Below are 55,568 nucleotides of genomic sequence, written 5' to 3'. Positions count from 1 at the left end.
ATACCACAGGCGAGAGCAGCACCGACCATTCGAAGCCGGCAAACGACACCCCGGCATTGGCAAAACCGAATACGGGCACCACCAAAAACGACACCCAGTTGTCCAAAGCGTGTTCCCATTTCAGCAGCGGCGCTTCTTCCACCGTATCCAATACACGCAGCGGAATGGTGAAGGCCAACAGCACGCCGGCCAGCGTGGCGTGGATGCCCGATTTGAGGAAGAAAAACCACAGCAGGCTGCCCAATACCAAATACGGCGCACTGCGCAACACACCTTTGCGGTTGAGCACAAACAAGGCCGCCAACACCAGCGCCGCCAAACCCAAATACAGCATGGCGATTTGATCGGTGTAAAACAGCGCGATGATCACAATCACCGCCAAGTCGTCCATAATCGCCAAAGCCGTGAGGAAGATTTTCAGCGAAGCCGGCACACGGCTGCCGAGAATCGCCAGCACGCCCAAGGCAAACGCAATATCGGTGGCCGCCGGCGCCGCCCAGCCTTGGGCTGCCTCGCCCGAAGTGTTGAACAGCAGATACACCAAGGCCGGCACCAGCAGGCCGCCGGCCGCCGCTACGGCCGGCAGAAAGCGTTTGGCGTGGCTGTCGAGCTCGCCTTCCAACAGCTCGCGTTTCACTTCCAAGCCAACAAACAGAAAAAACACCGCCATCAGGCCGTCGTTGATCCAGTGCGCCACGCTCAGGCCGGCCACATAAGACGACAAGGCGCCGAAATATTGCGGCGCATAGGCGGAGTTGGCCGTTATAATTCCGGCCAGCGCGGCCAACATCAACACAATGCCGGCAGCCGGCTCGGAACGGAAAAAGTGGATAAGTGTACGGGTCATTATTTACCTAATCTATCAATTAATCCGTGATTATAGCATAATTCTTTCACGTCGCCGCAGCAGGCTACCTGAAACACCCAGCGAAACATCATGTTCCACACTTCCCCCCTCACTTACGAACAATGGCTGCGCCAAAGCGGCCTGCCGCGTTTGGAAGGCCGCTTGCTGCTGCAAGCCTGCTGCGGCCTCAGCCATGCCCAGCTCATCAGCCGCGGTGGCGAAACCGTGCCGGCGGCGCAATGGGCCGATTTGAACGCGCTGGCGCAGCGGCGGCAAAACGGCGAACCGCTGGCCTATCTGCTCGGCTGGCGCGAATTTTACGGCCGCCGTTTCCGCGTCTCGCCCGCGGTGCTGATTCCCCGCCCCGAAACCGAACACCTGCTGGAAGCCGCGCTTGAACGCCTGCCGGCCGGCGGCCGCGTGTGGGATTTGGGCACCGGCAGCGGCGCGCTGGCGGTGAGCGTGGCGCTGGAACGGCCCGATGCCGCCGTGCGCGCCTCCGACCTCAGCCGCGAAGCCCTGGCGGTGGCGCAGGAAAATGCCAAGGCGCTCGGCGCCCGTATCGAATTTGCCTGCGGCTCCTGGTTTGAGGCACAGCCGGCCGCCGCCGGACACTTCGATATTCTGCTCTCCAACCCACCCTATATCGAGCAGGACGACCCGCATTTGCAACAGGGCGACCTACGCTTCGAGCCTGCCGCCGCGCTCACCGATTTCGGCGACGGCCTCGCCCACATCCGCACCCTGGCCGCCGGCGCCGCCCGCCACCTCAAAGCCGGCGGCTGGCTGATGCTGGAACACGGCTGGAACCAAGGCCCGGCCGTGCGCGGCATTCTGACGGAAAATCGGTTTCAAGACGTGGCCACCCTGCCCGATTTGGCGGGACTGGACCGCGTCACTTTAGGCCGCCTGCCGGATTGAAGCACTCAGGCTGAGACTTTTTCAAAACCCCCATCTGCGGCGCATTTCTGCGTTGTGCGTTTATGCCCTATGGGTACTGCTCGCTCACTTGCCTATCTGTATGATATGTCTGTCCCACAGGGATTCCTGACGTTCACGCTCGCTGCGCTGCTACGCCTTGAACTGCATCCACATCAGGGGGTTTTGCAAAGGTCTCAGCCTCTTCATTAAAAAGCCATAACTGCACTTTCATGCCGTAACGACAAAGGCTACCTGAAACGCTTTCAGGTAGCCTTGAATCTTGCTCTGAGAACTAGGCGGCTGTTTAAGCCGACAGCACTTCCAATTTGGCAAACTGGGTGTCCAGCTCTTTGATGCCCTGCTTGCCGAAGTTGATGGTGAGGCGGGCGCTGCCGCTTTTCTGCACGCCGTCGATGATGACACCGGTGCCGAATTTGGCGTGGCGCACGTTTTGGCCGATGCGGAAACCGTCGAATTCGGCCTCAGCAGGGACAGGGGCTTCCTGGCGGCGACTGGAAACGGCAGGTGCGGCCGTGTGTTGGCGGGCAGGCGCGGCCGACAGGTAATGCAGCAGCTCGGCAGGGATTTCGTCCACAAAGCGCGAAGGAATGCCGAAATGGGTTTGGCCGTGCAGCAGGCGCTGCTGCGCCATACTCAAATACAGCCGCCGGCGGGCGCGGGTGATGGCCACATACATCAGCCGCCGTTCTTCCTCCAGCCCGCCGCGTTCGGCCAGGCTGAGTTCGCTGGGGAAACGGCCTTCTTCCATGCCGGTGAGAAAGACGGCGTCGAATTCCAAGCCTTTGGCGGCGTGCACGGTCATCAGCTGCACCGCAGCTTCGCCGGACGCGGCCTGGTTTTCGCCCGATTCGAGCGCGGCATTGCTCAGAAAGGCCAGAATCGGCCAGGTGGGCTGTGCGGCCGCATCGGCGGGCAGGGTTTCGAACTGGCTGTCTTCCGGGCGGAAGGCGATGGCGGCGTGGATCAGCTCTTCCAAGTTGTCGAGGCGGTCTTGCTGGTCGCCTTTTTGGCTTTGGTAGTGGGCGAACAGGCCGCTGTCTTTCACGGCGGCGGCCATTGTTTCGGGCAGGCTGAGGCAGGCGGCCTGCTGTTGCAGGGCTTCGATGAGGCGCACGAAAGCGGCCACTTTGCCGTTTTTGGCGCCCACGGTGCAGGCGGCCTGCCACAGCGAGCCGCCTTCGGCGGCGGCAAGTTGCTGGATGTTTTCCACGGTGCGGCTGCCGATACCGCGGGTGGGCATATTGATCACGCGCAGCAGGGCATTGTCGTCGTGGGGATTGACCGCCAAACGCAGGTAGGCCAGCGCGTGTTTGATTTCCTGGCGTTCATAAAAGCGCAGGCCACCGTAGATTTTGTAGGCGATGCCGGCTTGGAAAAAGGCTTGCTCCAACACGCGCGACTGGGCGTTGCTGCGGTAGAGCACGGCGATGTGGTCGAGCGGCAACCCTTCTTTGGCCAGCGCCTGGGTTTCGGCCACCACGAAGCGGGCCTCGTCTTGGTCGCTGAAGGCGGAAAGGAAGCGGATTTTTTCGCCGCTTTCGGCATCGGTGCGCAGGTCTTTGCCCAAACGCTCGGCGTTGTTTTCAATGACGGCGTTGGCGGCGGCGAGAATATTGCCCACCGAGCGGTAGTTTTGCTCCAGTTTGAGCGGTTCGGCTACCTGAAAAGCCTGCATAAAGGCCTGCATATTGCCCACATGGGCGCCGCGGAAGCGGTAGATGCTTTGGTCGTCGTCGCCCACGGCAAACACGGCGGCCTGCTCGCCGGCCATCAGCTTCAGCCAAGCGTATTGCAGCTTGTTGGTGTCTTGGAATTCGTCCACCAGAATATGGTTGAAGCGGCTTTGGTAGTGGCGGCGCAGCACCTCGTTTTCGCTGAGGATTTCGTAGCTTTTCAGCATCAGTTCGGCAAAATCCACCACGCCTTCCTGCCGGCAGAGGCGGTCGTAGGCGGCATAGCATTCGATGAGCCGTTTTTCTTGCGGGGTAACCGCCTCCAGCCGTTCTGCACGCAGACCGGCGTCTTTTTGCGCGTTGATGAAGCCCTGCAGGGTGCGCGGGGCGATGATTTCTTCGGCGATGTTCAGGTTTTTGAGCAGGCGTTTGATCAGCGAGAGCTGGTCGGACGTGTCGAGAATCTGGAAAGAAGCGGGCAGGCCGGCTTCGCGGTAATGCAGGCGTAAAAAGCGGTGGCACAGGCCGTGGAAAGTGCCCAGCCACATGGCGCGCACGTTTACCGGCAGCATGGCGCCGAGGCGGGTTTGCATCTCTTTGGCGGCTTTATTGGTAAAGGTAACCGCCATGATGGAATGCACGCTGGCCTGGCCGGTTTGCAGCAGCCAGGCGATGCGGGTGGTGAGCACGCGGGTTTTGCCGCTGCCGGCGCCGGCCAACACCAAAACGGATTGCGGCGGCCAAGTAACCGCCGCCAGCTGTTCGGCGTTTAGCCCCCGCAGCAGGCCTGCATTGCTTTGATTCGGCATCATTATTTCTTCAGAATTGGTCTTCGGGGCGCGATTATCCGGCATCAAAGCAAAGCCCGCAACCGCCTACGGCAGGGAGGCCGCCCACCCGCCTCATGGCGGCCAGCCCTTTCAACCGGCCCCAATCAGGCGGCGCACCAATTCGGGCACGCCGTCTTTGGCTTTGGCCGCCAACACTTCCACCCCCCGCAAACCGGCCGGCGGGCGCGGATCCACCAAAAAGCATTCGGCGCCATCGCGCACATATTCGAGCAGGCCGGCGGCGGGATACACCTTCATCGAAGTGCCCACCACCAACACCTTGTCGGCCTGCGCCACCCACGCTGCCGCCGTCTCGATCAGCGGCACCGGCTCGCCGAACCAGACAATGTGCGGGCGCAGCGGATGACCATGCGGGTCGGCATCGGCCAGGGTTTGGTCGCCTTGCCAGTCGATCACATAGCGCTCATCCACGCTGCTGCGCAACTTGGTGAGCTCGCCGTGCAGGTGCAGTACCTGGCGGCTGCCGGCGCGCTCGTGCAGATTGTCCACGTTTTGGGTGACGATGCGCACATCGTAATGCGCCTGCAGCTCGGCCAAAGCCAGATGGGCGGCGTTGGGGCGGGCCTGCACCAGCTGGCGGCGGCGCGCGTTATAAAAATCCAACACCAGCTGCGGATCGCGGGCAAAGGCCTCGGGCGTGGCCACTTGTTCCACCCGATGCCCTTCCCACAGGCCGTCGCTGTCGCGAAAAGTTTTTAGTCCGCTGTCGGCGCTGATGCCGGCGCCGCTGAGCACCACAATGCTTTGCATGGTTGTCCCTTTTGATGCCGTTGCACACAACCATCATCTTAACCGATTTCACCCGCCGTCGAAGTTTAGGCTACCTGAAACACGCTATTGCTGCGTTTCAGGTAGCCTGTCTGTTTGTCCGTGCCGGCGCGTCATGCTTCACGCTTCAACCGGGCCGCTGCCTTCGGTATCCGGCCCGGCCAGGTCGAGGCGCACGGAAAAGGTGCTGCCCACGCCGACGGTGCTGTCGATTTCCAGCCGGGTGTTGTGTTCGGCCAAAGCGTGTTTGGTGATGGCCAGTCCGAGGCCGGTACCGCCGCTTTGGCGGCTGCGGCCGGGATCGACGCGGTAGAAGCGTTCGGTGAGGCGCGGCAGGTGTTCGGGCGCGATGCCGGGGCCGCTGTCGCGGATGCTGAAACGGGCCTGCGGCGGCAGAGTGCCGCCCTCCGCCGCCAAAACAATCTGGATGCGGCCGCCGGCGGGCGTGTAGCGCACGGCATTGAAGGCCAAGTTGCTCAGGGCGCTGTAGAGGTCTGCCTGTATGCCCTGCATGATGAGGCCGGGCGCAATGTCGGCTTCAATGGCGTGCTGCCCCTGCGACAGGGCGCGGGCTGCTTCGGCTACCTGAAAACAGAGGGCGGACAGATCCAGCGGCCGGTATTCGGCGCTGCCGGCGGTGCGGCTTTCCAGCCGCGAGAGGGTGAGCAGGTCGGCCAGAAGGTGGAGCATACGCTCGCCCTCTTTGCGCATCAGGGCGATGAATGCCTGCTGCTGCTCGCGCGGCAAATCGGGCATGTCGGCCAAGGTTTCGAGAAAGCCGTTGATGACGGTGAGCGGGGTGCGCAGTTCGTGCGACACATTGGCCACGAAGGCGGTGCGGGTGGCATTGAGCTGTTCGGCGGCGCTGATGTCTTGGCTGATGAGCAGGTCGGCGCCGTTTTCAAACGGGGTGCGGGTGAGCGCGAGGGTGCGCGGGCGTTGGCGGGCGTCAGGCAGGGAGAGTTTGAGCGGCCGGCTCTCTTCGGCCGGGGCATTCAGGAAGCGGTGGAATTCGGGGGCGCGGATCAGGTTGCCGAGTATTCCGCCGCGGTCGCCCTCCTCCAGATTGAGGTGCTCGGCGGCAAGGCGGTTCATCCATTCGATGCGGCCGTCGCGATCCAGAATCATCACGCCGTTGGGCATGGTTTCGGCGGCGCGGTTGAAGCGCTGCAGGGCGGAGGCCAGCTGCTGTTTGCGCTTTTTGCGGCTTTTGGCCTGCGCCAGCAGGGTGTCGAACACATCCTGCCAAATGCCCCGGCCTTCGGGAATCCGCCGCAGTTTGGGGCTGGCCAGCCAGCGGCGCAGCTTTTGCAGATACAGCAGATGCCGCCACAACCACACGGCCAACACCAGCGTGAGGGCGGCCAACAGGCCGGTGAGGCCGCCCGCCACCCAGCCCACGCCGGCGGCGGTGAGCAGGGTGAGGAGCAAATCGGCCAAATGGCTTCGCAAGGGGGTCATGGCGGCGGGTTTCAGGTAGCCTGGGAAGTCAGGCATCGGTGGCGGAGAAACGGTAGCCGCTGCCGCGCACGGTCTGCACCCAGCCGTCGCAACCGCCCGGCTCGAGGCTGAGGCGCAGGCGGCGGATGTGCACGTCCACCGTGCGTTCTTCCAAAAACACATGGTCGCCCCACACCCAGTCCAAAAGCTGGCGGCGGCTGTACACGCGGTCGGGATGGGTCATGAAAAAATGCAGCAGACGGAATTCGGTGGGGCCGAAAGGCAAGATTTCGCCGCGGGCGGACACGCGCTGTTCGGCGGGGTCGAGCAGCAAATGGCCGACCCGTATCTGCTCCTGCGTTTTTTGCGGTGCGCGGCGGCGCAGGAGGGCGTTGATGCGGGCCACCAGCTCGCGGGGGGAAAACGGTTTGGTGATGTAGTCGTCCGCCCCTTGGTTCAAGCCCAGCTCTTTGTCGGCTTCTTCGCCGCGGGCGGTGAGCAGAATCAGCGGCAGCTCGCGGCTGCGGGGGTCGCGACGCAGCTGTTTGGCGAAATCCACGCCGGAGAGGCCGGGCAGCATCCAATCCAGCAGCACCACATCGGGCAATTCTTCGGCAATCAGAGGCTTGGCGGCTTCCACGCTCTCCACGCAGCTGACGCGGAAACCGGCCTGCTCCAGCGTGAAGCGGATCAGGGCGGTGATGGCGGCTTCGTCTTCAACCAGCAGGATATGGGCTTGCGGCATGATGGCTCCTCCAACAGGGCAGGCGGCAGTTTAACCGAACTTGCCGGTGATGTAATCTTCGGTGGCTTGGCGCTGCGGTTTGGTAAACACCTGCTTGGTGTCGCCCACTTCGACCAATTCGCCCAGATACATATAGGCGGTGAAGTCCGACACGCGGGCGGCCTGCTGCATATTGTGGGTAACGATGGCGATGGTGTAGTCGTTTTTCAGCTCGCTCACCAATTCTTCGATGTGGGCGGTGGAAATCGGATCCAGCGCGGAAGTGGGCTCGTCCAAGAGCAGCACTTCGGGTTTGCAGGCCACGGCGCGGGCGATACACAGCCGCTGCTGCTGGCCGCCGGAGAGCGAATGGCCCGACTGTTTGAGCTTGTCTTTCACTTCGCCCCACAGCGCGGCCTTTTTTAGTGCCCACTCCACGCGGTCGTCCAAATCGCTTTTGCCGAGTTTTTCGTAGAGTTTCACGCCGAAGGTAACGTTGTCGTAAATGCTCATCGGAAAGGGCGTCGGTTTTTGGAACACCATGCCCACCTTGGCGCGCAGCAGGTTGAGGTCCACGTTTTTATCGAGAATGTTTTGCCCGTCGAGCAGCAATTCGCCTTCGGCCTTCATATCGGGATAAAGGTCGTACATGCGGTTGAAGGTGCGCAGCAGGGTGGATTTGCCGCAGCCGGAAGGGCCGATAAAGGCGGTGACCCGGTTGGCGGGAATATCCAAACAAATATTTTTCAGCGCGTGAAAGCGGCCGTAGTGGAAATGGAAGTGGCGGACGCTGATTTTGGGCGTGAACATAAAAATCTTTCCTCGAAACGGTTTTCAGGTAGCCTCAGGCGGTCGGCCTGCACAGGGTTTAGTGTTTGTTGCGCCCCAGCACACGGGCGGCGATGTTGGCGGCCAACACCGTGAGCGCAATCAGCAGGGCGGCGGCCCAGGCCAGGCTGTGCCAGTCTTCGTAGGGCGACATGGCAAACTGGTAGATCACATTGGGCAGATTGGCCATCGGCTGGTTCATGTCGGTGCTGAAAAACTGGTTGTTCAGCGCGGTAAACAGCAGCGGTGCGGTTTCGCCGGAAATGCGGGCGAAGGCCAGCAGCACGCCGGTGAGTACGCCGGCTTTGGCCGCACGCAGGGTGACCATGCTCACCAGCTTCCATTTTGGCGTGCCCAAGGCATAAGCCGCTTCGCGCAGGCTGTCGGGCACCAACCGCAACATGTTTTCGGTGGTGCGCACCACCACCGGCACCACCAGCAGCGAAAGCGCCAGCGCGCCCGCCCAGCCGGAAAAATGCCCCTGCTGCACCACCACCAGCCCGTACACAAACAGGCCGATCACTATCGAGGGCGCGGAGAGCAGGATGTCGTTCATAAAACGGGTGGCGGCAGCCAGCTTGCTGCGGCGGCCGAATTCGGCCAGAAAAATGCCGCACAAAATGCCCACCGGCGTGCCGATGAACAGGCCGAACAGGGTAATCAGCAGACTGCCCCAAATGGCGTTGCGCAGGCCGCCTGCCATGCCCGGCGGCGGCGTATCCAAGCGGAAAATCTCCGTGCCCAAGCCGCTGAAACCTTGGTAAAACAGGGTGTGGAAAATCCAGCCCAGCCAAAACAGGCCGAAGGCCATGGTCAGCCAGGCCATGCTCAAATGAAAACGGTTGAACAGGCGACGGCGGCGGTAAACGGAGTTGCTGAAGGTTTTTTGCATCGGGTTATCCTTGTTTCGGGCAGGCGGCTTTCAGGTAGCCTCAATGCCGCCGCCCTTCGTTGCGCTGCATCTGCAGCAGCATCAGTTTGGCAATACACAGCACCACAAAGGTAATCACAAACAGAATCAGGCCCAGATACAGCAGCGAAGACAGGTGCAGCGGATCCACCGCTTCGGCAAATTCGTTGGCCAGCGCCGAAGTAATCGACACCCCCGAGTGGTAGAGGCTGGGGCTGATGTTGAAGGTATTGCCGATCACAAAAGTCACCGCCATGGTTTCGCCCAAGGCGCGCCCCAAGCCGAGAATGATGCCGCCCACCACGCCGGTTTTGGTGTAGGGCAGCACCACATGGCGCACCACTTCCCATTTGGTGCTGCCCAGGCCGTAGGCGGATTCCTTCAACATCACCGGCGTGATTTCAAACACATCGCGCATCACCGAAGCGATGAACGGGATGATCATGACCGCCAGAATCAGGCCGGCGGCAAACAGGCCGATGCCCATCGGCGCGCCCTGAAACAGCACACCCACCAGCGGCAGGCGGCCGAAGGTTTGGATAAAAAACGGCTGGATGTATTCGGAAAACACCGGCGCAAACACAAACAGGCCCCACATGCCGTAAATAATCGACGGAATCCCCGCCAGCAATTCCACGCAGATGCCCAAGGGCCGCCGCAGCCACAGCGGGCACAATTCGGTGAGGAACACCGCGATGCCGAAGCTCACCGGCACCGCAATCAAGAGCGCAATCGCCGAAGTGGCCAGCGTGCCATACACCGGCGCCAAGGCGCCGTAGCTGCCCTGCACCGTGTCCCAATCGGAAGAGGTGAAAAAACCCAGGCCGAAGGTGCGCATGCTCGGCAGCGCGCCCAGCACCAGCGAAATCAGAATTCCGCCCAAGCTGGCCAGCACCAACAGCGCAAACAGCCGCGTGGTGCCGACAAACAGCCGGTCGTACAGGCCTTGTTGCCTAAGTCTGTCGGATTGCAGGGTGTCCATGAAAAAGCCGCCTTTCGTGAAACGGTTGCGCAGCCGGGGCTGCAGAGAAGACGGCGGCAGTGTAGGCAACAATTGTTGCAGCAGCATGACAAAGCGGGAAAACAGATTCCCGCCGCCGCTGCCAAACAAACAGGCTACCTGAAAGCCTTCAGGTAGCCTGTTGTCGGTTTGGTTGGTGGTGGCGGCTTTACTGGGGCGCGCCGACGGTCACGGTATTCAGTTTTTCCGCCTGCAGGCGGCGCTGCCAAGCCTGCCTGATGTCTTCGGTGCTGACGGCGGCCACGGCGGCGGGATAGCGGGTGAGGAAATCGTCGGGCAGATTGCCGAAGCCGATTTGGATCAGATAGCCGGTCAGCTCGGCGTTGGTGTCGAAACGCAGGGGGAAACTGCCCACCAGATTGGCTTTGGCCTGCGCCAGCTCGGCTTCGGTGGGGCCTTGGGCGATGAAATCGGCCAACACCTGGCGGGTGGCGGCCAAGGCGGCTTGGGCATTGGCTTTTTCGGTGGCGAAGCTGATGCTGAAAGGGCCGGGCTGGCGCATCGGCGCGAGGTCGGAAGACACGCCGTAGGTGTAGCCGTGGCGGTCGCGCAGGGTCTGCATCAGGCGGCTGTCGAAACCGCCGCCGCCGAGGATGTAGTTGCCCACCAGCAGCGGATAGTAGTCGGGGTCGTTGTAGCGGATCAGCGGCAGGGTGAGGCGGATGTGGGTTTGGCTTTCGGGGTGGGGCAGATGGCGCTGGCCGCCGCTGCGCTCGGTCGGCGCAGGTACGGCGGGCAGGGCGGTGCCCACCGGCAGATCGCGGGTCAGCTGCGCCACAATGGCTTCGGCGCGACTGCGGTCGAGATCGCCGACCATCGCGATGACTGCATTGCGGCGGGTGAAGTGGCGACGGTGGAAAGCGCGCATATCGGCCACGCTGACGGCGCGGATGCTGCGCTCGCTGCTGCGGGCGACGAAGCCGTAGGGATGGGCGCCGTAGTTCAGCTCGGCGGCGGCGCGGTGGCTCAGATACTCGGGGCGGGTGAGGTTTTGCTTCAACGAGGCCACGGCACGGTCTTGCTCGCGGCGCAACACGGCAGGGTCGAAGCGCGGTTCCACCAGAATATCGCGCATCAGGGCCACGGCGGGCGCCAGCACTTCGGGCTTGGACAGGCTGCGCAGGGCCACGCCGGCACGCTCGGTGCCGCCGTAGCTGCCGAGGCTGACGGCCAAATCGCTGCCGCGCTCGTGCAGGGCTTCTTCGTCGAGACGGCGGGTGCCGGCGTCCATCAGGGCGGCGGTGAAACCGGCCACGCCGATTTTGTCGGCACGGTCGCGCGCACTGCCGGCGTCGAAGGCGATGTGGATGTCCACAATCGGGTTGTCGTGCCGTTCCACCAACAGCACGCGGGTGCCGTCGGCGGTCTGCCAACGCTGGATGGGGGCGGATTCCGCCGCCGCGGTTAAGGGCAACAGGGCGGCAAACACAAGGGAAAACAGTTTCTGCATCATGATTCCTGGTAATAATGGCTTTCAGGTAGCCCGAATGCGCCCACTATAGCGGTGAACGCGGTATTCGGACAAGACACAGGCCGAGACCTTTGCCAAACCCCCAGATGTGGATGCAGTTCAAGGCGTAGCAGCACAGCGAGTGCAGACATATCATCAAGATAGGCAAGCGAGCGAGCAGCGCACAACGCAGAAATGCGCCGCAGATGGGGGTTTGGCAAAGGTCTCAGGCCCCGCCGGAGGCAGGGCCTGTGGTAGGCCGACCGGACGTCAGTCTGCCGGCGGCGGGGCGGCAGATGGGTCGCGTTGTTGTTCCAGCTGTTCCTGCTGCTCGCGGATTTCGGCGTATTCGGCCTGCTGCGCCAACACCGAACCTTCGGGCGCCTGCGAGGTGCGGCCCTTCTCCCACGGCGCATTGTCGGGCACTTCTTCGATGTGGATGGTGTGCAGGGAATAATCGGGCTGGTAGTGCAGATCGTACTGGGCGGCTTTGATCAGCGACAGCATCAACAGCACCATGATCACCAAGAGCGGCGCACCGGCAAAAATAGACGCGGTCTGCAGGGTGGAGAGGCCGCCGAGAAACATCAGCGCGGCCGGCATCAGGCAGAGCGCAAAGGCCCAAAACAGGCGGTTCCAGCGGTGCGGCTCGCCGTCCACTTCCCGCTGCACCACCGAGGCCAGAATATAGGAAATGCTGTCGAAGGTGGTGGCGGTGAAAATCACGGCCAGCACCACAAACACGGCAATCGCCAATTTGGCCATCGGCAGGGTGTGCAGCACGGCATAAATGGCGGCGGTGGCGCCCTGTTCGTTCAATACCGCCACCACGTCATGGCTACCTGAAAGCTGCAGCCACAGGCCGTAGTTGCCCAAAATAATGAAGAACACGGCACAGCCGAGCGAACCGAAAAAGAGGGCACCGAACACCATTTGCTTGATGGTGCGGCCTTTGGAAATTTTGGCGATAAACAAACCCATGGTCGGCGCAAACACCAGCCACCACGCCCAGTAAAACACCGTCCAATCGCGCGGGAAATTGGTTTTGCGGAAACCGTGCTCGTCAAAATCACCAAACGGCTCCAGCCAGGTCATCATATCCGGCAGGTGACTGAGTGAGCGACCCAGCGATTCCAAGCCCACATTCAGAATAAACACGGTCGGCCCGGCCAGCAGAATAAAGGCCAAAAAAGCCAGCGCCAGATAGAAATTGAAATTCGACAGCATCTGGATGCCGCCGCGCATGCCTTGATAAGCGCTGTAAGCGAAAATCAGCGTGGTCACCAGCAACACCGCCAACTGCATCCAAATATTATTGGGCGTGCCCACAAGGGCAGTGAGGCCGTCGGTAATCAGTGGGGAAGCCAAACCCAGCGTGGTGGCGCCGCCGCCGATCATGCCGAACACGAAAAAGATGTCCACCAGCTTGCCCCAGTTGCTTTTCGCCCATTTCTCGCCGATTAAGGGCATCAGGCTCTGGCTCACTTTCAATACCGGCGAATTGCGCACGTGGGCAAAATAAGCAATCGGAATCGCCGGCACCAGATAAATCGACCACGCCACCGGCCCCCAGTGGAACAGGCCGTAGGTAGAAGCCCAGCGCACCGCCTGCGGCGATCCGGCCTCCAAGCCAAACGGCGGCGACTGGTAGTAATACATCCACTCCACAATGCCCCAATACAGAATGCTGGCGCCGATGCCGCCGCAAAACATCATCGCCGCCCACGAGCCGGTTTTGAACTCGATGTCGTCGGCGGGCTTGCCCAGCTTGATGTTGCCGATGTCGGAAAACGCGATGTAAAGCACAAACAGCACCGCCAGCACGCCGAAAGCGAGATAGGCCACGCCGAAATTATCGGTTACAAAGCTTTTGGCCGCCGCCACCCAGGCCGCACCCTGTTCGGGAAACACCAGAAGCGGCAGGGTGACGCCGAGCAGAATCAGCAACACGCCGAAAAAAGTGAATGTGTCGATGCGGGTGTCGGCCTGTTCGGACTGGCCGTGCGGATAGAAATTGCCGTCCGTATTGAAAGTGCCCAAATGGGCGCTTTGCGGACGCTTGGGGCCCTGAATCGGGCGGTCGGAAGCATGATGAGACATACCGGTTTGAGGTTTCCTTTCGTGGCTGAAATCAGGCAGGCGCCGGAAGCGCCTGAACAAAAAAGAGGCAAATTATAGCATAATTTAATTATTTATAAAATTTGATAAATATAAGCTATTAAATTTGCCCGCCACAGCCGTTTAAAATGGCCCGCCTGCAAACGGCAGCGGCCGGCCGATTCATCCCCAACAGGCTACCTGAAACTTGTGAAACCGGCCTGCCGCCCCTATCTGCCGTTCTGATTTTTTTATTCCGCATGAAAGACAAGCCATGAACACCCTGCTCCATCTTGCCGACGAACCCCGTTTCGATGCCGTGGCCGTGGCCGACATCCGCCCGGCCATGCAAAGCTCCATGGCCGAGGCGCGTGCCGCGATTGCCGACATCAAAGCCCAAAGCGAGGTCACTTGGGCCAACACCGTAGAAGCGCTCACCGACATCACCGAGCGCGTGGGCCGCATTTGGGGCGTGGTGGCCCACCTCAATGCGGTGGTGGACACCCCCGAGTTGCGCGCGGTGTATAACGAACTGATGCCCGAAGTGACCGTGTTCTTCACCGAAGTCGGCCAAGACATCGAACTCTATGAACGCTTCAAAGCCATCCGCGCCTCCGCCGCCTACGAACGCTTGGATGCCGCCCAACAAACCAAGCTGGCGCACGATTTGCGCGATTTCGTGCTCAGCGGCGCCGAGCTGCCGCCCGCACAACAGGCCGAATTTGCCGCCCTGCAAACCGAAGGTGCGCAACTGGGCGCCCAGTTCAGCCAAAATGTACTCGATGCCACCGATGCCTTCGCCCTGTATTTCGACGATGCGCAACGCCTGCAAGGGCTACCTGAAGACGCCTTGGCCATGTTTGCCGCGGCCGCCCAGGCCGAAGGCAAAAGCGGCTACAAAATCGGCCTGCAAATGCCGCATTATCTGGCGGTGATGCAGTATGCCGACGACCGCGACCTGCGCGCCGAGGTGTACCGCGCCTACGTCACCCGCGCCAGCGAATTCGGCAAACCCGAATGGGACAACACCGCCAACATCGGCCGCCGCCTGCACATCGCCCGCGCCGAGGCCGAACTCTTGGGCTATGCCGACTACGCCGAATTGTCGCTGGTCACCAAAATGGCGAATTCGCCCGATGAGGTACTGGCCTTTTTGCGCGATCTGGCCCGCCGCGCCAAACCCTTTGCCGAGCGCGACCTGGCCGAAGTGCGCGCCTTTGCCGGCGAGCAATTGGCCATCGCCGACCTGCAGCCCTGGGATTTGGCCTATGCCAGCGAAAAACTGCGCCAGGCCAAATACGCCTTCAGCGAAACCGAAGTGAAAAAATACTTCCCCGCCGACAAAGTGCTGGCCGGCCTGTTTGCGCAAATCCACCGCCTCTACGGCGTGAATCTGATGGAAAAAACCGTGCCGGTGTGGCACCCCGACGTGCGCTATTTCGAGCTGGAAAAAGGCGGCGCCATCATCGGCGGCGTTTATCTCGACCTCTACGCCCGCGAAGGCAAACGCGGCGGCGCCTGGATGAACGACTACCGCGGCCGGCGCCGTTTTGTTTCCGGCAGCCGCAGCGGCCAAATCCAAACCCCGGTGGCCTATTTGGTGTGCAACTTTACCCCGCCGGTGGGCGGCAAACCCGCGCGCCTGAGCCACGACGAAATCCTCACCCTGTTTCACGAAATGGGCCACGGCCTGCACCATTTGCTCACCCGCGTGGACGAACTCGGCGTCTCCGGCATCAACGGCGTGGAATGGGACGCGGTGGAGCTGCCCAGCCAGTTTATGGAAAACTTCGTGTGGGAATACGAAGTGCTGGCCGGCATGTCGGCCCACGAAGACGACGGCCGCGCCCTGCCGCGCGAATTGTTCGACAAAATGGTGGCAGCGAAAAACTTCCAGCGCGGCCTGTTTATGGTGCGGCAGATGGAGTTCGCCCTGTTCGATATGCGCATCTACCGCGAAGCCGATGCCGCCGAAGGCCGCCGCTGGGCGGAAATTCTGGACGAAGTGCGCGCCGAAGTGGCGGTGGTGCAGCCGCCCGCTTTCAACCGCTTCGCCAACAGCTTCGGCCACATCTTCGCCGGCGGCTACGCAGCGGGCTATTACAGCTACGCCTGGGCCGAAGTGCTGAGTGCCGACGCCTACGCCGCCTTTGAAGAAAGCGACGACGTGCGCGCCACCGGTGCCCGCTTCTGGAACGAAATCCTGGCCATGGGCGGCAGCCGTCCCGCCGCCGAATCGTTCAAAGCCTTCCGCGGCCGCGAACCGCAAATCGACGCCCTGTTGCGCCACAGCGGCTTTGACCAAGCGGCCTAAGTGAACGGCGCCAAGCAACAGACAGGCTACCTGAAACCTTTCAGGTAGCCTGAGACCTTTGCAAAACACCCAGATGTGGATGCGTTCAAGGCATAGCAGCGCAGCGAGTGTGAATGCCAGGAATCCCCGTGGGACAGACATATCATCTAGATAGGCAAGCGAGCAGTACCCATAGGGCATAAACGCACAACGAGAAATGCGCCGCAGATGGGGTTTTTGCAAAGGTCTCGGCCTGTTACTGATAGGTGCCGCCTACATACCGATGCTGAAACCGTTGCCATCCATCTGAAGCGCGTTTCTGCATTGTGCGCCGCAGGCGGGTTTGCTTTACCGTCCCGCCCTAGGCTGAATCGACATTCAACCCACCCACAAGGTAATTGATGCGAGGTAGAGGAAAGCCAGGAAGTGAGAGGGCTTGCGGTCAAAACGAGTGGCGATGCGGCGGAACTGCTTGAGCCTGGCAAAGCAACGCTCGATGCGATTGCGTAGCCGGTAGCGTGCTTTGTCGTAGGCACGCGGCTGCTGGCAGCTGCGAGGCGGGATCACCGCCTGGGCGCCGAGCGACTGGATCAGCGCCACCAGTTGCCGGCTGTCATAGCCTTTGTCGGCCAAGACGTACTTGGGCTTGAACCCGGCCAGCAGCGCTGGGGCTTGCGTGATGTCGTTACGCTGGCCGCCAGTGAGGATGAATCGCACCGGTCGGCCCTGGCCATCTGTCGCCATGTGGATCTTCGTGCTCAGACCTCCTCGGCAACGCCCCAGAGCCGGGTGTGCCGCCCCCCTTTTCCGGTCGCCGCCTGTGCGTGCGCCCGGACAATGCTGCTGTCGATCATCAGATACTCGTTGCTTCGATCCTGAATCAGGGACTGGAACACCAGCTCCCAGATACCCTTGGCCGCCCAGCGGGTGAAGCGCTTGTGCACGCTCTTGTAGGCTCCGTAGCGCGTGGGCAGATCGCTCCAGCGCGCCCCGGAGCGCAACACCCACAGCACGCCATTGACGAAGCTGCGGTTGTCCGCTGCCGTACGCCCGGGGTCACCGGCCTTGCCTGGGAGCAGATCTTCGATCCGCTCCCATTGGGTTTGGGTTAATTCGTAGCGGCGGGGCCGCGGATGCTTGGTCTTGGTCATCCGCCAAAGATACCAGATGAATGTCGATTCGGCCTAAGGGAAAAAAGGCTACCTGAACACTTTCAGGTAGCCTTTGCCTTGCCGGAAGGCAAGATTGATCAGTCTCTCAACTTGGCCAGCTGTTGCTGCACTTTTTCCATTTTGCCGTTCAGATCGGCCAATTCGGCGCGGTCTTTTTCCACCAGATGGGCGGGGGCTTTTTCGGTATAGCCGGGCTTGCCCAGTTTGGCGTTCAGCTTGTCGAGCACTTTTTGCAGTTTTTCCGCTTCCTTGTTTAAACGGGCGGTTTCGGCGGCCTTGTCGATCTCCACTTTCAGCATCAGGCGCGCGCCGTTGCAAACGGCCACCGGCGCATCTTCGCTATCGGGCAGCTGCGCCACCAGTTTGGCTTCGCTGAGGCGGGCCATGGCCGGCAGGTATTTCAGGTAGCCTTCCAGATGGCTGCCGCCCTCCACAAACAGCGGGGCTTTCACGCTCGGCGCCAAACCCATTTCGCCGCGCAGATTGCGCACTGCGCCGATCAGCTCCTGCAGGACGGCCATTTGCTCGAAGGCGGCGGGTACGATTTTTTCTTCGTCCGCCACCGGCCAGGCCGCCGTCATGATGCTGTCGCTGCGTTTGGCATTGGCCAGCGGGGCAACGGTTTGCCACAGCTCTTCGGTGATGAAGGGCATGATGGGGTGCAGCAGGCGCAGCACCACTTCCAACACGCGCACTAAGGTGCGGCGGGTGGTGCGCTGGCGGCTCTCGCAGCCGGTTTGCAGCTGCACTTTGGCCAGCTCCAAATACCAGTCGCAGAAGTCGTTCCACACGAATTCATACAGGGTTTGCGCGGCCAGGTCGAAGCGGTAGGTGTCGAACGCTGCCGACACCGCCGCCTCGGTTTGCTGCAGGCGGCCGATGATCCATTGATCGACAAAGCTGTAGGCCAAGGGCTGGCTTTCGTCTTGGCCGCAATCTTGGCCTTCGGTGTTCATCAGCACGAAGTTGGTGGCGTTCCAGATTTTATTGCAGAAGTTGCGGTAGCCTTCGGCGCGTTTGAAGTCGAAATTGATGCTGCGGCCGAGGCTGGCGTAGCTGGCCATGGTGAAGCGCAGGGCATCGGTGCCGAACACGGGAATGCCTTCGGGGAACAGCTTCTCGGTGGCGCGGCGCACTTCGGGGGCTTTTTCGGGGCGGCGCAGGCCGGTGGTGCGCTTGGCCAGCAGGCTCTCCAAATCAATGCCGTCGATCAAGTCCACCGGATCAATCACATTGCCCTCGGATTTCGACATTTTCTTGCCTTCGTGGTCGCGCACCATGCCGTGGATATACACGTCTTTAAACGGCACTTTGCCGGTGAAATGGGTGGTCATCATGATCATGCGCGCCACCCAGAAAAAGATGATTTCGTAGCCGGTGACCAACACGGAAGAGGGCAGAAAGGCGTTCAATTCGTCGGTTTGCTGCGGCCAGCCCAAAGTGGAGAAGGGCACCAAGGCCGAGGAAAACCAGGTGTCGAGCACGTCTTCATCGCGGGTGAGCACAATACCTTGGGCACGGCAGGCGGCCATCGCTTCGGCCACCGGCTGGCTCAAGCCTGCCAAAATTTGCTGCCGGGTTTGTCCCTGCTCCTTGGCGCCGGGCATACGGGTACGCCCCAATACTTCCACAATGCGCATCCAATCTGACATCAGCGCAAAGTCTGCCTCTTCCAAGCGGCCTTGCTGCTGCCGTTCTTCGTAACGGCTGGAGAATGCCTGCCAATAGGCATCACATTCGTCATGCGCCACATAACAACGGCCTTGCGCATCGTACCAAGCCGGAATCTGATGGCCCCACCACAGCTGGCGCGAGATACACCAGTCTTGGATATTGTTCATCCATTGGTTGTAGGTGTTGACCCAATTTTCGGGGATGAATTTCACCTGCCCGCTGTCCACCGCATGCTTGGCTTTTTCGGCCAGGCTCATGCCGGCAAATTCGCTGTCGGGTTCGCCGCCGGCGGGCTGGGCGCTCATGGCGATGAACCATTGGTCGGTGAGCATGGGCTCGATTACCGAGCCGGTGCGGTCGCCTTTGGGCGTCATCAGTTTGTGCGGCTTGGTGTCTTTCAGGTAGCCTTGGGCGCTCAGATCGGCCACGATTTGTTTGCGCGCCTCGAAGCGGTCGAGGCCGGCGTAGGCTTCGGGCAAGGCAATGCCGCTGTGACGGCGGCTTTGGAAATCGAACACTTCCGCTTCGGGCAGGATGCGCGCCTGCAAATCCAATACGCTGATCAGGAGGGTGTCGTGGTTTTTGCCCACTTGGTAGTCGTTGAAATCGTGGGCGGGGGTGATTTTCACGCAGCCGCTGCCGAATTCGCGGTCTACATATTCGTCGGCAATCACGGGAATGGTGCGGCCGGTCAGCGGTAACACCAGCTGTTGGCCGACCAAATGGCGGTAGCGTTCGTCTTCGGGGTGGACGGCCACGGCCACGTCGCCCAAGAGGGTTTCGGGCCGGGTGGTGGCCACGGTAACGCCCTCGGCGGGATTGTCGGCCAGCGGATAGCGGATGTGCCACATATGGCCGTCGCTTTCCACGTTTTCCACTTCCAAATCGGAAACGGCGGTGCCGAGCACGGGATCCCAATTCACCAAACGCTTGCCGCGGTAAATCAGGCCCTGCTCATACAGGCGCACAAACACTTCGGTCACCACGGCGGCGCGGGTGTCGTCCATGGTGAAATATTCGCGGCTCCAGTCGGCCGAGCAGCCCATGCGGCGCATTTGTTCGGTGATGGTGCCGCCGGAATGCCGCTTCCATTCCCACACTTTTTCCAAAAAGGCGTCGCGGCCCAAATCGTGGCGCGACACGCCCTGTTCGCCCAGCTGGCGCTCCACCACAATTTGCGTGGCGATGCCGGCGTGGTCGGCGCCGGGCACCCAGCAGGTGTTGCGGCCTTGCATGCGGTAATAGCGGGTGAGGCCGTCCATAATGGTTTGGTTGAAGGCGTGGCCCATGTGCAGGGTGCCGGTGACATTGGGCGGCGGCAGCTGAATGGAGAAGGCTTCGCTGCCGGGCTGCATGTGCGGCTGGAAATAGCCGGCGGCTTCCCAGTTTTGATAGTGTTTGGCCTCGATTTCGGCAGGGTTGTATTTGTTGAGCATGGCTGAAACGGTCTCGATGCGGAAAATCAGAAAAATGCGCGGATTATATCGGAGAAAGCAGGCTGGCTGAAAGCCGGCGTGCGGCGCCCGAGTGGTGATCAAGCGCTGCCGGGCGGGCTATAATGCGGCCTTTCGCCGCACAGGCTACCTGAAAGCACACCATGTCCGAGCTGACCCTTTACCGCCAAACCTTTCCCTCCCGCCTGCTGTTGGGCACCGCGGCCTATCCGAGCACCGAAATCCTGCGCCGGGCCGTGGCCGCCGCCGCACCGGCGATGATCACCGTTTCCCTGCGCCGCGCCGGCAGCGCCGCCGAAACCGACGGCCAGGGCTTTTGGTCGCTGTTGCAGGCGATGGACGTGCCGGTGCTGCCCAATACCGCCGGCTGCCAAAGCGTACAGGAAGCAGTCACCACCGCCCGCATGGCGCGCGAAGTGTTCGCCACCGACTGGATCAAACTCGAGCTGATCGGCGACGACGACACCCTGCAGCCGGACGTGTTCCAACTGGTAGAAGCGGCCAAAATCCTGATTGACGAAGGCTTTAAAGTGCTGCCCTACTGCACGGAAGACCTGATTGCCTGCCGCCGTCTGCTGGACGTAGGCTGTGAAGCCTTGATGCCGTGGGCGGCCCCCATCGGCAGCGGGTTGGGCGTGGTGCACGGCTATGCGCTGCAGGTATTGCGCGAGCGGCTGCCCGATGTGCCGCTGATCATCGACGCCGGCCTCGGCCTGCCTTCGCAGGCGGCACAAGTGATGGAATGGGGTTTCGACGGCGTATTGCTCAACACCGCAGTATCGCGCAGCGGCGACCCGGTGGCGATGGCAGAGGCTTTCGCCCAAGCCACCGCCGCCGGCCGGGCCGCCTATTTGTCCGACCCCGTGCAGCCGCACCGCCACGCCCGCGCCAGCACGCCCACCGTGGGTCAGCCGTTTTGGCACAGCGAAGAATACTGAGCAAATGATTCGGCATGCTTTTCAGGTAATCTCAGGCTGAGACCTTTGCAACCCCCCCAGATGTGGATGCAGTTCAAGGCGTAGCAGCGCAGCGAACGTGAACGTCAGGAATCCCTGTGGGGCAGACATATCATCTAGATAGGCAAGTGAGCGAGCAGCGCACAACGCAGAAATGCGCCGCAGATGGGGGTTTTGCAAAGGTCTCAGGCTACCTGAAAACTTTTCTAAGGCCCCCGGATATGCCGCTGCGCTTGTAGTTGAAACCCATTCTTATCCATTGCCGTTTTGCTGCCGATTCGGTGCACAATTGCTGATTTTGCTGCAGCGCACCTTCTCCATAATGGCTGCAGCGGCACTCCTGCCGCGCAGACCGTAAGGAGAATCGATATGTGTGATTTCCATTTGCCGCGCAGCCTCAAAATCAAACCCAGCCCCTGGGGCCCGGACGACCAAATCGGCCGCCTCAACTGGATTACCGACGACAGCCGTCGTGAAGTAATGGAGGCTTTGGATCCGAGCCGCTCTTACGATATTTCGGTGAAATACTTCATCGGCATGCCTTCTTGGTCGGCCGCCGGCGACCCGCCCTTCCAAATCTGGATGACCCACACCCCTTCGGGCAACGTCAACGACGACCTGCTGGACGTTACTCTGGCCGGCAAAAAACTGATCGGCTATTCCGGCGACGCCATTTCCATGTACACCCACTGCGGCACCCACATCGACACCCTCAACCACTTCGGCTACCAAGACACCGTGTGGAACGGCTATACCCAAGCCGAACATTTGGGCAGCCGCCATTGGCTCAAATGCGGGGCCGAACAGTTTCCGATTATCTGCGCCCGCGCCGTGCTGCTCGATGTGGCGCGCACCAAAGGCGTGGACAGGTTGCCGCCGTCTTACGGCATCGGCCGCGCCGATTTGGAAGCCACCCTGGCCCGCCAGCAGGTGTCCATCCGCCAGGGCGACATCGTGATGATCCGCACCGGCATGATGACGGTGTGGCCCGACCGCGAAGCCTATCTCACCAACTCGCCCGGCCTCAATCTGGAAGGCGCCGAATTTCTGGTGGGCTTGGGCGCCATGATCATCGGCGCCGACAACATCGCACTCGAGCAGGGCCCTTCGGTCGAGCCGGACAATTATTTCCCCGTACACACCTATCTGTTTGCCGAGGCCGGCGTGCCGATTATCGAGGTGATGAACTTGGAAGAATTGGCCAAAGACGAAGTGTACGAAACGGCATTCATCGGCCGGGCCATGCCGATAGTCGGCTCCACCGGCGCCCCCATCCAGCCGGTGGTATTCCCGATGAAGAAAACGGCTTAACGCCGTGCCGACGCCCGCCTTGGCGGGCGTTTTCGCCTGCCGGCACCCCGGCTGAGACATCTCTGCACAACCGACACCGACCCAGGTACGCCTATGATGCCCTTAGCGCCTCCCTACACCATCCGCGCCTTACACCACGCGTTCCGCCACGGCGACACCACGCCCTCAATCCTTACCGAACAGATTCTGGCCCGCTGTGCCGACAGCCCGCGCGGCATCCTCACCGATGTTTTTGACGAACGCGCCCTGCGCGAAGCGGCCGCCAGCACCCGCCGCTGGCAGGCCGGACAGCCCTTGGGTTTGTTCGACGGCATGCCCTGTGTGTGGAAAGACTTGTTCGACGTGGCCGGCAGCGTCACCACCGCCGGCTCGCCGGCCTACCGCCACCGTCCGCCGGCGGCAGCTGATGCGCCGCTGGTGGCCGCTTTCAGCCGCACCGGCGGCGTGAACATCGGCAAAGCCGGTTTGTCGGAGCTGGCCTATTCGGGGCTGGGCATCAACCCCGCTTTCGGCACGCCGCCCAACCCTTTCGACAAGCGGCGCATTCCCGGCGGCTCTTCCAGCGGCAGTGCCGCCGCCGTGCGAGCAGGCTTGTGCGCCTTCAGCATGGGCAGCGACACCAGCGGCTCCATCCGCATTCCCAGCGCCTTCCACCACCTCACCGGCTACAAGCCTTCGCGCCACCGCTTCAACCAGCGCCAGGTGTTTCCGCTCTCCACCACGCTGGACGAAGTCGGCCCGATTGCGGCCGGCGTGCAAGACTGCTACGACGCCGCCAACCTGCTCTCAGGCCGCGAAAGCAGGCTGCTGCAAGGTGCTGATTGGCGGGAAATATCGTTGCTGGTGCCGGAAAATGCGGCTTTGTGGGCAGACACCGAGGATGCCGTCCGCTCGGCTTTTCAGGTAGCCTTACAAGGCTTGGCCGCGGCCGGCGCGGCCGTTTGCCGGGCAGACATTCCCGAATTCGATGCCGTCATGGCCGCGGTGGCCGAACACGGCACATTTGCCGCCGCCGAATCGCTGTATTTCCACCGCGAGGTGCTGACCGGTGCCGACGGCCGCCTGATCGACCAGCGTGTGCTCGACCGCATGTTCCGCGCCAAAAGCATGAGTGCAACGGATTATGTGGTCCTGCACGACATCCGCCGGCGTCTGCAACACAGCCTGTGGCAACGTTATCCGCACCACATCGTGCTGCTGCCGACGGTGGCGGTGGTGCCGCCGCTGCTCGCCCCGCTGGAAAGCGATGCAGCGCATTACCACCGCATCAATCTTTTGGTTTTGCGCAATACCAGCCTGTTTAATTTTCTGGATGCCGAGAGCCTGTCGCTGCCGATCGGCTTCAGCGCCCAAGGTCTGCCGGTCGGGCTGATGCTCTCAACGGCACCGGGGCAGGACGAACGGCTGTTTCAGGTAGCCCGGGCGGCAGAGCGGCTGCTGGCCGAAGCAGGCTGAGACCTTTGCAAACAAGCAATAAAAAACGAACGGCCGAACCGTTCGTTTTTTGTGCAGCGGATGTTAAAAACCGGCCTGCTGTTCCAGATTGTCCACCAGCGCCTCGTCCAACTTCAGCGCATGGGAGAGCTGTGACAGGAACACGATTTCTTTGCGTGCCAAGTCACCGCACACCATACGGGCGGCCAAGTAGGCTTCGGCAGCCAAAGCGGTGTTTTGGCCGATTTCGGCGGCAATCTCGGCCGGCGTGGCCGGACGGGCGGCCTCGGCGGCCAGCCATTGCTGCAACTCGGGATCATCGCCGCCCTCGCTGCTGATCAGACGGCGTTCTTCATCGTCGATCAGACCGTCGGCAGCCGCTGCGGCAATCATGGTGCGCAAAATCACGCGGCCGGCGGTTTCGGCGGCGGCGCCGCTGGGCTCGAATGCCGAAGGCGGCAGCGGCGCAGCGGCCGCCGCCGGCTGGTTCTGATTATTCTTCTGGCTCTGCCAGTTTTGATAGGCGTGGTAGGCCAAGGCACCCAAAGCGGCCATCGAGCCGGCACGCGCCCATTTTTGGGTGTTTCTCTTTTTCAATATGCCGGAGAGCAGGCTGCTGGCGGCGGCGGCACCGCCCACTTTCATCAGCAGATCTTTCGGGTTGGCGGAAGAACGGGCAGCCGGTTTGCCGGCTCCGTGTACGGAACCCAACACTTGGTTGAGCAGTTTGTTGAAATCCATGGGAGACCTCCTGAAGTGATGTTGCCTTGCAAAGGGATAAACAAGAGCTGCATAAATGGGGCGGCTCCGCCGAGAAACAAGCCGCTTGCAACAGCTTTACATATTATGCAAGGCGGCTATCCGCCGGCGTTGCCATTCACCCCATTCGGGGCGGCGTTTGGCGAGTGCCTGATGCCAGTAAAGCACGGACCAAATGATGTCGTGCGCGTTGTCGCTGCCTTCGGCAAACAGTCGCTGCACTGCTTCTTCAAGCGCATCGGTGTCATCTGACATCCCTGCATACTCGCCGAAAGCGCGGCAGCTTTCCGTATGCAGGCGGCCGAGCTGCGCTTCGATATCGGGCAGCAGCGTCTGCCATGGCAGGCCACCGTAGAGGGTCTCGGCAATCCAATGGTACAGATTCTGCCGACCTCGGTAACGCGGGTGTTGCAGTAGGGCAGAAAGGGCCTGACACTGCGCGGCATGGACATTTTCTCCCTCATATTGCCAGAGCAGCTCGTAGAGTGCGCGATTCAGGCGCTGCTCAGGCAAGGTATCAAGCGTGGCGAAAAGTTCGTCGGCATGCTGCCAGTTGGGCAGGGAGGGGTGGGGCATGGCACGGATCGGAAAAAATTTAAAAATCAGGCGGCCGGTGCACCAACAGGCTGAGACTTTTACGCCGCCATCTGCGAAAAATAGATGCGCTTGCTTCTGCACCTGAGGGCGGGCCGCCAGAAAGCGTTGCGGCGGTATTGGCGCTTAGCAATCCTGCCTGCGGCCTTGCCAAACCGCTTCGCACGCTTTCTGATGACACGCTCTAAGGCTGAGGCCTTTGCAAAACCCCCAGATGTGGATGCAGTTCAAGGCGTAGCAGCGCAGCGAGCGAAGACATATCACATAGATAGGCAAGCGAGCGAGCAGCGCACAACGCAGAAATGCGCCGCAGATGGTGGTTTTGAAAGGTCTCAGGCTACCTGAAAACCGGCAAACCCCGCACCAAATGGCCCGCACCGATGCCGTGCCCGGCAAACCAGCCGCGGTTCATTTCCAGCGCATAACGCACCGGCTCGGGCGAACAATGGATGCGGGTGGAATACGGCACCATATCGTGCAGCGAAGCAATGCGGCCGTCTTCGCGGATAAAAGCCGCAGTCAGCGGCAGAGGCGTGTGGCGCATCCACAAACATTGCACGGCGGTTTGGTCGAACACAAACAGCATGCCTTCGTTGGCCGGCATACGGCGGCGGTACATCAAGCCGATTTGTTGCGAGGCCTCTTCGGCGGCCATCTGCACCTCGGCCGCCTGGCCGTTGAGCGTCAGCGTGGTGCGCGGCAAATCAAGCTGGGGCAGTGGTTCCGCAGCGGCGGCAGAAAGACCGGCAGCCCATACCGCCGCCGCTGTGCGAAAACGGCGGCACATGGATTCAGCGGCCGTGCACAGCCGTCCAAGCCGCATCCAAACGGCGGCCGGCGGCTTCCAAGGTGCTGCCGGCCTGCTGGGCGGCCACATCGGCTTCGTTCAACTCGCTTTGCAAACGGGCGGCTTCGGCCTGTTTTTGCTGGATGGTGGCCTGCACCGTCTGCAGACGCTGGCGCAACGTGCCGACTTTGGCCGTATAGTCGGTTTGGGCTTTCAGCGCTTCCTGATAGGCGATTTGGGCGCTGAGCAGCTCGGTTTGGGCCGCGGATTGGTCGGCCAGTGCCGGCGCGGCGGCCAGCAGCAGGCAATAAAAAGCAGTCACACGGGACATCATGGGTTCTCCTGAAAAAAGGCTCAGGCAACCGGCATCTTCACCGACGGGCTACCTGAAAACGGAAGGGGCCGGACAGCCGTTTTTACAGCGCCTGACGGCACACTTTCTCAAACTGGTTGCCGCTGGCCGAACCCTTTACCACCGGCTGGGCACGCAGATTGGTGTAGCGGTGGGCGGCCAGCACATTGCCGGCGGCATCAAACATCTGCACGCCCAGCAGGCGGTAGGTGCGGGCGCGGCAGTCCATCTGCCATTCGTTGACCGCAGATTTGTAGCGCGGGGTGTTGATGTAGTGTTCTTTGGCCGGATCGCGCACGGTAATGCGTTCGCGGAAGGTGGCGCTGTGGTTTTGGCTGCGGATGCTGGCGGTGTCGATGGCATGGCTGACATTGCCGTTGGGGCTGGTGCCAATGTCCTGCCAGCTGCCGCCCAAAGCGGGATTGGCCGGCTGCATCACGGTACAGGCACCCAGCAGCAGGGCCGCAGCGGCGGCGGTGAGGTGCAGGGTTTTCATGACTTTCCTTTCAGGTAGCCTGCAAACGCTATAAAATACCGCGTTTTGCGGCACTCGGCGGCAGGCGCAATCGAATCCGCGCCATTATAGCCCAATCGGCGGCGGCATGACCGCCGCGCCGCCCGACGCTTTTTCCCAGACACATGATGCCCGATTCCCACGCCCTTTCCGTTTTGCACGATGTATTCGGCTACCCGGCTTTCCGCGGCAGCCAGGCCGAGATTGTGGCGGCGCTCGCCGGCGGGCAGAACCTGCTGGTGCTGATGCCCACCGGCGGCGGCAAATCGCTGTGCTACCAAATTCCGGCACTGATGCGCGACGGCGTGGCGGTGGTGGTGTCGCCGCTGATTGCCCTGATGGACGACCAAGTGGCCAGCCTGCGCGCCGCCGGCGTGGCGGCGGCCGGTGTGCACAGCGGGATGCCGGCTGAAGAAGTGAGGCGGATTGCCGACGAAATCGAACAAGGCTACCTGAAGCTCTTATATGTCTCACCAGAAAGATTGGTCACCGAACGTTTCCTGCGCTTTCTCGACCACACACGGGTGAGCCTGTTTGCCATCGACGAAGCGCACTGCGTCAGCCAATGGGGGCATGATTTCCGCCCCGAATACCGCCAACTGGGCCTGCTGGCCGAGCGTTATCCCGATGTGCCGCGCATCGCGCTCACCGCCACCGCCGATGCCGAAACCCGGGCCGACATCCGCCATTATCTGCGCCTGGAAGAGGCCGCCGAATTTGTGGCCAGCTTCGACCGGCCGAATCTGTATTACCAAGTCATCGAAAAAAACAACGGCAAAAAGCAGCTGCTGGATTTTCTCAACAGCCGGCCGCGCGGCGAAAGCGGCATTGTGTATTGCCTGAGCCGCAAAAAAGTGGAAGACGTGGCGGCTTTTCTGCGCGAAAGCGGCCACCACGCGCTGCCTTACCACGCCGGCCTGAGCATGGAAACCCGCAGCGAGCATCAGCGCCGCTTCACCCACGAAGACGGGGTGATTATTGTGGCCACGGTGGCTTTCGGCATGGGCATCGACAAACCCGACGTGCGTTTTGTCGCCCATTTGGATATGCCGCAGAGCATCGAACACTTTTATCAAGAAAGCGGCCGCGCCGGCCGCGACGGCCAGCCGGCCGCCAGCTGGCTGTGCTACGGCCTCAACGATTACGCCCTGTTGCGCGAACGCATTCTGAGCGGCAACAGCGACGACTTCCAAAAAAACATCGAACTGCAAAAACTGGATGCTATGTTTGCCGTGTGCGAAACCGCCGGCTGCCGGCGGGTGCCGCTGCTGCAGCATTTCGGCCAGAGCAGCCAACCCTGCGGCCACTGCGACAACTGCCTGCACCCGCCGGTGCGCTTCGATGCCACCGAGCTGGTGCAGAAACTGCTCAGCTGCGTTTACCGCGTCGGCCAGCGCTTTGCCGCCGGCTATGTAATCAACGTGCTGCGCGGCAAAACGGAAGACTGGATACGCGACAACCGCCACCACCAACTCTCCACCTTCGGCATCGGCGCCCAACTGTCGGACAAAGAATGGCGCGGCGTGGTCCGCCAATGCATCGGATTGGGCTACCTGAACACCGACCCGCTCAACCACCATGCCCTGCGGCTGAACGAAAGCGCGGTGGCCGTGCTCAAAGGCGAGCAGACGGTAATGCTGCGGCCGCTCAAGCGCGAAAAAGCGGCCACCCGCCTGCCGAAAGAGCAATGGCTGCGCACCGAACGCGAAGAACGCGTGTGGCAGGCCCTGCGCCAATGGCGCAGCGAACGCGCCAAAGCCGACGACGTGCCGGCCTACATCATCTGCGGCGACCGCACGCTGCAGGACATCGTGCAGCAACGGCCGGACACACTCACCGCGCTGCATGAGATTTACGGCTTGGGCGAGGCGAAAATCGACAAATTCGGCGCCGACATTTTGGCGGTATGCCTGCCCTTGTGGGCGGAAGAATAAAGCCACGGCAATGATGAATCAGGTTTTCAGGTAGCCTGAAGCGGTCATATCTCAATCTTCAAGCTACCTGAAAACAATAAAAAGCTGCATTCCCTCGAGAATGCAGCTTTTCGTTTGCCGGCGGCCAGCCCGCGCTCAATGCCGCTTATGCCGCCGCAGCCACACCGCCAAGCGCACCCGCACGTCGTGGCCGACCGAGCCGAAACCAAGCAGAAACAGCACCGCCGCCACCGGCCAGGTAAAGTGATAGCTCATGTGGTGAATGCCCCAGGCACCGGCCATGCCGCCGAGCACAAAGGCCAGCAGCATGCCGGCCAGCAGGCGGAATTTGGTGCGGTCCACCCGCACATCGGGCAGGCGCGGATTGCGGTCGTGCCGGTAATACAGCATTTTTGACAGCTCAATGCCCATATCCGTCACATGGCCGGTCATGTGGGTGGCGCGGATTTGGCCATTGGAGAGCACGGAAATCACGGTGTTGTGCATGCCCATGATGGCGCACAGCAAAAACAGGGTGGCCGGCACAAACACAGTGAATTCCGACAAGGTGCTGCCCATCAGGCCGAACAGCAAAAGATACAGGGCTTCCAGCCACATGGTCAGCCCGTAGCTGCTGCGGAAACGCTGCCGCTTGGCCCACAAAATCATCCAGCTGCCGTGGGTGGCCCCAACGATAAAGCCGGCCACCACCAAAGCGGCGGTCAGCGCCAGCTGCCACTCGCCCAGATAAAGCATATCCGCCGCACGCGACAATTCGCCGCTCACATGCGAGGTATAACTGCCAACGGCGAAAAATCCGCCTGCGTTGATGGCGCCGGCCAGAAAAGCCATCACGGCGCCCAAGAGACGGAAGCGGATGTCGGAAACCGGGCTTTCGTGGATATAGGGTTTGTCGGTCTGCCAGAAAGACAGACGGTAACGGTGAGCAGGCCGGGTCATAACAGGCTACCTGAAAAGAAACGGGAAAAGGCTGTCTCGCGACAGCCCTTGAAACCTGCCGAAAGCCCCCGTTCCAGAAGGCCGTAAACAGGTTCTGAGCGGATACGGCAGCTTATTCTACCGTGACCGATTTGGCCAAATTGCGCGGTTTGTCCACATCGGTGCCGCGGGCCAGGGCCGCATGATAGGCCAAAAGCTGCACCGGGATGGTGTGGACCACGGGCGAGAGCACGCCGGCATGGCGCGGGGTGCGGATCACGTGCACGCCTTGGTCTTCATGAAAGTTGCTGTCGAGGTCGGTAAAGACAAACAATTCACCGCCGCGCGCGCCCACTTCCTGCATATTGGCTTTCACTTTATCCAGCAGGCTGTCGTTGGGCGCAATCACCACCACCGGCATGTTTTCGTCCACCAGCGCCAGCGGGCCGTGTTTCAATTCGCCGGCCGGATAGGCTTCGGCATGAATGTAGGTGATTTCCTTCAGCTTGAGCGCACCTTCCAGCGCAATCGGATAATGAATGCCGCGACCGAGGAACAGCGCGCTGTTTTTCTTGGCGAACTTCTGCGCCCAAGCGGCAATTTGCGGCTCAAGATTCATCACATGCTGGATGCTGCCGGGCAATTGGCGCAATTCTTCCGCATAAGTCTGCGCTTGGGCGGAAGAAACATGGCCGCGCATTTTGCCCAGGGTTACCGCCAGGCCGAACAACACCACCAACTGAGTGGTGAAGGCCTTGGTGGAGGCCACGCCGATTTCGGCGCCGGCGCGGGTGTACAACACCAACTCGCTTTCGCGCGGCAGGGCCGATTCCATCACATTGCAGATGGAAAGACTGTGCTGGTGGCCGAGCGACTGGGCGTATTTTAAGGCTTCCATGGTGTCCAGCGTTTCGCCGGATTGTGAAATGGTGACCACCAACTGTTTGGGGTTGGCGATCACGTCGCGGTAACGGTATTCGCTGGCGATTTCCACGTCGGCCGGCACTTTGGCGATGCTTTCCAACCAATATTTGGCGGTCAAGGCCGAGTAGAAAGAGGTGCCGCAGGCGAGGATTTTGATGCTGTCGATTTCGCCGAACACTGCGCGCGCCTTTTGGCCGAAATTCTCCGGCTCGAAGCCGCCGTCCAAAAACACCTCGGCCGTATCGGCAATCGCTTTGGGCTGCTCGTGGATTTCTTTTTGCATGAAGTGGCTGTAAGGGCCCAGCTCAAGCGAAGCGAGAGACAATTCGGACACCTTCACCTTGCGCTCGGCCGTCTGGCCGTTTTTATCCAGCAGTTTTTCCATGCCTTTGGCACTCAGCAAAGCAATGTCGCCGTCTTCCAGATAAGCAATGCGGCGGGTAAAGGCGATCACGGCGGAAACATCGGAAGCGATAAAGGTTTCGTCTTCGCCGAAGGCCACCAATAGCGGGCAACCCATGCGCGCCACCACCATGTGTTCGGCATTGTCCTGCGCCATCACCGCAATCGCAAAAGCACCGTGGAAACGGCGGCAGGCGGCGGCCACTGCGGCAAACAGGTCTTGGCTTTGCCGGTATTCGTGATCCACGCTGTGGGCAATCACTTCGGTGTCGGTTTGCGATTCGAACACATAGCCCAAATCCTGCAGGCGGCGGCGTTCTTCTTCGAAGTTTTCAATGATGCCGTTGTGTACCACGGCGATGTTGCCGCCGGAAATATGGGGGTGTGCATTCGGCTCGGTGACGCCGCCGTGGGTGGCCCAGCGGGTGTGGCCGATGCCGATGTGGCCGGCCAGCCCTTTTTCTTTGGCCGCCTCTTCCATCAGGGCCACGCGGCCGACACGGCGCACGCGTTTGATTTTGTTTTTGCTGTTGACGGCAATGCCCGAAGAGTCGTAACCCCGGTATTCCAGGCGTTTCAGGCCATCGGTGAGAAAATCGACGACATTGTGATGGGCGCGGATGGCGCCGACGATACCGCACATAATCTGTTCCTTAGTATCGGTTGGAGGGAACGGGCGCGCCGACGTTCGGCATACGCCCGGCGTTGGTGCCGGAGGCGGGGCGAATTGTAACCAAGTCGGCGGCAAACAAACCAGCCGCCGGCCGGAAAACAGGCTACCTGAAAGTTTTCAGGTAGCCTGTTGCATGCGGAAGATCTTTATTCTTCGTTCATCAAGCGTTCCACTTCGGCCACATAAGCGCGCATGGCCTCCTCGCTAGACATGCCTTTCAAGCCGGCCCAAGCTTCGTATTTCTTTTTGGCCACCAAGTCGAACATACCGGGTTTGTCGCCCTGTACATCGCCGTCAGTGGCTTGTTTGTAAAAAGAATACAGTTTCAGCAAGGTGGCGTTGTCGGGGCGTTCGGCCAGGCTGACCACGTCTTGTTGCGCTTGTTCGAATTGCTGTTTCAAATCGCTCATTGCTTGCTCCTTTGCGGGGGTTAGGAAAACACGGTTTTTAGCACAGCGGCGCCGGTTTGCCTATGTGAAAAATCGGGTAAATGTTCCATAAACACAGCAGCGGCTGTTGTTTTATTCGCCGTCTAAACCGTCGGGATGGGTCAGCAAACCCTGCCGTTTCAGCAAAGCCGCATTGGCCGGCGCATATTCGCGGCTGTAATAGCGGGCGAATTTTTCGCGGTAGGGGAACTTTTCGCGCGCCTCGCCAAAATCGCTCATCACCCTTTCATATTCGGCCAAGGCGGCAGCCAAGGTATCGTCGTCGGGGTAGCGGTTTTCCGCCACCGCTGCGGCACGCGGCAAGCGCGGTTTCAGGCGCATGGTTACCGCGGGCTTGCCAATGCACAGGCCGAACAGCGGGAAGGTATGCGGCGGCAGCGCCAGCCATTCGGTGAGCTGGGGCGCAATCAGGCGGATGCCGCCGGTAAAACAGGTGGCATAACCGAGGCTTTCGGCAGCAGTGGCGGCATTTTGGGCGGCCAAAGCGGCATCGGTGGTGAGGGTAATCAGCGTGTCCACCGTGCCGACCGCGGCAAAACTGCCCGCATAAGCGCGGCTGGCCAGTTCGGCTTTGTGGGCATCGCCGATAAACAGCCAATATTCGGCACACGTCGCGATTTGCGGGTTGGCCGGCTGGGCGGCGGCAATGCGCCCGCGCAATTCGCCATCGGTGATGCGGAGAATGGTGTAATGCTGGCCGTTCATCCAAGACGGCGCCTGGCAAGCCGCCGCCAACAGCAGAGAAACTTCTTCGGCGGATAGGGCGGCGGTCGGATCAAATTCACGGTAAGTGCGGTGGTTCAACAGGGTATCGATTACGGCATTCATCACGGGCTCTCGGTAGAAATGAAGATATTCGGAAAAGGCGCATCGGCAGCCTACCGATCAACAAAGGGCTCAGGCTACCTGAAAACCGGCGGGCCTTTCACACGCCGAAATGCCAGGAAGCCATGTCCAAGCGTACGCACAGCAGGCGCCACAGCAGGGGATGGGTGGCCGGCAGGCGCTGCGCCAAAGGTTGCAATAAGGCGTTTTTGCCTGGTTCGTTCAGCAGCAAAGCGGCTTTCAAAGCGGTTTGCAGCTCGGGTACCGACAATTGCTCGGCCTTGATCAAGCCGGCGGCGACAGGGTGCTCGGCCAGCCTACCGGGCTGGGGCAACGGTGCCAGATAGGCTTTCAACAGCAACCACAGATAGGCGGTATCGGCTGTGGGCACTTGCCGGCGCAAAGCAATACGGATCAGATCCAAGGCAGCCTGTTGCGCAGCGGGCGGCTGCATCACAAAGGCGGGCAAGACATGTTCAAGCAATTCGGCATCCGGCATCAGCGTGGCTTTGGCCAATTGCCGCAACTGTTGCCGGACAAAAAGTGGGGTGCCGGCTGCCAGCAGCAGCTTTTCAGGTAGCCTGTGTGCTTGGAACAGATACAAAAGGGCGGCGGTGGCTCGTTCTCCGTCATAAGCGGCCGCCTGCCAATCGGCCGGCAACATCTTCAATCCGGGCAACACACGGTGGCGGCGGATGCGCGACTGCATCATGGCTTCGCGGCGGCGGTATTCGGTTTCCTTTTGCTCGGCCGCCAGCGCATGCTCCGGCAAGGGCTGGCCGGGCGGTGCCAAGCGGTGAAACGGCGTGTGTGCGAACACAACGGCATCGTGTTCGGCCAATTCGGGAGCCAAACGGCGGGCCGCCACTGGATCCAGCCGCCGGATGCGCTCAAGCAGCGGCGGATGGGTGGCCACCAAACGGGCATAAGACAGCCCGGCAAACAACATATGCGCATATTCGGGCGCATGGGGGGAATGCAGGCGGTGACCGCCGGCAAGCGCGGTTTTGCGCAAGGCTTCGACCAAGGGTTCCGTTTGACGGGTAAACTGAACCGCTGCGGCATCGGCCAAAAATTCCCGCTGCCGGGACACCGCTGCCTGCACCCAAGAGGCAAACAAACTGCCGGCCGCCCCCAAAACCAGCAACAGGCCGCCGGGTATATACCAAGGCAGGCTTTGAAAAAAAATTTCCACCGCATTGTCGAAAGGATGGTTATCTACATTCTTACGCCGGCGGTAGTCGTCCGCGGTGTCATCTCGCCCGTACAGCAGATAACGGCCGCTACTGCTGATGCCCTGCAAGCCGTAAAGCCAACCGCTCAGGCGTTGATTAAGCCGGGTGTCTCTGTTGAGAATATGGCTGAATTCATGGGCCACCACGGCTTGCAGTTCGTCACGCTTCAATTGCACCAAAGCGCCGTAAGTCACACCGATTACCGCACACTCGGGGCTGCGGCCGGCTGCAAACGCATTGATGCTGTGATCGCGGCGCAGCAAATACACCTGAGGCGGCGGCAAACCCGCCGCCACCGCAGTTTCCGCCACCAGATTGAGCAGCCGGCGCTCGAGAAAATGGGCCTGTTGCAACTGCAACCGCTCGCCGCCTAAAGCTTTGGCCACCGCAGATCCGTCATCATCGATTTCCCGCAAGCGGTGCAGGCTCAAGCCAACTGTCATCGCAGTAAACAGCGCGCCCGGCAAAGCATAATGCCACCACAGCTGCTCGTGCGGCGACAGCCAAGCGATCAGGGTGCCCAGAACTGCGCTGACCGATGCCACCGTTCCGGCAAAAGCCAGGCAATACCAGCCCACTAAACGCCTGCTGCGGCGACGGGCTTGGTCTTGCATTCTGAAGAAGCGCATGGCGGATAAAGCTCACAAAACGGAATGGCCCATCATATCACCGAAGCCGTGGCCAAGGCCAAACGGGCAAACCTACCCTAGGGTAGAACCGACACGGAAATACGCCGCAGATGGGGCTGGCAAAGGCATCAAGCGGCCAAGTACAATAAAGCGTATGATGCGCTTGAGCATAGGTTTCGACTCGGCTCCCGCGCTTCTGTTTCCTCTATTTCCCCTGTTTCGCCCTGCTTGGGGCTACCTGAAAACCGCTTGCCCGATCATGGCTTCGTCATCCCGACCCAGAAAGAATAAGCAAATGGACCATCGTTATACGGATACTGCTTCCCCCAATCCCCTTCTCCCGGCAGCCTTGGCCGCCTTACTGACCGGAATCATGATTTGGTCTGGCATCCAACCCGCCAGCCGTGCGGTGTGGTGGGCCGAAATATTGCCGGTTCTCGGCGTATTCGGTGCCCTGCTGCTGACTTACCGCCGTTTCCGCTTCAGCAATTTGGCTTATGTCTTGATGAGTTTTTGGCTGCTGATGCATACGGTAGGTGCCCATTACACTTTTGCCGACGTACCGTTTGATTGGGCCAACCGGCTACTGTCGCCGCTATTGGGCGAAGGCCGCAATCATTTCGATCGCGTGGGCCACTACATCATCGGCTTTTATGCCTATCCGATGGCCGAATGGTTGATGCGGCGGCGCGCCTGCAGCATGCACTTGGCTTTTTTCTTCTCGCTGTTTTTCATCATGGGCGTGGCGGCTGCCTATGAAATTATTGAGTGGCAATATGCCGTACTCGAAGGCGGCAATGCAGGTATTGAATTTCTCGGCTCGCAAGGCGACATCTGGGACGCACAAAAAGACATGCTGGCCGATACTTTGGGCGCACTGACTGCTTTGCTGATTTATCTGCTGGTGCGGCCAGACCGACAACTCGCCTCCCCCGTTTCAAACGGCTGATTCTTTTTATTTGCCAGTAGCAAGAAAAACATTTCAGGTAGCCTATAAGGCTACCTGAAATGTTTTTATCCCTAGACTAAGACCTTTACAAAATCCTCAGATGTGGATGCAGTTCAAGGCATAGCAACGCAACTAGGGTGCTGCAACACGCCCTAAGCAAGCGCCTATTAGGCAAATAATTTACCCGGTAATTTTTTCGCTGCGGCCTGCCCCATCCAAGCAGCCGTTAATCCGATGAAAAAGGCACCGAAAATATCCATTGGCCAATGCACGCCCAAATAAATCCGTGACCATGCCACCAACAACATGCTGACCACGGCAAACCAGGCAAGTCGACGGGTGGCCGTTAACCAGCACAAACTGAAAGCAGGTGTGGCAATGGCGGTGACGTGTTTGCTGGGAAATGAAGAGGACCATTCGTGGGGCAGAAAATTGGTGCCCAAAGGCAAAGCGAAAGGGCGCGGATGATAGCAGCCTTTACGAATCAGATAAGCAGCAGCGGCACCGATTGCCAAGCTTAAAATTAAGGCAGCCCACACTTGCGGATTGGCCCGGTGTCGCAGCAAAAGATAGCCCAACAACACCAGGAAAAACAGAATAATCAAATATTCCGCGCACAAAACGGCAAAAACAATGTAAGCAGTATGGGCATCATGGTCTGCATTCAATTGCAGAAACAGCCAACGGTTGAAAGTATTCAAAGCATCCACGGCGATATTCGGGACTGAAATAGATTTGAAACATACCATCCACTGGAATCAGAACGGACTTTCAGTTTCAGCATAATAGATTCGATAGTCTACTTGAGTGCAGGCAAAAAAAGAAGCAGGGCAAACGAAAGAAAAATCAGCGGCACAAAATCCCGGATCGTGCATAACAACTGGCCAGCCAATAAAATGCTGAAACAGGCGGCGACCCATCTGCCGACCCACCCGCTTCAGCCACTCAAGATGTCAAATTAAGGCAAGCCTGATATTCAGACCACTGCGTTTAGGTATTTCAACCCCAATAGCTGTTTGTCGGCATCCAAATCGGTAATGCCCAATTTCAAGCGGGTTTTTGGCGGAATATCGATCGGAATGCCGACGGCGCGCCCCAATAATGGCAGGCCTTCAATCCGTACCAAATCGTCTTTCAGCAATACCGCCTGCAACTCACGCTCACCTTGCTGCTGCAGATACACCAAACTCCAATAAGCCTCCATCTGACGCTGAAAGTCTGCATAGGCGGCATAAGCCGTATCGAAATCACGCAAAGCAGCAAACAGCATGCTGTCGTTATGCGTAAAGCGCGGCTCGAAATGTTCGCTGATCAAACCGAGTAACTGCTGCTGATTGATGCAGTCGGCCGCCCGCCGCAGAGGCGAAGTAAACCAGCCGTAATGTTGCACGCCCATGCCGATATGCGCTTCGGATTTGGTGCTCATGCGCACCTTGCCGGCGGTCGGCTGAACACGAAACAAGCCGGGCAAGCCGTGATCGTCCAACATTTTGGCCCAGGTGCTGTTGGCCAAAATCATCATTTCGGAAACCAGGGTATCGATCGGCGCACCGCGTTCGCGACGGCTGATGCGTACCTGCCCGTTTTCGTCGAACTCAATGCCGTAGTCGTATTGGGGCGGCTGATCCGCATCATAGCGGTTACGCTGTTTTTGCAAAGCGAGGGCAAATTGGTAAAACCAGCATAAATCGTGATGATGGGCAAACTGCTCCCCGTTTTCGGCCTGCAAACCGCTTTGTCGGTTAAACAAAGATTCGATTTGCTGGATGCGCAGATTCGCTCCGATCTGCACCCGCTCCAAGCGGATATTCGGCGAGGCTACCTGAAACTGTTCGTCCACATCAAAATAGATGCTCAAGGCGGGGCGTTCGCCTTGATCGAGACTGAAAGCAGCAATCCAATTATCCGGCAACATAGTGATTTTGCCGCCCGGGTAATACACCGTACTCTGCCGCTCGTTCACCAGCGCCTGAATCGGGCTGTCGGCCGCCATCAGCAAAGTCGGCACCGCTATATGAATGCCGACCCGCTTGCCGCCGCCCGCCAAATCTTGCAAAGATAACGCATCATCAATTTCGGTAGTGCTCTCGTCGTCAATCGAAAAAGCCGTGACGCCTTCCGCCGCCGGCAATTCGGCATAAGTCGGAATCTCAAGCGACGGCAACGCTGTGCCTTTGGGGAAATGCTTAACCGTGAAACCGTCCAACAAATATTGCGGCACGGATGTTACGCCGCCGGTTTGTTTGGCCAATTGGTAGGCGGAAATTTTCAAAGCCTCCGCAGCCTTGGTAAAGGCCTTGTAAGTAAGGGACTGTTTGTCCGGCGCATGCAGAATCTGCTTCAAATCCGCAGCAACGCTGGCCGGCAAACTGCCCGCTTGTAATTCTTCCGCCCATGCTTCAATTTGCGCTTCTTGCTGTTTTTTGCGCTCAATGGCGGCCAAAGCTTGTTTTAAGGTTTCTTCGGGAGCAGCTTTGAACACACCTTTGGCTTTTTTATAGAAATACATCGGGGCCGCATATAAAGCCATCAAGGTGGCGGCCAATTCGATTTGGCTGGCCGGATGACCGAAATATTCTTCGGCAATGCTGCCTGCGGAAAACTCCTCTTCACCACATACTTCCCACAATAAGTCGGTGTCGATTTCTGCCGCTTCGGCTTCAACCCGAGCCAAAAAATCTTGCAAAGGCATCTCGAACTCAACAAAAACATGGTTTGCCTTAACTTTGGTTCGTTTGCCGTGTTGCGTATCCACCTGGTAAGTGCTGTCGTTTTTCTGCACCACAGAAGCCACTTTGAACTGGCCGCTTTCTTCGTAAAAAATATTCATTGCTGTAAACAGTTTCAGGTAGCCCTCAGCAGGCTACCTGAAAGAAATTGAAAGAAATACGGATTTTAGCATAAAGCCCGGCCGGCCGTAGGAAACAAAACCGGCCATCATGTTTCACGTGAAACCTTATCGGTTTAATCGTGCACTTTCAGCAATTCGACTTCAAACACCAAAGTGGCATTCGGCGGGATCACCCCGCCTGCACCGCGGGCACCGTAGCCCATTTCCGGCGGAATGGTGAGCTTGCGTTTACCACCTTCTTTCATGCCGCTAAAGCCTTCATCCCACCCGCGGATTACCTGGCCGACGCCTAGGGTAATGGTTAAAGGCTGTTTACGGGATAAACTGGAATCAAATTGGCTGCCGTCGGTCAACCAGCCGGTGTAATGAACGGTAATGTCTTTCCCTTTCACCGCTTCTTTGCCGCTACCGGTTTGCAAATCTTCAATAATCAAATCCATCTGATTTCTCCAAACAATGATTTACCAAACGGCGGCGATTATAAACCCAAACCGGCCCGGCTGCCGAATCTGTTCATACCGGCTCAATTACCCACGCATTGGTGCAAGGGGAAACGATGCTTCTCCGCTTGTGCCAGCTGTTCTTTTTTGCCGAAACGCTGCCAGGCTTTTTCATGAAAATAGAACACCACCGTATTGGCCAAAGGTTCGATTAAAGCAACGGCACTGGAGATGCCGATGCTGCCGGTTAAAACATAAGCAATGGTAAACGCCACACCGAAATGCAAAACCGCGAAGGTTAAAGTTTTCAACATAAATTGATTATCCGAATGATTGCTTTCATAATTTACGGCCGCCATGATGCCGTCTTCGCCACCGGCAATACAGTTGGAATTTTCTATTCTTTGTTTTAATAAATCTATCAGAAATAAAATTTAAATAGTCAAAGGAAATTTATGCAGACGCTGACCGTGGTGTCTTTGGATCAAGACACCTTAATCAACCAAGATTACCATCTTGATTTCCCTCATCAATTGGTGCTACATGCCAGCACTTCCCCAGAACAAACCGACGCCCACTTAGCCGGCGCCCACATCGCCATCAGCAATAAAGTCAGCATCACCGCCGAACACATGGCGGCCAATCCGCAATTGAAACTGATTGCGGTAGCGGCCACCGGTTACGACCACATCGACATCCAGGCCGCCCGCGAACGGGGCATCACGGTATGCAATATCCGCGGTTACGGCAACGATTCGGTGGCCGAGCACGCTTTCATGCTGATGATCGCCCTGATGCGTCAATTGCCTGCCTACCAGCGCGACGTGGCCGCCGGACTGTGGGCTTCCTCACCCCATGCCTTTTACTTCGGTGCGCCCATGCGCGATTTAAACGGAAAAACTTTAGGCATATTCGGGCGCGGCGGAATCGGCCGGGCTTTGGCCCAATGCGCTGAAGCATTCGGTATGCGGGTGATTTTTGGCGAACACAAACATGCAGGCGCCATCCGACCTGGCTACCTGAAATTTGAAGAAGTTTTGGCACAAGCGGACGTGCTTTCCCTGCATTGTCCGCTCAACGAAGATACCCGTCATATGATTGGGGAAACCGAACTGAAAATGATGAAACCGCAGGCCATACTGATTAACGTCGGCCGCGGCGGTTTGGTGGACGAACAGGCTTTGGTGGCGGCGCTCAAATACGGCCAGCTGGGCGGTGCCGGCTTCGATGTTTTAAGCGAAGAACCTCCTAAAAACGGCAATCCGCTGCTGAACACCCGTCTGCCGAATCTAATCGTTACCCCGCATATGGCTTGGGGCAGCCAAGAAGCCATGCAGCGTTTGTTCGAAATGCTCAACGACAATATCCGGGCTTTTGTGCGCGGAGAAGCACAAAACATCGTGGTGTAAACAAAGCTTGGAAAATTCCGCTATTCAGGCTACCTGAACAGGAAAAGCAGACGATTCACTGTTTGTGAAAGCCGGGTTATCCACGGTTTTTGGCAAAGCAGAAAACTTATCCACAATTTTCCACCTTTTAAACAGAAGGTTTGCACAGTTTATTTTTTCAGTAAGACGCTTATTTACATTAAAAAAATGAACTTATCTGCCAATATCCGGCTTGCTTATTATCATTATCTCTAGAGCAATTTCGATTTAATTCATTACATACCCAGCTGATTTGAAGTAATTGGCACACTCTTGAGCCGAGAACAAATCAACCAGCTGCCCCATGCGCTGCCACAGCGCACCCACCGTGCGCTCGCCCGCCCTGCGCAGCAGCGCCTTGAACTTGGCAAACAGCTTCTCGATGGGGTTCAAATCCGGCGAGTACGGCGGCAGATAGCGAATGCTGGCGCCCACGCCTTCGATGGCTTCTCGCACGCCCGCCACTTTGTGGCTGGAGAGGTTGTCGGCAATGACGATGTCGCCAGGGCGAAGTGTCGGGCACCGAAAGGTTTTGACCCACGCCAGAAACACGGCGCCATTGATGGGGCCATCGGTCACCATGGGGGCCGTCAGTGCATCACAGCGCAAGGCGGCAATGAAGGTGCTGGTCTTCCAGTGCCCATGCGGGGCGCTGGCCACGCAGCGTTGACCGCGCGGGGCGCGCCCGCGCAGCGGCGTCATGCAGGTGCTGCTCCAGGTCTCGTCCAGAAATACCAGGCGCCTGGCATCGAGCCGGGCCTGCTGCTGTATCCAGCTCGCCCGTGCCTGCTGCACGTCTTCACGTTCCTGCTCGCTGGCGTGCAGCGTTTTTTTTGAAGCTCAGCCGCCATTTGTTGAGCTGGTGCCACAAGGCCGAGGGTTTGATGCTGATGCCATGCTCGCCCAAACGCTCGCACATTTGCACCAAGGTCAGATCGGGATCGGCCTTGATCCAGTCGCGGATCATGCCCTCTACTGGCGCCAGTCGGGAGATGCGCTTGCCGCCTTGCTGCCTGCTGCTGCGCTCGCCTTCTTTTTCGAAGCGATCACGCACCCGATATACCCACATGCGGCTGACTTCATAACGACGGGCAATGGCGCTGGGTCGCTCTCCGCGCTCCAGCGCTCTCAGTACTCGATCTCGCAGGTCTTGCGAATAGGCGCGCATCTCATGCTCCGGCTGCCAGAAAAAACCTATTATGTAACGTTTTTAGTCGAAGTTGCTCTAATATTTTTCTTATCATTTTTATTTGAATTTTCTTTTTGTCGTACAATCCATCGGTCTGCCTCCATCTGATCCTATAAAACAAGAAAGGAAATTTGATGACCACAGAACATCGTTTGCCTTATATCAGCCGTACACTCGCTTATACCGCTCATGACGGTACTGTCCTGAAAAGCCGCTTGTGTTTGCCCCAACATGCAGTAAGCGGTTTGTCTGCCGTATTGGTTTTTCCTGAGTGGTGGGGCATGAGCGAACATGCCAAGCACAGTGCAGAGCGTTTGGCCCAAGCAGGTTACGCAGCCATGACGGTGGATTTGTACGGTGAGGCTTTATTGACTGACGATGCCGCCGTAGCCAATGAAAATAGGAATGCTCTATTGGCCGATCCGCTTACTTTGATTGAACGCACCAATTTGGCTCTGCAAGCGGTAAAAAACCTAGCCGAAGTGAATGAAAACCGTATTGCCGCCATCGGCTTTTGTTTCGGCGGCAAAGTGGCTCTGGACATGGCCAGACGCGGTGCAGACCTCAAAGCGGTATGCAGCTTCCACGGCAACCTGACCCCGGCCATTCCCGCTATGCCCGGCATGGTGAAAGCACAAGTCTTGGTTCAGCACGGCGGCCAAGACAGCATGGTGAGTATGGAAAGTTTGGACGCTTTCCGTGAAGAAATGGATGCTGCCGAAGCCATCTATCAAATAGATGTTTTCCCGGATGCCAAACACGGTTTCACCAATCCGCAAGCCACTGCCAACGGTGAAAAAAACGGCGTAGATTTGGCTTATCACGAAACCGCCGCCATCAAAGCTTGGCAAAATATGTTGGATTGGTTGGCAAAAAACATTTAAACGCAAGCAAAACAGCAGGCTACCTGAATATGTTTTCAGGTAGCCTGCCGTTTGTTCAAATCCAATCCTTAAGCCGCCTTAGGCAGGGCATGGAAAGCATCGGGCAAACCTTCGTTATGCGGGAAAGTGACCCATTCATGACTGCCATCATCGGCCAATACCGCCCGCAATAGGGCATTGTTGATGGCATGGCCCGATTTGTAGCCTTCAAAAGCGCCGATGATCGGCGCGCCGACAATATACAAATCGCCGATGGCATCCAAAATTTTATGGCGCACGAACTCGTCAGGATAACGCAAACCTTCCGGGTTCAATACATCGTGATCGTCGATCACCACCGCATTATTCAAATTACCGCCTAAGCCCAAACCGTGCGCACGCATCATTTCCACTTCCTGCATGAAACCAAACGTGCGGGCGCGGGCGATTTCATCAATATAAGAAGCGCCGGCAAAATCGATTTCGAAAGTAGGATGGCTGCGGTTAAACACCGGATGGTCGAATTCAATCGTTAAACTCAGTTTGAAACCGTTGTATGGCGAAAAACGCACCCACTTGCCGGTTTCTTTCACTTCCACCGGCTTGAGAATCCGTAAAAAGCGTTTTTCGGCTTTTTGATTGACGATGCCGGCATCCTGCAGCAAATAGATAAACGGCAGGCTCGAGCCGTCCATAATCGGAATCTCGGGCGCATTCAGTTCAATCAGTACATTGTCGATACCGTAAGCCGCCAGAGCCGACATAATGTGCTCGATGGTGCCCACCCTCACACCCCGTTCGGTTACCACGGTAGAAGACAAACGGGTATCGTTGATCAGATAAGGATTGAGGGCAATCATCTCTGCCTGCTCGCCGGACAAATCGTTGCGGCGGAAAGCAATGCCGCTGTTTTCCGCTGCCGGATAAAGCGTTAAAGCCACCCGCTCTCCGGAATGCAAACCGACACCGGTAACGCTGACCGGTTTGGCTAAAGTACGTTGTTGCATCGTTATTTTTCCTGCATAACTTTAATCTCGCCGAATCATACGTGAAAAGTTTCCGGCTTGCCTGAGGGTTTGATTAAATTTACCTATAATTCAGGTAGCCTAGCGATCGGTTTGCTACCACGATATGTTTTAGCAGGCAATTGTCCACATCCCGTTAAACGCTTTACTGATTTATCTACCGGTTTCCACTTCAATACTTCTGGTTTTCCCAAACAAAATCACAGGTTTTAAATCAATAAATATATTTTTAAACATAATCTTATGTGAATAATCCACAGATTTTCCTGCTCTTATCATTAAATTCATCATTTTTATTTCTTAAATAAAACTATAATTTTGCGTTTGGAAAACTGATTTTATCTGCATATGAAAATTCTGTTGGTCCGTTTGTCCAGTATGGGCGATTTGATTCATACCTTGCCTGCAATACAGGATTTGTCCCTGCATCAGCCTGAAATTGAATTACATTGGCTGACGGAAACTGCTTTTGCAGATATTCCCCGTTTACATCCCTTTGTACGGAAAACGATTCCGATGGGTTGGCGGATGTGGCGGAAAAATCTGTTTGACCGAGCGGTTCGCCGAGAAATTTATTCCTTAAAACAAACATTGGAAACGAATGCCTACGATTTTGTTTTAGACAGCCAAGGCTTATTGAAAAGCGCTTTGTTTGCCCGCATGGCGAAGGCGCCCGTAAAAGGGTTTGATCAACACAGCGCTCGGGAAGGAATGGCCGCTTGGTTTTACCGACAAGGTTTTCAGGTAGCCAAAGGTCGCGATGCGGTTTGGCGAAACAGGGAATTGTTCGCCAAGGTTTTTTCCTATTCTTTCGATAAAGCAGTCAATTTCGGCATAAAATTGCCGTCTGATGCCATTGTTTCCGAATTGCCGCAACATTTCCGCGTGGCCCTGCACGCCACCAGCCGAGACAGTAAACTTTGGCCCGAAGAACATTGGATTGCGTTGTTGAAAAAATTGCATGAGCAAGACGGCGCAGGTGTTTGGCTGCCTTGGGGAAACGAGGGAGAACGCCAGCGGGCACTGCGTTTGGCAGACAAGATTCCCGGCGCCTGGGTAAGCGGGCGTTTGGATTTATTGCAAACGGCTTATGTTTTGCAGCAGTCGGCCGGTGTCGTTGGTGTGGATACCGGATTGCTGCATTTGGCCAATGGTTTGGACAAACCCTTAATCGGGATTTATACCGATACCGATCCCGCGAAAACCGGCGTCCAAACTTCACCTTGGGCTTTTAATTTGGGCGGTATTGGAAAAATTCCGGCTGTCGATGAGGTTTTTGCGGCTTTGTCTGAAGCGGAAAAAACGCGCGGGGCTACCTGAAAGCGTTTTGGCGGCCGACGTTTACATTTTCATGGGGCAAACTTGCATTATCTTTCAGGAGTGGGCAAAATAGAGCGCTGTTACCGTATTGGTTTTACTTTCCATTCAACAAATAAGGAGAAGGCATGAAAGCACTGGTTGCCGTAAAACGCGTGGTTGATTTCAATGTCAAAGTGCGTGTGAAAGCCGATGGTTCCGATGTGGACATCGGCAATGTCAAAATGTCCATGAACCCGTTTGACGAAATCGCCGTAGAAGAAGCCGTGCGTTTGAAAGAAGCCGGTAAAGTCAGCGAAATCGTGGTGGTGTCTTTGGGCGTGAAGCAATGCGAAGAAACCCTGCGTACCGCATTGGCAATGGGTGCCGACCGTGCCGTCCATGTAGAAACCGACGCCAAATTGGAGCCTTTGGCCGTAGCCAAAGGCCTGAAGGCCGTGGCGGATAAAGAACAGCCGCAGCTGCTGATTTTGGGCAAACAGGCGATTGACGACGATGCCAACCAAACGGCACAAATGTTGGCCGCCCTTTTGAATGCGCCGCAAGGTACGTTTGCCAGCAAAGTGGAAGTGGGCGACGGCGAAGTGTCGGTTACCCGCGAAATCGACGGCGGTTTGGAAACCGTGGCTTTGAAACTGCCGGCGGTGATCAGCACCGATTTGCGTTTGAACGAGCCGCGTTATGTGAAGCTGCCCAATATCATGGCGGCGAAGAAAAAACCTTTGGAAAAAATCGCCTTGGCCGATTTGGGCGTGGATGCCGCTCCCCGTTTGAATCAGGTGAAAGTAGCCGAACCTAAAGCCCGTAGTGCCGGCATTAAAGTGGAAAGTGTGGCCGAATTGGTGGCCAAGTTGAAAAACGAAGCCAAGGTTATTTAAGGAGAAAGCCATGACCGTATTGATTATTGCCGAACACGACAACGCAAAACTCAATCCCGCCACCCTGCACGCGGTTACTGCCGCGCAAAAATTGGGTGAGGTACATGTATTGGTGGCCGGCAACGGCGCTGCTTCTGTGGCCGACGAAGCCAAGCAGGTAGCCGGCGTGGCCAAAGTATTGCTGGCGGATGCCGCCCACTATGCCGAAAGTCTGCCGGAAGAAGTGGCACCCTTGGTGGTGAAGCTGGCCGGCGACTACAGCCATATCGGCGCCACTGCCACCGCTTTCGGTAAAAACCTGCTGCCGCGTGTGGCCGCGTTATTGGATTGCTCGCAAGTATCCGATTTGACCGAAGTGGTGGATGCCCAAACTTTTGTCCGCCCCATTTATGCCGGCAATGCGTTCGCTACCGTGAACAGCAGCGAATCCAAACTGGTGCTGACTTTCCGTGCCACTGCTTTTGATGCGGCGGCTACCGCAGGCGGCAATGCTGCGGTGGAAACCGTAGAAGCGACCGCTCAACAAGGTTTGAGCCGTTTTGTGGGCCGCGAACTGACCAAATCCGACCGTCCTGAGCTGACCCAAGCCAAAATCATTGTTTCCGGCGGCCGTGCATTGGCCAATGCCGAGCAATTCAACAGTGTGCTTACCCCCTTGGCCGACAAATTGGGTGCCGCAATCGGTGCTTCTCGTGCGGCAGTGGATGCCGGCTATGCGCCGAACGATTACCAAGTCGGCCAAACCGGTAAAGTGGTGGCGCCCGAGCTGTATATTGCCGTGGGCATTTCCGGTGCCATCCAGCACATCGCCGGCATGCAAGACAGCAAAGTGATTGTGGCCATCAATAAAGACCCGGAAGCGCCGATTTTCAATGTTGCCGATTATGGTTTGGTAGCCGATTTGTTTACTGCGGTGCCTGAATTGGTAGAAGCGCTGTAAAAATGTTTCATGTGAAACCATCAAATGAAAAGCCGGGATTTCCCGGCTTTTTGTATCAGTTATTTGCGGAGCGGTTTTGGGTGAGAAAAACCTGGTAATGTTTTCTGACGATATCTTCTAGGCCGAATCGACATTCATCTGGTATCTTTGGCGGATGACCAAGACCAAGCATCCGCGGCCCCGCCGCTACGAATTAACCCAAACCCAATGGGAGCGGATCGAAGATCTGCTCCCAGGCAAGGCCGGTGACCCCGGGCGTACGGCAGCGGACAACCGCAGCTTCGTCAATGGCGTGCTGTGGGTGTTGCGCTCCGGGGCGCGCTGGAGCGATCTGCCCACGCGCTACGGAGCCTACAAGAGCGTGCACAAGCGCTTCACCCGCTGGGCGGCCAAGGGTATCTGGGAGCTGGTGTTCCAGTCCCTGATTCAGGATCGAAGCAACGAGTATCTGATGATCGACAGCAGCATTGTCCGGGCGCACGCACAGGCGGCGACCGGAAAAGGGGGGCGGCACACCCGGCTCTGGGGCGTTGCCGAGGAGGTCTGAGCACGAAGATCCACATGGCGACAGATGGCCAGGGCCGACCGGTGCGATTCATCCTCACTGGCGGCCAGCGTAACGACATCACGCAAGCCCCAGCGCTGCTGGCCGGGTTCAAGCCCAAGTACGTCTTGGCCGACAAAGGCTATGACAGCCGGCAACTGGTGGCGCTGATCCACTCGCTCGGCGCCCAGGCGGTGATCCCGCCTCGCAGCTGCCAGCAGCCGCGTGCCTACGACAAAGCACGCTACCGGCTACGCAATCGCATCGAGCGTTGCTTTGCCAGGCTCAAGCAGTTCCGCCGCATCGCCACTCGTTTTGACCGCAAGCCCTCTCACTTCCTGGCTTTCCTCTATCTCGCATCAATTACCTTGTGGGTGGGTTGAATGTCGATTCGGCCTAGAGCAACTTCGACTAAAAACGTTACATAATAGGTTTTTTCTGGCAGCCGGAGCATGAGATGCGCGCCTATTCGCAAGACCTGCGAGATCGAGTACTGAGAGCGCTGGAGCGCGGAGAGCGACCCAGCGCCATTGCCCGTCGTTATGAAGTCAGCCGCATGTGGGTATATCGCGTGCGTGATCGCTTCGAAAAAGAAGGCGAGCGCAGCAGCAGGCAGCAAGGCGGCAAGCGCATCTCCCGACTGGCGCCAGTAGAGGGCATGATCCGCGACTGGATCAAGGCCGATCCCGATCTGACCTTGGTGCAAATGTGCGAGCGTTTGGGCGAGCATGGCATCAGCATCAAACCCTCGGCCTTGTGGCACCAGCTCAACAAATGGCGGCTGAGCTTCAAAAAAAACGCTGCACGCCAGCGAGCAGGAACGTGAAGACGTGCAGCAGGCACGGGCGAGCTGGATACAGCAGCAGGCCCGGCTCGATGCCAGGCGCCTGGTATTTCTGGACGAGACCTGGAGCAGCACCTGCATGACGCCGCTGCGCGGGCGCGCCCCGCGCGGTCAACGCTGCGTGGCCAGCGCCCCGCATGGGCACTGGAAGACCAGCACCTTCATTGCCGCCTTGCGCTGTGATGCACTGACGGCCCCCATGGTGACCGATGGCCCCATCAATGGCGCCGTGTTTCTGGCGTGGGTCAAAACCTTTCGGTGCCCGACACTTCGCCCTGGCGACATCGTCATTGCCGACAACCTCTCCAGCCACAAAGTGGCGGGCGTGCGAGAAGCCATCGAAGGCGTGGGCGCCAGCATTCGCTATCTGCCGCCGTACTCGCCGGATTTGAACCCCATCGAGAAGCTGTTTGCCAAGTTCAAGGCGCTGCTGCGCAGGGCGGGCGAGCGCACGGTGGGTGCGCTGTGGCAGCGCATGGGGCAGCTGGTTGATTTGTTCTCGGCTCAAGAGTGTGCCAATTACTTCAAATCAGCTGGGTATGTAATGAATTAAATCGAAATTGCTCTAAGCAAAAACAGGCTGAGATCTTTGCAAAACCCCCATCTGCGGCGCATTTCTGCGTTGTGCGCTGCTCACTCACTTGCCTATCTGCATGATATGTCTGTCCCACAGGGATTCCTGACGTTCACACTCGCTGCGCTGCTACGCCTTGAACTGCATCCACATCTGGGGGTTTTGCAAAGGTCTCAGGCTACCTGAAATTTTCAGGTAGCCTGTTTCAGCAAGCAATTGATTGGAAAGCCGATCAATCAAATAAATCGCGCAGTTTGTCCATAAACGATTTTTGGCGCGGTGTTTGTGCGCGGTCCAAACCGGTGGAGATTTTTTCAAATTCTTCCAACAACTCTTTTTGGCGGTCGGTGAGGTTGACCGGCGTTTCCACCACAATATGGCAATAGAGGTCGCCGGTTGCGGAAGAGCGCAGCGATTTCATGCCTTTGCCTTTTACCCGCATGCGGCGGCCAGTTTGGGTTTCTTTGGGGATGTTGAGCTTGACGCGGCCGTCTAAAGTGGGCACTTCCACTTCGCCGCCCAAAGCAGCGGTGGTGAAGCTGATCGGCAGCTCGCAATGCAGATCCATGCCATCGCGCTCGAATATATCGTGGCGGCGGATGTGCACCACTACGTATAAATCACCGGAAGGCGCGCCGTGGGTGCCGGGTTCGCCTTCGCCGGCCAAACGGATGCGTTGCTCATCGTCGATGCCGGCCGGAATGTTTACTTCCAGCGTTTTGCGTGTTTTCACCAAGCCTGCGCCGTGGCATTTGACGCAAGGGTCTTTGATTTGTTTACCGGTGCCGTGACAGGTGGGGCAGGTTTGTTGCAGTTGGAAAATGGCTTGGCGCACGTGCACCACGCCGCTGCCGCCGCAAGTGGAGCAGGTGGTGGCCGATGTGCCCGGCTTGGCGCCGCTGCCGTGGCACAAATCGCATTCTTCATGCGTGGGAATGGTGATTTTTTTCTTGGCGCCGGCTGCGGCTTCTTCCAAGGTAATTTCGATGTCGTAGCGCAAATCGGCGCCTTGGAAATTTTGTTGGCGGCCGCCACCCCCCGCGGCACCACCAAACATTTGGCTGAAAATGTCACCGAAATCAAAGCCGCCCGCGCCGCCAAAACCGCCAAATCCACCACCGCCGCCCATATTCGGATCAACGCCCGCATGGCCGAATTGGTCGTAGCGGGCCCGTTTTTCAGGATCGGACAAAATATCGTAGGCTTTTTGTACTTCTTTAAACTTTTCTTCGGCCTCTTTATTGTCGGGATTGCGGTCGGGGTGGTATTGCATGGCCAGTTTGCGGTAGGCCTTTTTGATGTCGCTGTCGCTGGCTCCTTTGGCCACGCCCAGCAATTGGTAGTAGTCTTGATTGCTCATGGTTTTTTCGCTTGAAAACGGATTTGCGCCGCAAATAAGGGCGAAAACGGGAAAAACAAGACGTCGCCGTTTTTTTCAGGTAGCCTTGGCGATTTTTGGAAAATGTAACCATGTCTGCTTTGCTTTATCTGGCTTCCGGCAGCCCGCGACGGCGGGAAATTCTGTTGTCTTTGGGGTTTGAAGTGCTGCGGGTGGCGGCTGAAATCGATGAAACGCCTTACTCTGATGAAGCCGCCGGCCCATATGCTTTGCGCCTGGCACAGGCAAAAAACCGGGCGGCACAAATTGTAGCGCGACAGCAAGGTTTGGATGATTCCGTTCCTTTGCTGACCGCAGACACCACTGTGGCTTTGAACGGTCGGATTTTGGGCAAGCCCGAATCATGGGAAGACGCACGGGCCATGCTGCAGGCTTTATCCGGTACGGTGCATCAGGTCTTTACCGCAGTGTGTGTGAGCCGGCAGGGAAAAATGCAGTCGGTGCTGCAACAGAGTGATGTGCATTTTAAAACCCTGACAGCGGGGGAAATCGAAGCGTATTTGGCCAGTGGCGAGCCGATGGATAAGGCAGGTGCTTACGGCATTCAAGGTTTGGGCGGTGTGTTCGTCCGGCATTTGGCCGGTAGCTTTACCGGCGTGATGGGGCTGCCGGTGTTTGAAACCACTGCTTTGCTGGCCGATTTAGGCGTCAGTCTGCCTGCTTTGGCGAGCGGCCGATAGTGTTTGGCCGGGTGATGAGCTGGTGCGGATTCATTCAATGCAATTTAGGCTGGACATCCTACCATTTGCAGATGAATCCGTAGGGCGCGGGAGTCTCTTTATGGATGAGTAAGCGCAAGGCATTGACCATTTTGTTGACGCCGTGATGCAGTTCGTCGAAGGGGAACATGGTTGGGAATCCGTGTCAAACCAGTTAATTGACCGGATGAAACAGGCGGCTGATAAGGTTTGCAAAGTTTAAAGAAGGATTTGGATGGCAAAAACCGCCGAAATCTTGTGTTCAGATTTCAGCGGTGGCAAGAAGAAGATAGTTGTAAAGGTTTCAGCCTATTTGCATCTTGTATGCTTTAATCAACGCCGGCTGCCTGCTTCCACGCCGACGCCGATTTGGCCATAGGCTTCGCTGCGGCTGCCGCTGTCTGCGCCTACGCTACCGCGCACGCCGATGTGGCTGTTGCCGCCGCCGATGCCAACACCGACACCCACGCCTGCCGAGCAAGCGGCCAAGCCCCATGCTGCGGCCAATGCAAGTGCATAAACCGATAATTGCTTACGCATGACTTACTCCTTTCCGGATTGTTTGTGGTTGTTCATCACCCGCACATAATGTGCGGCGGAATACGGCAGAAACGCACGTTCTTCCTCGGTAAGCGGGCGGATCTGCTTCACCGGCGAGCCGACATACAGGTAGCCGCTCTCTAGCCGTTTGCGCGAAGGCACCAAGCTGCCGGCGCCGATGATCACGTCGTCTTCCACCACCGCGTCATCGAGCACAATGCTGCCCATGCCCACCAGTACGCGGTTGCCGATGGTGCAGCCGTGCAGGGTAACGTGGTGGCCGATGGTGCTGTCTTCGCCGATGCTCAGGGGCGAACCTTCCGGTTTGGCGTCGTTTTTGTGGCTCACGTGCAGCATGGCGTGGTCCTGCACATTGCTGTTGCGGCCGATGCGCATGCTGTTTACGTCGCCGCGCAAGACGGCAAACGGCCACACGGAAACGTTTTCGCCCAGCACCACGTCGCCGACTACCACCGACATGGGGTCGATGTAGCAGGAATCGTGGATTTGCGGAGCGGTATCGAGATAGGGGCGGATATTGGACATGACAAAACAATCGTGAAACGGGTGAAACGGCGGCCAGTATATCGGTAAAGGCTACCTGAAAGCCAGCATGGGGGTGTTGGCTGCCATACGGTTTGATGGCGACCCTAATCCAGCCGCTGCACTGCGCGGGTTTGTTCCCAGGCGGCCAGGCAGGCATCGTATTCGGCGGCGGGCACCGCCAGCAGCAGCCGGCAGTCGAGCTGCAAATCCTGTTCGAGTACCTCGGCCTGATGCTGTTTGGCAATGCGTAGGGTTTCGCTCAAATGCGGGTAGTCGCAGCGTAGGCGTACCGTGCGGCGCACCGCTTTTTCCACCGTTTCGGCCGCCGCCAGCGCTTGGGCGGTGGCGGTTTTGTAGGCGTGGATGAGACCGGGCACGCCCAACAGCGTGCCGCCGAAATAGCGCACTACCACCACCAGCGTGTCGGTGAGGCCGGCGGAATCGATCTGACCCAAGATCGGACGACCGGCGCTGCCGGCCGGCTCGCCGTCGTCGTTGGCGCGGAAACGGTTGCCGTCGGTGCCCAGGCGGTAGGCGTAGCACCAGTGGCGGGCTTTGTGGTGCGCCTGGCGCAGGGCTTCGACATGGGTTTTCACTGCTTCGGCATCAGCCACCGGGTAGGCGTAGGCGATGAAGCGGCTGCCTTTGTCTTTGAATTCGGCTTCGGCGGGTGCGGCGAGGGTGCGGTAATGGGTGTTCATCATGGTGGCAAAGGGTTTTAGCCGGCAGTAAGGGGCGCTTGGTTTTCAGGTAGCCTGAGGGCGGTGGCGTCTGATTTTGTTAGCCGCGGATGGCGGCCAAGAGGGCATCCACGTGTTCGGGCTGGGTATCGTAGCTACACATCAGGCGCACCGTGCCCTGTTGGTCCCAGTCGTAAAAGTCGAAGTGGCGGCGGGCGCGGGCTGCGGCATCCGGCGGCAGTTGTGCAAACACGGCGTTGGCTTCCACGGGGTAAAGAATGTTTGCTTCGCCGTTTTGCCGCAAACCTGCGGCCAGCCGCTGCGCCATGCGGTTGGCGTGTTCGGCATTCTGCAGCCACAGGCCGCTTTCGAGCAGCGCAATCAGCTGGGCGGAGATAAAGCGCATTTTGGATGCCAGCTGCAAGTTGATTTTGCGCAGATAGGCCAGGCCGGATACGGCTTCGGGCCGGCAAACCACCAGGCATTCGCCGAACATCAGACCGTTTTTGGTGCCGCCGAAGGAGAGCAGGTCCACGCCGGCATCGGTACTTAAGGTTTTCAGATCGGTGTCGAGAAAGGCGGCGGCATTGGCCAGACGGGCGCCGTCCATAAACACGGCCATGCCGTGGCGGTGGGCGTAATCGGCAATCGCGCGGATTTCCTCTATTTGGTAGCAGGTGCCGCATTCGGTGCTTTGGCTCAGATACACCGCCAAGGGCTGGGCGCGGTGTTCGTTGCCCCAGCCGTGCGCTTGGCGGGCAATCAGCTCGGGCGTCAGCTTGCCGTCGGGCGTGGGCACCGTCCACAGCTTGAGCCCGCCCACCGCTTGCGGCGCGGCGTTCTCATCTTGATGGATGTGGGCGCTTTCAGCGCACACCACGGCGCCCCAGCGCGGCAGCAGGGCCTGCAGGCCGAGCACATTGGCGCCGGTGCCGTTGAACACCGGCCAGGCTTCGGCCTGTTCGCCGAAGTGCTGCCGGATCAGGGTGTGCAGGTGGGCGGTGTAGGGGTCGTTGCCGTAGGCGGACACATGGCCGCCGTTGGCCGTTTCCAGCGCGGCCATGATGTGGGGGTGGACGCCGGCGTAGTTGTCGGAAGCAAAGGAGAGGGTGTCTTGCGCGTGCAGAAGGGGAAAGGACATGGTTCAGGTAGCCCGGAAAATTCGCAGAGGCGCATTGTAACGCCCGAAGGCCGGACAAAACCACCGGCGGCGGCAGAGAAGGCCGCCGACAGGGCGGCAGGCTGTGCAAACCAATTGCTATTTTCTTGATCTTGCGCATGGTTTTTCTGCATGATTGCGGTTATCTTGTGCAAACGTGTTGATGCTCTAGCATCTGTGGGTAGCAAAGCGGCGTGGTTGGTGAAACGGTTTTTCGCGGCAAAAACCGCGTATGTCGGGCGGCAATGTGCGCAAGACTGGCTACTTTGCCAGCATGGACAAGGCAGCAGATGCGGCTTGAGACCTTTGCAAAACCCCCATCTGCGGCGCATTTCTGCGTTGTGTGCTGCTCGCTCGCTTGCCTATCTTCATGATATTGTCTGTCCCACAGGGATTCCTGGCGTTCACGTTCGCTGCGCTGCTACGCCTTGAACTGCATCCACATCTGGGGGTTTTGCAAAGGTCTCGGCTTGTGAAGCGGATCGCGAGACAAAGTTGCGAAGTGAACATTCCGCTCCGGCACGCAATGTCAACAGCGCCGGTGCACGCCGGAACCAGAGGAGGAAACGCCGTGTGGACCCATCTCGATACCGCCCGTCTGCCGCCGGAGGATAAAGCCCGAGCCTGGCGGGACGGCATCATCCAAGCTTATTACACACTGAATGTGGAAATCGCCGATGTCCGCCGTTTCAAGGGTTACCTGAGCCGTTTGGCCGCCGGCGATGTGGAGCTGTCGTATTTGCAAAATACGGCGGTGCGTTATGTGCGCCGTAGTGAGCCCAAGCAAACCGATGAGGATGCATTTTTACTGGCGCTGCCACTGAACGGCCCGATCCGCTACACCTGCGAAGAGCGTGCTTCTGAAGTGCGGCCCGGCTGTTTTTTGCTGCAACACAGTCTGTTGCCCTACACCTTTGCCTGCCCGCAGCCGGTGCACATGTGGGTGGTGAAAATCGACGGCCCACGCCTGCGCAGCCTGTGTCGGCGGCCGGAAGGTTTGTGTCGGGAAGCGCAGCAGGCGCACACGGCCAAAGCCGAGTTTCTCGCCGCTTATCTGCCCTTGGCGTTCCGGCAACTGAAAGCCCATCAGGATGATGCGGCGCAAAGCGGCTTGATTGTGCGCCATTTGGTAGAGCTGGTGGCGCTGCTGCTCAACGAGTCGGCGGCCGCTTTGACGGCACCGGACAATGCTGTGTTGCAGGCACATCTGCTGCGTATCCAGCAGTATGTGCGCGAGCATTTGTCGCAAACCGGCCTCACCGCCGCCCAAACCGCCGCCGCCTGCCGTATTTCGCCCCGCTACCTGCATTTGGTTTTCCGCCACCACGGCCTACGTTTTTCCGCCTGGCTCAAAGAACAGCGCCTGCAACAGGCCTATGCTTTGCTCAGCAGCGGCAATTATCCGTTTTCCCTGGCTTTCCTGGCCCACCGTTGCGGCTTCGGCAGCACGGCTTATTTCAACAACCAATTCAGGCAGCGTTTCCACATCCGGCCGCAAGATTTGGCCGGCCGCTGATTTGTTTGTACGCACTGAACAACAGGCTACCTGAAGGGTTTTCAGGTAGCCTGTTGTCCGTTTTGACCGGTTTCGGCAGCCGTTAACCGTATTGCACCGACCACGCCACTTCGTCGCCGGCACGCATCGGCACCAAGCGGTCAGCGCCCATGGGCACGCTGTCGGGCACGGTTTGCGCCTGTTTCACCAAGGTAATACGGCCGTGGTTTTCCGGCAGGCCGTAGAAGCGGGCGCCGTTTTGCGAGGCGAAGGCTTCCAGCTTGTCCAAGGCGCCGGCCTGCTCGAATACTTCGGCATACAGTTCGATGGCGGTGGCGGCGCTGAACATGCCGGCACAGCCGCAGGCGTT

At 58.7% G+C, this 55,568-nt stretch carries 54 protein-coding genes and 3 pseudogenes (2 of these 57 only partly in view); 19 read left to right on the top strand and 38 right to left on the bottom strand.

From position 1 onward, the window contains the following. On the bottom strand, positions 1-847 hold the 5' portion of the coding sequence (gene nhaA, locus H3L94_RS11835; RefSeq protein ID WP_182122147.1) for a Na+/H+ antiporter NhaA. It extends 299 nt beyond the left edge of the window; only the first 847 of its 1,146 coding nucleotides appear in the window; it begins with the start codon at positions 845-847; its stop codon lies off the left edge, out of view. Positions 848-937: 90 nt separating this feature from the next. On the opposite strand from nhaA, the gene prmC reads away from it, so the two are divergent. Continuing rightward, positions 938-1,768, top strand: coding sequence for a peptide chain release factor N(5)-glutamine methyltransferase (prmC, locus tag H3L94_RS11830; protein ID WP_182122146.1), 831 nt, complete (start codon positions 938-940; stop codon positions 1,766-1,768). 10 nt (positions 1,769-1,778) lie between these two features. Continuing rightward, a pseudogene (locus tag H3L94_RS12760) lies at positions 1,779-1,978 on the top strand (ATP-dependent exonuclease). A 94-nt stretch (positions 1,979-2,072) separates the two neighbouring features. On the opposite strand, the gene H3L94_RS11825 reads toward H3L94_RS12760, so the two are convergent. From H3L94_RS11825 to H3L94_RS11785, 10 genes are all read right to left on the bottom strand, one after another. Further along, positions 2,073-4,274 (bottom strand): UvrD-helicase domain-containing protein, encoded by a 2,202-nt coding sequence (locus H3L94_RS11825; protein ID WP_182122145.1) that lies wholly within the window; start codon positions 4,272-4,274, stop codon positions 2,073-2,075. A 108-nt stretch (positions 4,275-4,382) separates the two neighbouring features. After that, the gene (locus tag H3L94_RS11820) at positions 4,383-5,063 is read right to left on the bottom strand and encodes an SIR2 family NAD-dependent protein deacylase (RefSeq protein WP_182122144.1); all 681 of its coding nucleotides are present in this window, start codon (positions 5,061-5,063) and stop codon (positions 4,383-4,385) included. A gap of 138 nt (positions 5,064-5,201) precedes the next feature. Then, the gene (gene phoR / locus H3L94_RS11815) at positions 5,202-6,542 is read right to left on the bottom strand and encodes a phosphate regulon sensor histidine kinase PhoR (RefSeq protein ID WP_182122143.1); all 1,341 of its coding nucleotides are present in this window, start codon (positions 6,540-6,542) and stop codon (positions 5,202-5,204) included. A 28-nt stretch (positions 6,543-6,570) separates the two neighbouring features. Next, positions 6,571-7,266 carry a phosphate regulon transcriptional regulator PhoB gene (phoB, locus tag H3L94_RS11810; protein ID WP_182122142.1) on the bottom strand — a complete coding sequence of 232 codons (696 nt, stop codon included), beginning with the start codon at positions 7,264-7,266 and terminating at the stop codon, positions 6,571-6,573. Positions 7,267-7,296: 30 nt separating this feature from the next. Further along, positions 7,297-8,055, bottom strand: coding sequence for a phosphate ABC transporter ATP-binding protein PstB (pstB, locus tag H3L94_RS11805; protein ID WP_182122141.1), 759 nt, complete (start codon positions 8,053-8,055; stop codon positions 7,297-7,299). 58 nt (positions 8,056-8,113) lie between these two features. Continuing rightward, on the bottom strand, positions 8,114-8,965 hold the full coding sequence (gene pstA, locus H3L94_RS11800; RefSeq protein WP_182122140.1) for a phosphate ABC transporter permease PstA: 852 nt from the start codon (positions 8,963-8,965) through the stop codon (positions 8,114-8,116). A gap of 40 nt (positions 8,966-9,005) precedes the next feature. Next, complete coding sequence (gene pstC, locus H3L94_RS11795) at positions 9,006-9,965, bottom strand: phosphate ABC transporter permease subunit PstC (protein ID WP_182122139.1); 960 nt, start codon at positions 9,963-9,965, stop codon at positions 9,006-9,008. 187 nt (positions 9,966-10,152) lie between these two features. Continuing rightward, entirely contained in the window at positions 10,153-11,457 is a 1,305-nt protein-coding gene (locus H3L94_RS11790) for a M16 family metallopeptidase (protein ID WP_182122138.1), read from the bottom strand. Next, positions 11,454-11,675 (bottom strand): lipoprotein signal peptidase, encoded by a 222-nt coding sequence (locus H3L94_RS12755; RefSeq protein ID WP_244958773.1) that lies wholly within the window; start codon positions 11,673-11,675, stop codon positions 11,454-11,456. Before H3L94_RS12755 ends, H3L94_RS11790 begins: the two co-directional genes overlap by 4 nt. Before the next feature lie 49 nt (positions 11,676-11,724). After that, positions 11,725-13,554 (bottom strand): BCCT family transporter, encoded by a 1,830-nt coding sequence (locus H3L94_RS11785; RefSeq protein WP_182122137.1) that lies wholly within the window; start codon positions 13,552-13,554, stop codon positions 11,725-11,727. Between the two features lie 146 nt (positions 13,555-13,700). Between H3L94_RS11785 and H3L94_RS12800 the strand changes: the two genes are divergently transcribed. After that, a complete protein-coding gene (locus H3L94_RS12800) occupies positions 13,701-13,829 on the top strand; it encodes a hypothetical protein (RefSeq protein ID WP_280525471.1) in 129 nt (42 codons plus the stop codon). After that, positions 13,826-15,865, top strand: a complete 2,040-nt coding sequence (locus H3L94_RS11780) for a M3 family metallopeptidase (RefSeq protein WP_182122136.1) — start codon at positions 13,826-13,828, stop codon at positions 15,863-15,865. The genes H3L94_RS12800 and H3L94_RS11780 overlap by 4 nt, the downstream gene beginning before the upstream one ends. 357 nt (positions 15,866-16,222) lie before the next feature. Here the strand turns inward: H3L94_RS11780 and H3L94_RS11775 are convergent. Together H3L94_RS11775 and H3L94_RS11770 are read right to left on the bottom strand one after the other, a co-directional pair. Continuing rightward, a pseudogene (locus tag H3L94_RS11775) lies at positions 16,223-16,995 on the bottom strand (IS5 family transposase). A 98-nt stretch (positions 16,996-17,093) separates the two neighbouring features. Next, positions 17,094-20,126, bottom strand: a complete 3,033-nt coding sequence (locus H3L94_RS11770; RefSeq protein WP_182122135.1) for a valine--tRNA ligase — start codon at positions 20,124-20,126, stop codon at positions 17,094-17,096. Positions 20,127-20,287: 161 nt separating this feature from the next. Here H3L94_RS11770 and H3L94_RS11765 point away from each other — a divergent pair, with 161 nt between their 5' ends. Beyond that, positions 20,288-21,082, top strand: coding sequence for a thiazole synthase (locus tag H3L94_RS11765; protein WP_182122134.1), 795 nt, complete (start codon positions 20,288-20,290; stop codon positions 21,080-21,082). A gap of 21 nt (positions 21,083-21,103) precedes the next feature. Here H3L94_RS11765 and H3L94_RS12750 read toward each other — a convergent pair whose 3' ends face one another. Continuing rightward, the gene (locus tag H3L94_RS12750) at positions 21,104-21,289 is read right to left on the bottom strand and encodes an ATP-dependent exonuclease (RefSeq protein ID WP_244958911.1); all 186 of its coding nucleotides are present in this window, start codon (positions 21,287-21,289) and stop codon (positions 21,104-21,106) included. 180 nt (positions 21,290-21,469) lie between these two features. Here H3L94_RS12750 and H3L94_RS11760 point away from each other — a divergent pair, with 180 nt between their 5' ends. Both H3L94_RS11760 and H3L94_RS11755 read left to right on the top strand, forming a co-directional pair. Next, positions 21,470-22,411: a cyclase family protein gene (locus H3L94_RS11760; protein ID WP_009120122.1), complete on the top strand. Its 942-nt coding sequence runs from the start codon at positions 21,470-21,472 to the stop codon at positions 22,409-22,411. A gap of 93 nt (positions 22,412-22,504) precedes the next feature. Next, the gene (locus tag H3L94_RS11755; RefSeq protein WP_182122133.1) at positions 22,505-23,866 is read left to right on the top strand and encodes an amidase family protein; all 1,362 of its coding nucleotides are present in this window, start codon (positions 22,505-22,507) and stop codon (positions 23,864-23,866) included. Between the two features lie 63 nt (positions 23,867-23,929). On the opposite strand, the gene H3L94_RS11750 is transcribed toward H3L94_RS11755, so the two are convergent. From H3L94_RS11750 to H3L94_RS11730, 6 genes are all read right to left on the bottom strand, one after another. Next, on the bottom strand, positions 23,930-24,586 hold the full coding sequence (locus H3L94_RS11750) for a tellurite resistance TerB family protein (protein ID WP_009120124.1): 657 nt from the start codon (positions 24,584-24,586) through the stop codon (positions 23,930-23,932). A 96-nt stretch (positions 24,587-24,682) separates the two neighbouring features. After that, entirely contained in the window at positions 24,683-25,180 is a 498-nt protein-coding gene (locus tag H3L94_RS11745) for a hypothetical protein (RefSeq protein ID WP_182122132.1), read from the bottom strand. A gap of 202 nt (positions 25,181-25,382) precedes the next feature. Next, the gene (locus H3L94_RS12745) at positions 25,383-25,511 is read right to left on the bottom strand and encodes a lipoprotein signal peptidase (protein WP_244958909.1); all 129 of its coding nucleotides are present in this window, start codon (positions 25,509-25,511) and stop codon (positions 25,383-25,385) included. Between the two features lie 24 nt (positions 25,512-25,535). Beyond that, positions 25,536-25,985, bottom strand: coding sequence for a DUF192 domain-containing protein (locus tag H3L94_RS11740; RefSeq protein ID WP_182122131.1), 450 nt, complete (start codon positions 25,983-25,985; stop codon positions 25,536-25,538). Positions 25,986-25,989: 4 nt separating this feature from the next. After that, the gene (locus H3L94_RS11735; protein WP_182122130.1) at positions 25,990-26,319 is read right to left on the bottom strand and encodes a hypothetical protein; all 330 of its coding nucleotides are present in this window, start codon (positions 26,317-26,319) and stop codon (positions 25,990-25,992) included. A gap of 82 nt (positions 26,320-26,401) precedes the next feature. After that, positions 26,402-26,833 carry a surface-adhesin E family protein gene (locus H3L94_RS11730; protein ID WP_182122129.1) on the bottom strand — a complete coding sequence of 144 codons (432 nt, stop codon included), beginning with the start codon at positions 26,831-26,833 and terminating at the stop codon, positions 26,402-26,404. A 143-nt stretch (positions 26,834-26,976) separates the two neighbouring features. On the opposite strand from H3L94_RS11730, the gene recQ reads away from it, so the two are divergent. After that, entirely contained in the window at positions 26,977-28,785 is a 1,809-nt protein-coding gene (gene recQ, locus H3L94_RS11725) for a DNA helicase RecQ (protein ID WP_182122128.1), read from the top strand. A 135-nt stretch (positions 28,786-28,920) separates the two neighbouring features. Here the strand turns inward: recQ and H3L94_RS11720 are convergent, their stop codons facing one another. The 5 genes from H3L94_RS11720 to H3L94_RS11700 form a co-directional block, all read right to left on the bottom strand. Beyond that, a complete protein-coding gene (locus H3L94_RS11720; RefSeq protein WP_182122127.1) occupies positions 28,921-29,724 on the bottom strand; it encodes a YoaK family protein in 804 nt (267 codons plus the stop codon). A 112-nt stretch (positions 29,725-29,836) separates the two neighbouring features. Continuing rightward, positions 29,837-31,672 (bottom strand): glutamine--fructose-6-phosphate transaminase (isomerizing), encoded by a 1,836-nt coding sequence (gene glmS, locus H3L94_RS11715; RefSeq protein WP_182122126.1) that lies wholly within the window; start codon positions 31,670-31,672, stop codon positions 29,837-29,839. A 176-nt stretch (positions 31,673-31,848) separates the two neighbouring features. Continuing rightward, a complete protein-coding gene (locus H3L94_RS11710; RefSeq protein ID WP_009120131.1) occupies positions 31,849-32,112 on the bottom strand; it encodes an acyl-CoA-binding protein in 264 nt (87 codons plus the stop codon). 111 nt (positions 32,113-32,223) lie between these two features. Beyond that, the gene (locus H3L94_RS11705) at positions 32,224-32,979 is read right to left on the bottom strand and encodes a nitroreductase family protein (protein WP_182122125.1); all 756 of its coding nucleotides are present in this window, start codon (positions 32,977-32,979) and stop codon (positions 32,224-32,226) included. Positions 32,980-33,076: 97 nt separating this feature from the next. Then, positions 33,077-34,825, bottom strand: a complete 1,749-nt coding sequence (locus tag H3L94_RS11700; protein ID WP_244958772.1) for a M48 family metalloprotease — start codon at positions 34,823-34,825, stop codon at positions 33,077-33,079. Positions 34,826-35,135: 310 nt separating this feature from the next. On the opposite strand from H3L94_RS11700, the gene H3L94_RS11695 reads away from it, so the two are divergent. Further along, entirely contained in the window at positions 35,136-35,789 is a 654-nt protein-coding gene (locus H3L94_RS11695) for a DUF2238 domain-containing protein (protein WP_182122123.1), read from the top strand. Between the two features lie 167 nt (positions 35,790-35,956). Here the strand turns inward: H3L94_RS11695 and H3L94_RS11690 are convergent, their stop codons facing one another. The 4 genes from H3L94_RS11690 to H3L94_RS11675 form a co-directional block, all read right to left on the bottom strand. Next, a complete protein-coding gene (locus H3L94_RS11690; RefSeq protein WP_182122122.1) occupies positions 35,957-36,499 on the bottom strand; it encodes a phosphatase PAP2 family protein in 543 nt (180 codons plus the stop codon). 266 nt (positions 36,500-36,765) lie between these two features. After that, a complete protein-coding gene (locus tag H3L94_RS11685; RefSeq protein ID WP_182122121.1) occupies positions 36,766-38,619 on the bottom strand; it encodes a ribonuclease catalytic domain-containing protein in 1,854 nt (617 codons plus the stop codon). Positions 38,620-38,753: 134 nt separating this feature from the next. Further along, on the bottom strand, positions 38,754-39,080 hold the full coding sequence (locus tag H3L94_RS11680) for an FKBP-type peptidyl-prolyl cis-trans isomerase (RefSeq protein WP_009120138.1): 327 nt from the start codon (positions 39,078-39,080) through the stop codon (positions 38,754-38,756). Positions 39,081-39,163: 83 nt separating this feature from the next. Beyond that, the gene (locus H3L94_RS11675) at positions 39,164-39,394 is read right to left on the bottom strand and encodes a DUF2061 domain-containing protein (protein ID WP_040661143.1); all 231 of its coding nucleotides are present in this window, start codon (positions 39,392-39,394) and stop codon (positions 39,164-39,166) included. Between the two features lie 141 nt (positions 39,395-39,535). On the opposite strand from H3L94_RS11675, the gene H3L94_RS11670 reads away from it, so the two are divergent. Continuing rightward, positions 39,536-40,489, top strand: coding sequence for a D-2-hydroxyacid dehydrogenase (locus H3L94_RS11670; protein WP_182122120.1), 954 nt, complete (start codon positions 39,536-39,538; stop codon positions 40,487-40,489). A gap of 246 nt (positions 40,490-40,735) precedes the next feature. On the opposite strand, the gene H3L94_RS13120 is transcribed toward H3L94_RS11670, so the two are convergent. Beyond that, positions 40,736-41,675, bottom strand: a protein-coding gene (locus tag H3L94_RS13120; RefSeq protein WP_182122119.1) for an IS630 family transposase whose coding sequence is annotated in 2 segments (ribosomal slippage) — positions 40,736-41,341 and positions 41,343-41,675 — 939 coding nt in all. Because the reading frame shifts where the segments join, the coding sequence is not laid out codon by codon here. A gap of 155 nt (positions 41,676-41,830) precedes the next feature. Here H3L94_RS13120 and H3L94_RS11660 point away from each other — a divergent pair. Further along, the gene (locus tag H3L94_RS11660; protein WP_182122118.1) at positions 41,831-42,580 is read left to right on the top strand and encodes a dienelactone hydrolase family protein; all 750 of its coding nucleotides are present in this window, start codon (positions 41,831-41,833) and stop codon (positions 42,578-42,580) included. Between the two features lie 68 nt (positions 42,581-42,648). On the opposite strand, the gene lpxC is transcribed toward H3L94_RS11660, so the two are convergent. Further along, complete coding sequence (lpxC, locus tag H3L94_RS11655) at positions 42,649-43,566, bottom strand: UDP-3-O-acyl-N-acetylglucosamine deacetylase (RefSeq protein ID WP_182122117.1); 918 nt, start codon at positions 43,564-43,566, stop codon at positions 42,649-42,651. A 171-nt stretch (positions 43,567-43,737) separates the two neighbouring features. Then, the gene (locus H3L94_RS11650) at positions 43,738-43,875 is read right to left on the bottom strand and encodes a hypothetical protein (RefSeq protein ID WP_009120144.1); all 138 of its coding nucleotides are present in this window, start codon (positions 43,873-43,875) and stop codon (positions 43,738-43,740) included. Between the two features lie 57 nt (positions 43,876-43,932). Between H3L94_RS11650 and waaC the strand changes: the two genes are divergently transcribed. The 5 genes from waaC to H3L94_RS13115 all read left to right on the top strand — a co-directional run bounded on the left by waaC (position 43,933) and on the right by H3L94_RS13115 (position 48,660). Then, positions 43,933-44,904, top strand: a complete 972-nt coding sequence (waaC, locus tag H3L94_RS11645; protein ID WP_182122116.1) for a lipopolysaccharide heptosyltransferase I — start codon at positions 43,933-43,935, stop codon at positions 44,902-44,904. Positions 44,905-45,029: 125 nt separating this feature from the next. Next, positions 45,030-45,779 (top strand): electron transfer flavoprotein subunit beta/FixA family protein, encoded by a 750-nt coding sequence (locus H3L94_RS11640; RefSeq protein WP_182122115.1) that lies wholly within the window; start codon positions 45,030-45,032, stop codon positions 45,777-45,779. Positions 45,780-45,789: 10 nt separating this feature from the next. Continuing rightward, complete coding sequence (locus tag H3L94_RS11635; RefSeq protein ID WP_182122114.1) at positions 45,790-46,719, top strand: electron transfer flavoprotein subunit alpha/FixB family protein; 930 nt, start codon at positions 45,790-45,792, stop codon at positions 46,717-46,719. Positions 46,720-46,873: 154 nt separating this feature from the next. Beyond that, positions 46,874-47,646 (top strand): IS5 family transposase gene (locus tag H3L94_RS11630; RefSeq protein WP_182121336.1). Its coding sequence is split into 2 segments (ribosomal slippage): positions 46,874-47,228 and positions 47,228-47,646, totalling 774 coding nucleotides; the frame shifts between segments, so codons are not numbered across the junction. Between the two features lie 74 nt (positions 47,647-47,720). Next, a protein-coding gene (locus H3L94_RS13115) for an IS630 family transposase (RefSeq protein WP_182122119.1) occupies positions 47,721-48,660 on the top strand; the annotation gives its coding sequence in 2 pieces (ribosomal slippage) (positions 47,721-48,053 and positions 48,055-48,660; 939 coding nt in all). 253 nt (positions 48,661-48,913) lie between these two features. Here H3L94_RS13115 and dnaJ read toward each other — a convergent pair. Next, the gene (gene dnaJ, locus H3L94_RS11620) at positions 48,914-50,041 is read right to left on the bottom strand and encodes a molecular chaperone DnaJ (protein ID WP_182122113.1); all 1,128 of its coding nucleotides are present in this window, start codon (positions 50,039-50,041) and stop codon (positions 48,914-48,916) included. 110 nt (positions 50,042-50,151) lie between these two features. Here dnaJ and H3L94_RS11615 point away from each other — a divergent pair, with 110 nt between their 5' ends. Further along, complete coding sequence (locus H3L94_RS11615) at positions 50,152-50,760, top strand: Maf family protein (protein WP_182122112.1); 609 nt, start codon at positions 50,152-50,154, stop codon at positions 50,758-50,760. A gap of 351 nt (positions 50,761-51,111) precedes the next feature. On the opposite strand, the gene H3L94_RS11610 is transcribed toward H3L94_RS11615, so the two are convergent. From H3L94_RS11610 to H3L94_RS11595, 4 genes are all read right to left on the bottom strand, one after another. Beyond that, the gene (locus tag H3L94_RS11610; RefSeq protein WP_182122111.1) at positions 51,112-51,318 is read right to left on the bottom strand and encodes a hypothetical protein; all 207 of its coding nucleotides are present in this window, start codon (positions 51,316-51,318) and stop codon (positions 51,112-51,114) included. A 3-nt stretch (positions 51,319-51,321) separates the two neighbouring features. Then, positions 51,322-51,864 carry a gamma carbonic anhydrase family protein gene (locus tag H3L94_RS11605; RefSeq protein ID WP_182122110.1) on the bottom strand — a complete coding sequence of 181 codons (543 nt, stop codon included), beginning with the start codon at positions 51,862-51,864 and terminating at the stop codon, positions 51,322-51,324. 104 nt (positions 51,865-51,968) lie between these two features. Then, a complete protein-coding gene (locus H3L94_RS11600; protein WP_182122109.1) occupies positions 51,969-52,568 on the bottom strand; it encodes an IMPACT family protein in 600 nt (199 codons plus the stop codon). Between the two features lie 76 nt (positions 52,569-52,644). Then, positions 52,645-53,685: a threonine aldolase family protein gene (locus H3L94_RS11595; protein ID WP_182122108.1), complete on the bottom strand. Its 1,041-nt coding sequence runs from the start codon at positions 53,683-53,685 to the stop codon at positions 52,645-52,647. A gap of 324 nt (positions 53,686-54,009) precedes the next feature. On the opposite strand from H3L94_RS11595, the pseudogene H3L94_RS12915 reads away from it, so the two are divergent. Both H3L94_RS12915 and H3L94_RS11590 read left to right on the top strand, forming a co-directional pair. Beyond that, positions 54,010-54,172, top strand: a pseudogene (locus H3L94_RS12915) (ATP-dependent exonuclease); the annotation flags it as partial. A 102-nt stretch (positions 54,173-54,274) separates the two neighbouring features. Next, positions 54,275-55,219 (top strand): AraC family transcriptional regulator, encoded by a 945-nt coding sequence (locus tag H3L94_RS11590; protein ID WP_182122107.1) that lies wholly within the window; start codon positions 54,275-54,277, stop codon positions 55,217-55,219. A gap of 82 nt (positions 55,220-55,301) precedes the next feature. Here the strand turns inward: H3L94_RS11590 and pyrC are convergent, their stop codons facing one another. After that, a protein-coding gene (gene pyrC, locus H3L94_RS11585) for a dihydroorotase (protein ID WP_182122106.1) crosses the window boundary here: on the bottom strand, positions 55,302-55,568 show its final stretch. It continues 771 nt past the right edge of the window; the window shows 267 of its 1,038 coding nt (coding positions 772-1,038); its start codon lies off the right edge, out of view; it ends in the stop codon at positions 55,302-55,304.

It is taken from the genome of Neisseria shayeganii (assembly GCF_014054965.1).
Taxonomy (GTDB): Bacteria; Pseudomonadota; Gammaproteobacteria; order Burkholderiales; family Neisseriaceae; genus Eikenella; species Eikenella shayeganii.
The sequence above is the reverse complement of the archived record's forward strand: the minus strand, read 5'-3'. Positions and strand labels throughout refer to the sequence as shown.

What these genes read in the sequence shown, in the direction of transcription:
- H3L94_RS11660 (WP_182122118.1), top strand. Translation starts at nt 41,831, where the DNA reads ATGACCACAGAACATCGTTTGCCTTATATCAGCCGTACACTCGCTTAT.
- pstC (WP_182122139.1), bottom strand. Translation starts at nt 9,965, where the DNA reads ATGGACACCCTGCAATCCGACAGACTTAGGCAACAAGGCCTGTACGAC.
- H3L94_RS11615 (WP_182122112.1), top strand. Translation starts at nt 50,152, where the DNA reads ATGTCTGCTTTGCTTTATCTGGCTTCCGGCAGCCCGCGACGGCGGGAA.
- H3L94_RS11710 (WP_009120131.1), bottom strand. Translation starts at nt 32,112, where the DNA reads ATGAGCGATTTGAAACAGCAATTCGAACAAGCGCAACAAGACGTGGTC.
- prmC (WP_182122146.1), top strand. Translation starts at nt 938, where the DNA reads ATGTTCCACACTTCCCCCCTCACTTACGAACAATGGCTGCGCCAAAGC.
- lpxC (WP_182122117.1), bottom strand. Translation starts at nt 43,566, where the DNA reads ATGCAACAACGTACTTTAGCCAAACCGGTCAGCGTTACCGGTGTCGGT.
- H3L94_RS11820 (WP_182122144.1), bottom strand. Translation starts at nt 5,063, where the DNA reads ATGCAAAGCATTGTGGTGCTCAGCGGCGCCGGCATCAGCGCCGACAGC.
- H3L94_RS11780 (WP_182122136.1), top strand. Translation starts at nt 13,826, where the DNA reads ATGAACACCCTGCTCCATCTTGCCGACGAACCCCGTTTCGATGCCGTG.
- H3L94_RS11755 (WP_182122133.1), top strand. Translation starts at nt 22,505, where the DNA reads ATGATGCCCTTAGCGCCTCCCTACACCATCCGCGCCTTACACCACGCG.
- waaC (WP_182122116.1), top strand. Translation starts at nt 43,933, where the DNA reads ATGAAAATTCTGTTGGTCCGTTTGTCCAGTATGGGCGATTTGATTCAT.
- H3L94_RS11650 (WP_009120144.1), bottom strand. Translation starts at nt 43,875, where the DNA reads ATGATGAATTTAATGATAAGAGCAGGAAAATCTGTGGATTATTCACAT.
- H3L94_RS11605 (WP_182122110.1), bottom strand. Translation starts at nt 51,864, where the DNA reads ATGTCCAATATCCGCCCCTATCTCGATACCGCTCCGCAAATCCACGAT.
- H3L94_RS11770 (WP_182122135.1), bottom strand. Translation starts at nt 20,126, where the DNA reads ATGCTCAACAAATACAACCCTGCCGAAATCGAGGCCAAACACTATCAA.
- pstA (WP_182122140.1), bottom strand. Translation starts at nt 8,965, where the DNA reads ATGCAAAAAACCTTCAGCAACTCCGTTTACCGCCGCCGTCGCCTGTTC.
- H3L94_RS11825 (WP_182122145.1), bottom strand. Translation starts at nt 4,274, where the DNA reads ATGATGCCGAATCAAAGCAATGCAGGCCTGCTGCGGGGGCTAAACGCC.
- H3L94_RS11685 (WP_182122121.1), bottom strand. Translation starts at nt 38,619, where the DNA reads ATGAATATTTTTTACGAAGAAAGCGGCCAGTTCAAAGTGGCTTCTGTG.
- phoB (WP_182122142.1), bottom strand. Translation starts at nt 7,266, where the DNA reads ATGCCGCAAGCCCATATCCTGCTGGTTGAAGACGAAGCCGCCATCACC.
- H3L94_RS11670 (WP_182122120.1), top strand. Translation starts at nt 39,536, where the DNA reads ATGCAGACGCTGACCGTGGTGTCTTTGGATCAAGACACCTTAATCAAC.
- H3L94_RS11740 (WP_182122131.1), bottom strand. Translation starts at nt 25,985, where the DNA reads ATGTGCCGCCGTTTTCGCACAGCGGCGGCGGTATGGGCTGCCGGTCTT.
- H3L94_RS11595 (WP_182122108.1), bottom strand. Translation starts at nt 53,685, where the DNA reads ATGTCCTTTCCCCTTCTGCACGCGCAAGACACCCTCTCCTTTGCTTCC.
- H3L94_RS11610 (WP_182122111.1), bottom strand. Translation starts at nt 51,318, where the DNA reads ATGCGTAAGCAATTATCGGTTTATGCACTTGCATTGGCCGCAGCATGG.
- H3L94_RS11600 (WP_182122109.1), bottom strand. Translation starts at nt 52,568, where the DNA reads ATGATGAACACCCATTACCGCACCCTCGCCGCACCCGCCGAAGCCGAA.
- H3L94_RS11695 (WP_182122123.1), top strand. Translation starts at nt 35,136, where the DNA reads ATGGACCATCGTTATACGGATACTGCTTCCCCCAATCCCCTTCTCCCG.
- H3L94_RS11705 (WP_182122125.1), bottom strand. Translation starts at nt 32,979, where the DNA reads ATGAATGCCGTAATCGATACCCTGTTGAACCACCGCACTTACCGTGAA.
- H3L94_RS11675 (WP_040661143.1), bottom strand. Translation starts at nt 39,394, where the DNA reads ATGTTGAAAACTTTAACCTTCGCGGTTTTGCATTTCGGTGTGGCGTTT.
- H3L94_RS11790 (WP_182122138.1), bottom strand. Translation starts at nt 11,457, where the DNA reads ATGATGCAGAAACTGTTTTCCCTTGTGTTTGCCGCCCTGTTGCCCTTA.
- H3L94_RS11680 (WP_009120138.1), bottom strand. Translation starts at nt 39,080, where the DNA reads ATGGATTTGATTATTGAAGATTTGCAAACCGGTAGCGGCAAAGAAGCG.
- H3L94_RS11745 (WP_182122132.1), bottom strand. Translation starts at nt 25,180, where the DNA reads ATGCCCCACCCCTCCCTGCCCAACTGGCAGCATGCCGACGAACTTTTC.
- phoR (WP_182122143.1), bottom strand. Translation starts at nt 6,542, where the DNA reads ATGACCCCCTTGCGAAGCCATTTGGCCGATTTGCTCCTCACCCTGCTC.
- pstB (WP_182122141.1), bottom strand. Translation starts at nt 8,055, where the DNA reads ATGTTCACGCCCAAAATCAGCGTCCGCCACTTCCATTTCCACTACGGC.
- H3L94_RS11765 (WP_182122134.1), top strand. Translation starts at nt 20,288, where the DNA reads ATGTCCGAGCTGACCCTTTACCGCCAAACCTTTCCCTCCCGCCTGCTG.
- H3L94_RS11735 (WP_182122130.1), bottom strand. Translation starts at nt 26,319, where the DNA reads ATGATGTCCCGTGTGACTGCTTTTTATTGCCTGCTGCTGGCCGCCGCG.
- H3L94_RS11750 (WP_009120124.1), bottom strand. Translation starts at nt 24,586, where the DNA reads ATGGATTTCAACAAACTGCTCAACCAAGTGTTGGGTTCCGTACACGGA.
- H3L94_RS12800 (WP_280525471.1), top strand. Translation starts at nt 13,701, where the DNA reads ATGGCCCGCCTGCAAACGGCAGCGGCCGGCCGATTCATCCCCAACAGG.
- H3L94_RS11785 (WP_182122137.1), bottom strand. Translation starts at nt 13,554, where the DNA reads ATGTCTCATCATGCTTCCGACCGCCCGATTCAGGGCCCCAAGCGTCCG.
- H3L94_RS11730 (WP_182122129.1), bottom strand. Translation starts at nt 26,833, where the DNA reads ATGAAAACCCTGCACCTCACCGCCGCCGCTGCGGCCCTGCTGCTGGGT.
- H3L94_RS11720 (WP_182122127.1), bottom strand. Translation starts at nt 29,724, where the DNA reads ATGACCCGGCCTGCTCACCGTTACCGTCTGTCTTTCTGGCAGACCGAC.
- glmS (WP_182122126.1), bottom strand. Translation starts at nt 31,672, where the DNA reads ATGTGCGGTATCGTCGGCGCCATCCGCGCCCATCACAATGTCGTCGAT.
- H3L94_RS11700 (WP_244958772.1), bottom strand. Translation starts at nt 34,825, where the DNA reads ATGCAAGACCAAGCCCGTCGCCGCAGCAGGCGTTTAGTGGGCTGGTAT.
- recQ (WP_182122128.1), top strand. Translation starts at nt 26,977, where the DNA reads ATGATGCCCGATTCCCACGCCCTTTCCGTTTTGCACGATGTATTCGGC.
- H3L94_RS11640 (WP_182122115.1), top strand. Translation starts at nt 45,030, where the DNA reads ATGAAAGCACTGGTTGCCGTAAAACGCGTGGTTGATTTCAATGTCAAA.
- H3L94_RS11635 (WP_182122114.1), top strand. Translation starts at nt 45,790, where the DNA reads ATGACCGTATTGATTATTGCCGAACACGACAACGCAAAACTCAATCCC.
- H3L94_RS11760 (WP_009120122.1), top strand. Translation starts at nt 21,470, where the DNA reads ATGTGTGATTTCCATTTGCCGCGCAGCCTCAAAATCAAACCCAGCCCC.
- dnaJ (WP_182122113.1), bottom strand. Translation starts at nt 50,041, where the DNA reads ATGAGCAATCAAGACTACTACCAATTGCTGGGCGTGGCCAAAGGAGCC.